54 protein-coding genes are annotated in these 48,394 nt (G+C 57.4%); 36 read left to right on the top strand and 18 right to left on the bottom strand.

All coding sequences use genetic code 11. The features are described from left to right. Nucleotides 1-736, bottom strand: a 736-nt coding sequence (locus tag E1297_RS46450; protein ID WP_196223580.1) for a cation transporter, incomplete at its 3' end; no start/stop codon positions are given. A gap of 147 nt (nt 737-883) precedes the next feature. Between E1297_RS46450 and E1297_RS46445 the strand changes: the two genes are divergently transcribed. The 6 genes from E1297_RS46445 to E1297_RS49360 all read left to right on the top strand — a co-directional run bounded on the left by E1297_RS46445 (nt 884) and on the right by E1297_RS49360 (nt 5,437). Beyond that, nucleotides 884-1,588 carry an endonuclease/exonuclease/phosphatase family protein gene (locus E1297_RS46445; protein ID WP_155150789.1) on the top strand — a complete coding sequence of 235 codons (705 nt, stop codon included), beginning with the start codon at nt 884-886 and terminating at the stop codon, nt 1,586-1,588. Between the two features lie 87 nt (nt 1,589-1,675). Beyond that, nucleotides 1,676-2,089, top strand: coding sequence for a Fur family transcriptional regulator (locus tag E1297_RS46440; protein WP_155150786.1), 414 nt, complete (start codon nt 1,676-1,678; stop codon nt 2,087-2,089). Between the two features lie 137 nt (nt 2,090-2,226). Further along, nucleotides 2,227-3,108: a DMT family transporter gene (locus E1297_RS46435; RefSeq protein ID WP_155150783.1), complete on the top strand. Its 882-nt coding sequence runs from the start codon at nt 2,227-2,229 to the stop codon at nt 3,106-3,108. 144 nt (nt 3,109-3,252) lie between these two features. Continuing rightward, nucleotides 3,253-4,530 (top strand): phosphopyruvate hydratase, encoded by a 1,278-nt coding sequence (eno, locus tag E1297_RS46430; RefSeq protein ID WP_155150780.1) that lies wholly within the window; start codon nt 3,253-3,255, stop codon nt 4,528-4,530. A gap of 51 nt (nt 4,531-4,581) precedes the next feature. Then, nucleotides 4,582-5,118 carry a GNAT family N-acetyltransferase gene (locus tag E1297_RS46425; protein ID WP_209016407.1) on the top strand — a complete coding sequence of 179 codons (537 nt, stop codon included), beginning with the start codon at nt 4,582-4,584 and terminating at the stop codon, nt 5,116-5,118. 151 nt (nt 5,119-5,269) lie between these two features. After that, complete coding sequence (locus tag E1297_RS49360; protein ID WP_196223579.1) at nt 5,270-5,437, top strand: hypothetical protein; 168 nt, start codon at nt 5,270-5,272, stop codon at nt 5,435-5,437. Here the strand turns inward: E1297_RS49360 and E1297_RS46420 are convergent. From E1297_RS46420 to mazG, 3 genes are all read right to left on the bottom strand, one after another. Further along, nucleotides 5,434-5,883, bottom strand: coding sequence for an N-acetyltransferase (locus tag E1297_RS46420; protein WP_155150776.1), 450 nt, complete (start codon nt 5,881-5,883; stop codon nt 5,434-5,436). The two genes, E1297_RS49360 and E1297_RS46420, sit on opposite strands and share 4 nt — an antisense overlap. Further along, on the bottom strand, nt 5,880-6,821 hold the full coding sequence (locus E1297_RS46415; protein WP_155150773.1) for a nucleoside hydrolase: 942 nt from the start codon (nt 6,819-6,821) through the stop codon (nt 5,880-5,882). The genes E1297_RS46420 and E1297_RS46415 overlap by 4 nt, the downstream gene beginning before the upstream one ends. A 63-nt stretch (nt 6,822-6,884) precedes the next feature. Then, nucleotides 6,885-7,751, bottom strand: a complete 867-nt coding sequence (mazG, locus tag E1297_RS46410; RefSeq protein ID WP_155150771.1) for a nucleoside triphosphate pyrophosphohydrolase — start codon at nt 7,749-7,751, stop codon at nt 6,885-6,887. 66 nt (nt 7,752-7,817) lie between these two features. Between mazG and E1297_RS46405 the strand changes: the two genes are divergently transcribed. From E1297_RS46405 to E1297_RS51490, 5 genes are all read left to right on the top strand, one after another. Then, nucleotides 7,818-8,981 carry a M20 aminoacylase family protein gene (locus E1297_RS46405; protein ID WP_155150768.1) on the top strand — a complete coding sequence of 388 codons (1,164 nt, stop codon included), beginning with the start codon at nt 7,818-7,820 and terminating at the stop codon, nt 8,979-8,981. A gap of 53 nt (nt 8,982-9,034) precedes the next feature. Then, a complete protein-coding gene (speB, locus tag E1297_RS46400; protein ID WP_155150765.1) occupies nt 9,035-10,003 on the top strand; it encodes an agmatinase in 969 nt (322 codons plus the stop codon). Between the two features lie 59 nt (nt 10,004-10,062). After that, the gene (gene speB / locus E1297_RS46395; protein ID WP_155150762.1) at nt 10,063-11,010 is read left to right on the top strand and encodes an agmatinase; all 948 of its coding nucleotides are present in this window, start codon (nt 10,063-10,065) and stop codon (nt 11,008-11,010) included. 63 nt (nt 11,011-11,073) lie between these two features. Further along, entirely contained in the window at nt 11,074-11,478 is a 405-nt protein-coding gene (locus E1297_RS46390; RefSeq protein WP_155150758.1) for a DUF1499 domain-containing protein, read from the top strand. A 35-nt stretch (nt 11,479-11,513) separates the two neighbouring features. Further along, complete coding sequence (locus E1297_RS51490) at nt 11,514-11,858, top strand: DUF6404 family protein (protein WP_368669865.1); 345 nt, start codon at nt 11,514-11,516, stop codon at nt 11,856-11,858. A 4-nt stretch (nt 11,859-11,862) separates the two neighbouring features. On the opposite strand, the gene E1297_RS46385 is transcribed toward E1297_RS51490, so the two are convergent. Continuing rightward, the gene (locus E1297_RS46385; RefSeq protein WP_155150754.1) at nt 11,863-12,153 is read right to left on the bottom strand and encodes a hypothetical protein; all 291 of its coding nucleotides are present in this window, start codon (nt 12,151-12,153) and stop codon (nt 11,863-11,865) included. A 45-nt stretch (nt 12,154-12,198) separates the two neighbouring features. Between E1297_RS46385 and prfA the strand changes: the two genes are divergently transcribed. From prfA to E1297_RS46370, 3 genes are all read left to right on the top strand, one after another. Next, nucleotides 12,199-13,272 carry a peptide chain release factor 1 gene (gene prfA / locus E1297_RS46380; RefSeq protein ID WP_244328136.1) on the top strand — a complete coding sequence of 358 codons (1,074 nt, stop codon included), beginning with the start codon at nt 12,199-12,201 and terminating at the stop codon, nt 13,270-13,272. Beyond that, entirely contained in the window at nt 13,269-14,117 is an 849-nt protein-coding gene (prmC, locus tag E1297_RS46375) for a peptide chain release factor N(5)-glutamine methyltransferase (RefSeq protein ID WP_155150751.1), read from the top strand. Before prfA ends, prmC begins: the two co-directional genes overlap by 4 nt. 239 nt (nt 14,118-14,356) lie before the next feature. After that, nucleotides 14,357-14,944, top strand: coding sequence for a DUF4167 domain-containing protein (locus tag E1297_RS46370; protein ID WP_155150746.1), 588 nt, complete (start codon nt 14,357-14,359; stop codon nt 14,942-14,944). Between the two features lie 67 nt (nt 14,945-15,011). Here E1297_RS46370 and rsmA read toward each other — a convergent pair whose 3' ends face one another. The 5 genes from rsmA to lptG form a co-directional block, all read right to left on the bottom strand. Continuing rightward, entirely contained in the window at nt 15,012-15,854 is an 843-nt protein-coding gene (gene rsmA, locus E1297_RS46365; RefSeq protein WP_155150743.1) for a 16S rRNA (adenine(1518)-N(6)/adenine(1519)-N(6))-dimethyltransferase RsmA, read from the bottom strand. Nucleotides 15,855-15,938: 84 nt separating this feature from the next. Beyond that, nucleotides 15,939-16,904 (bottom strand): 4-hydroxythreonine-4-phosphate dehydrogenase PdxA, encoded by a 966-nt coding sequence (pdxA, locus tag E1297_RS46360; protein WP_155150738.1) that lies wholly within the window; start codon nt 16,902-16,904, stop codon nt 15,939-15,941. Then, nucleotides 16,901-18,154, bottom strand: a complete 1,254-nt coding sequence (locus tag E1297_RS46355) for a peptidylprolyl isomerase (RefSeq protein ID WP_155150734.1) — start codon at nt 18,152-18,154, stop codon at nt 16,901-16,903. The genes pdxA and E1297_RS46355 overlap by 4 nt, the downstream gene beginning before the upstream one ends. Continuing rightward, on the bottom strand, nt 18,145-20,307 hold the full coding sequence (locus tag E1297_RS46350; protein WP_155150732.1) for an LPS-assembly protein LptD: 2,163 nt from the start codon (nt 20,305-20,307) through the stop codon (nt 18,145-18,147). Before E1297_RS46350 ends, E1297_RS46355 begins: the two co-directional genes overlap by 10 nt. Further along, nucleotides 20,307-21,407 (bottom strand): LPS export ABC transporter permease LptG, encoded by a 1,101-nt coding sequence (gene lptG / locus E1297_RS46345; protein WP_170330757.1) that lies wholly within the window; start codon nt 21,405-21,407, stop codon nt 20,307-20,309. The genes E1297_RS46350 and lptG overlap by 1 nt, the downstream gene beginning before the upstream one ends. Nucleotides 21,408-21,635: 228 nt before the next feature. Here lptG and E1297_RS46340 point away from each other — a divergent pair, with 228 nt between their 5' ends. The 4 genes from E1297_RS46340 (at nt 21,636) to E1297_RS46325 (ending at nt 26,183) form a co-directional block, all read left to right on the top strand. Next, complete coding sequence (locus E1297_RS46340) at nt 21,636-23,102, top strand: leucyl aminopeptidase (protein WP_155150726.1); 1,467 nt, start codon at nt 21,636-21,638, stop codon at nt 23,100-23,102. 5 nt (nt 23,103-23,107) lie between these two features. Continuing rightward, nucleotides 23,108-23,566, top strand: a complete 459-nt coding sequence (locus E1297_RS46335) for a DNA polymerase III subunit chi (protein ID WP_155150723.1) — start codon at nt 23,108-23,110, stop codon at nt 23,564-23,566. Between the two features lie 98 nt (nt 23,567-23,664). Continuing rightward, entirely contained in the window at nt 23,665-25,077 is a 1,413-nt protein-coding gene (mgtE, locus tag E1297_RS46330; RefSeq protein ID WP_155150720.1) for a magnesium transporter, read from the top strand. Nucleotides 25,078-25,136: 59 nt separating this feature from the next. Then, complete coding sequence (locus E1297_RS46325; protein WP_155150717.1) at nt 25,137-26,183, top strand: aldo/keto reductase; 1,047 nt, start codon at nt 25,137-25,139, stop codon at nt 26,181-26,183. A 43-nt stretch (nt 26,184-26,226) separates the two neighbouring features. On the opposite strand, the gene E1297_RS46320 is transcribed toward E1297_RS46325, so the two are convergent. Then, nucleotides 26,227-27,213, bottom strand: a complete 987-nt coding sequence (locus tag E1297_RS46320) for a GlxA family transcriptional regulator (RefSeq protein WP_155150714.1) — start codon at nt 27,211-27,213, stop codon at nt 26,227-26,229. A 133-nt stretch (nt 27,214-27,346) separates the two neighbouring features. On the opposite strand from E1297_RS46320, the gene E1297_RS46315 reads away from it, so the two are divergent. The 4 genes from E1297_RS46315 to E1297_RS46300 all read left to right on the top strand — a co-directional run bounded on the left by E1297_RS46315 (nt 27,347) and on the right by E1297_RS46300 (nt 30,887). Beyond that, a complete protein-coding gene (locus E1297_RS46315; RefSeq protein ID WP_155150709.1) occupies nt 27,347-28,261 on the top strand; it encodes a 3-keto-5-aminohexanoate cleavage protein in 915 nt (304 codons plus the stop codon). Between the two features lie 63 nt (nt 28,262-28,324). Then, nucleotides 28,325-28,654 carry a hypothetical protein gene (locus E1297_RS46310; protein ID WP_155150706.1) on the top strand — a complete coding sequence of 110 codons (330 nt, stop codon included), beginning with the start codon at nt 28,325-28,327 and terminating at the stop codon, nt 28,652-28,654. Between the two features lie 8 nt (nt 28,655-28,662). Then, nucleotides 28,663-30,129, top strand: a complete 1,467-nt coding sequence (locus E1297_RS46305; RefSeq protein ID WP_155150703.1) for a carnitine 3-dehydrogenase — start codon at nt 28,663-28,665, stop codon at nt 30,127-30,129. Beyond that, on the top strand, nt 30,126-30,887 hold the full coding sequence (locus E1297_RS46300) for an SDR family oxidoreductase (protein WP_155150702.1): 762 nt from the start codon (nt 30,126-30,128) through the stop codon (nt 30,885-30,887). Before E1297_RS46305 ends, E1297_RS46300 begins: the two co-directional genes overlap by 4 nt. 30 nt (nt 30,888-30,917) lie before the next feature. On the opposite strand, the gene E1297_RS46295 is transcribed toward E1297_RS46300, so the two are convergent. Beyond that, nucleotides 30,918-31,100 (bottom strand): hypothetical protein, encoded by a 183-nt coding sequence (locus E1297_RS46295; RefSeq protein ID WP_155150699.1) that lies wholly within the window; start codon nt 31,098-31,100, stop codon nt 30,918-30,920. 98 nt (nt 31,101-31,198) lie between these two features. Next, on the bottom strand, nt 31,199-32,071 hold the full coding sequence (locus tag E1297_RS46290; protein WP_155150696.1) for a helix-turn-helix domain-containing protein: 873 nt from the start codon (nt 32,069-32,071) through the stop codon (nt 31,199-31,201). Nucleotides 32,072-32,204: 133 nt separating this feature from the next. Between E1297_RS46290 and E1297_RS46285 the strand changes: the two genes are divergently transcribed. Genes E1297_RS46285 through E1297_RS46275 form a run of 3 tightly spaced genes read left to right on the top strand, consistent with a single transcriptional unit; the run spans nt 32,205 to nt 34,203 of the window. After that, on the top strand, nt 32,205-32,384 hold the full coding sequence (locus E1297_RS46285; protein WP_209016406.1) for a DUF2061 domain-containing protein: 180 nt from the start codon (nt 32,205-32,207) through the stop codon (nt 32,382-32,384). Continuing rightward, nucleotides 32,377-33,279: a fatty acid desaturase gene (locus E1297_RS46280; RefSeq protein WP_155150692.1), complete on the top strand. Its 903-nt coding sequence runs from the start codon at nt 32,377-32,379 to the stop codon at nt 33,277-33,279. The genes E1297_RS46285 and E1297_RS46280 overlap by 8 nt, the downstream gene beginning before the upstream one ends. Before the next feature lie 21 nt (nt 33,280-33,300). Beyond that, complete coding sequence (locus E1297_RS46275) at nt 33,301-34,203, top strand: EamA family transporter (protein WP_155150689.1); 903 nt, start codon at nt 33,301-33,303, stop codon at nt 34,201-34,203. On the opposite strand, the gene E1297_RS46270 is transcribed toward E1297_RS46275, so the two are convergent. The 3 genes from E1297_RS46270 to E1297_RS46260 all read right to left on the bottom strand — a co-directional run bounded on the left by E1297_RS46270 (nt 34,200) and on the right by E1297_RS46260 (nt 38,345). Continuing rightward, nucleotides 34,200-35,549 (bottom strand): DEAD/DEAH box helicase, encoded by a 1,350-nt coding sequence (locus E1297_RS46270; RefSeq protein ID WP_196223578.1) that lies wholly within the window; start codon nt 35,547-35,549, stop codon nt 34,200-34,202. The genes E1297_RS46275 and E1297_RS46270 overlap by 4 nt on opposite strands. 185 nt (nt 35,550-35,734) lie before the next feature. After that, nucleotides 35,735-36,673 (bottom strand): glycosyltransferase family 2 protein, encoded by a 939-nt coding sequence (locus tag E1297_RS46265; RefSeq protein ID WP_155150683.1) that lies wholly within the window; start codon nt 36,671-36,673, stop codon nt 35,735-35,737. Between the two features lie 64 nt (nt 36,674-36,737). Continuing rightward, the gene (locus E1297_RS46260) at nt 36,738-38,345 is read right to left on the bottom strand and encodes a peptide chain release factor 3 (protein ID WP_155150680.1); all 1,608 of its coding nucleotides are present in this window, start codon (nt 38,343-38,345) and stop codon (nt 36,738-36,740) included. A 109-nt stretch (nt 38,346-38,454) separates the two neighbouring features. On the opposite strand from E1297_RS46260, the gene E1297_RS46255 reads away from it, so the two are divergent. From E1297_RS46255 to E1297_RS46220, 8 genes are all read left to right on the top strand, one after another. Next, entirely contained in the window at nt 38,455-38,817 is a 363-nt protein-coding gene (locus tag E1297_RS46255; protein ID WP_155150677.1) for a nuclear transport factor 2 family protein, read from the top strand. A 75-nt stretch (nt 38,818-38,892) separates the two neighbouring features. Next, the gene (locus E1297_RS46250) at nt 38,893-39,672 is read left to right on the top strand and encodes an SDR family oxidoreductase (RefSeq protein ID WP_155150674.1); all 780 of its coding nucleotides are present in this window, start codon (nt 38,893-38,895) and stop codon (nt 39,670-39,672) included. Nucleotides 39,673-39,674: 2 nt separating this feature from the next. Beyond that, complete coding sequence (locus tag E1297_RS46245; RefSeq protein WP_155150671.1) at nt 39,675-40,793, top strand: hypothetical protein; 1,119 nt, start codon at nt 39,675-39,677, stop codon at nt 40,791-40,793. Between the two features lie 102 nt (nt 40,794-40,895). Further along, nucleotides 40,896-41,942 (top strand): methyltransferase domain-containing protein, encoded by a 1,047-nt coding sequence (locus tag E1297_RS46240; protein ID WP_155150669.1) that lies wholly within the window; start codon nt 40,896-40,898, stop codon nt 41,940-41,942. Between the two features lie 80 nt (nt 41,943-42,022). Further along, on the top strand, nt 42,023-43,108 hold the full coding sequence (locus E1297_RS46235; protein ID WP_209016405.1) for an ABC transporter ATP-binding protein: 1,086 nt from the start codon (nt 42,023-42,025) through the stop codon (nt 43,106-43,108). 123 nt (nt 43,109-43,231) lie between these two features. Beyond that, the gene (gene surE, locus E1297_RS46230; RefSeq protein ID WP_155150666.1) at nt 43,232-44,014 is read left to right on the top strand and encodes a 5'/3'-nucleotidase SurE; all 783 of its coding nucleotides are present in this window, start codon (nt 43,232-43,234) and stop codon (nt 44,012-44,014) included. Further along, nucleotides 44,011-44,661, top strand: coding sequence for a protein-L-isoaspartate(D-aspartate) O-methyltransferase (locus E1297_RS46225; protein WP_155150663.1), 651 nt, complete (start codon nt 44,011-44,013; stop codon nt 44,659-44,661). The genes surE and E1297_RS46225 overlap by 4 nt, the downstream gene beginning before the upstream one ends. Before the next feature lie 63 nt (nt 44,662-44,724). Continuing rightward, on the top strand, nt 44,725-45,888 hold the full coding sequence (locus E1297_RS46220) for a LysM peptidoglycan-binding domain-containing M23 family metallopeptidase (protein ID WP_155150661.1): 1,164 nt from the start codon (nt 44,725-44,727) through the stop codon (nt 45,886-45,888). Between the two features lie 61 nt (nt 45,889-45,949). Here the strand turns inward: E1297_RS46220 and E1297_RS46215 are convergent, their stop codons facing one another. Beyond that, nucleotides 45,950-46,621 carry a YafY family protein gene (locus E1297_RS46215; protein ID WP_155150658.1) on the bottom strand — a complete coding sequence of 224 codons (672 nt, stop codon included), beginning with the start codon at nt 46,619-46,621 and terminating at the stop codon, nt 45,950-45,952. Nucleotides 46,622-46,651: 30 nt separating this feature from the next. Further along, complete coding sequence (locus E1297_RS46210; protein ID WP_155150655.1) at nt 46,652-46,957, bottom strand: hypothetical protein; 306 nt, start codon at nt 46,955-46,957, stop codon at nt 46,652-46,654. 222 nt (nt 46,958-47,179) lie between these two features. On the opposite strand from E1297_RS46210, the gene E1297_RS46205 reads away from it, so the two are divergent. From E1297_RS46205 to tatC, 3 genes are all read left to right on the top strand, one after another. Beyond that, nucleotides 47,180-47,395 (top strand): twin-arginine translocase TatA/TatE family subunit, encoded by a 216-nt coding sequence (locus tag E1297_RS46205; protein ID WP_155150653.1) that lies wholly within the window; start codon nt 47,180-47,182, stop codon nt 47,393-47,395. 6 nt (nt 47,396-47,401) lie between these two features. After that, entirely contained in the window at nt 47,402-47,860 is a 459-nt protein-coding gene (gene tatB / locus E1297_RS46200) for a Sec-independent protein translocase protein TatB (RefSeq protein WP_155150650.1), read from the top strand. Then, on the top strand, nt 47,857-48,394 hold a 538-nt coding region (gene tatC, locus E1297_RS46195; RefSeq protein ID WP_155151832.1), incomplete at its 3' end, for a twin-arginine translocase subunit TatC. The genes tatB and tatC, both read left to right, overlap by 4 nt.

The raw sequence follows: 48,394 nt of genomic DNA, 5'->3' as shown, positions 1-48,394 counted from the left end.
TTAGCGTTGCGCGCAGCGCACGACGGGCCGTGGCCAGATGCTCGGGGCTGGCGACGACATTTGCCAGCTCTCCCAGACCACCGCGAAAGTCGCGCACATAGGAACCTATGGCCAACAGGCAGAGCAACAGTACGATGATCGAGTCGCCAATTGGTGCGATCGGGGCCAGTGGTCCGTCTCGGAACATATAAATGGCTCCCAACCCGATGCCGGCGGCGGCCGTGATCAGCCCATCGAACAGCGCCGCTTTGGATTCAAGCCTGAGGATCGAGCTGACCTTACCGGTCTTGCGCCATGTGAAATGATGGAATGCCCAGAGGAACAAACAGGTTAGTCCGATAACAACGAAATAGACGAACATCGGTGCGAAGTTCAGCGGCTCGGGCATCATGCCATTGAAATAGCTGTAGATGTTCTTGGCGGCATTCGTGATCGCGAACAGCACAAGCCCCAGCAGTGACAGAGACCTGAAGGTCGAAAAGATCGCCTCGTCCGCAGCATAGCCAAAGGGACGCAGTTTGTCGGGACCTGCATCGACACGCTGGCTGATCCGACGCCCCAGAAAGGCCGATCCGAACCCGATCAGCGAGAACAGGCCGTCCATCATGATCGCGTTCGAATTGGACAGCACACCAGCAACGATCCCTGCTGCGGCCATGAACAGATTGCCCCACATTGCGATCACCAGAGAACGACCTTCCAGACGTTTGGTGTTGCTTGTGTTCTGTGTTGCCATTTTATGCGATCCCGATGTGGTCTCAGACGCTTCATCAATAGCCATTTAGGCAAGTGGGGCCAACACTTGCGCGGATGTTTTGAAACTCGGGGTTGCACTGCGTCGAAGGCAGGGCAATCTTAGGGCTGAACGATATTTCAGGACATCATGACCCGAGCATCGACCTTACGGCTGGCCAGCTACAACATACAAAAATGCGTCGGGCTGGATTTCCGCCGTCAGCCTCAACGCATCATGCAGGTGCTGGATCGGTTGAAGGCCGACATCGTGGTGTTGCAGGAGGCTGACAAGAGACTGCCGCCACGGCCAGCCGCGCTGCCGCATTTCATGCTGGATGAGGCAGGTTGGCAGATTGTTGATCTTGGCGGGGCTGGAAGCCTGGGTTGGCACGGGAATGCCGTGATCTGGCGGGGGGAGGGGATCTCGGTCCAACAGACCGGTCATCACGAACTGCCAGGGCTTGAGCCGCGCGGGGCCGTGCGGGTTGAGTTTGATACGCCCATCGGACCGTTGCGTGTGATGGGGATGCACCTTGGTCTGTTGCCCGCATCGCGGCGTCAGCAGATCACCCATATTCGCAGATGTGACTCGGATCTGAATCAGATGCCAACAGTTTGGGCCGGGGATTTCAACGAATGGTCTCGGCAGCCCGTGCTCGATAATCTGGCCCCGGATATGCGGTTCCTGCCGCCAATGCCCAGCTTTCCCGCGGCGCAGCCGTTGGGGGCACTGGATCGTATTGCATTGGGTGATGGGCTGCGCGCCATGGCGCATGGTGTGCACGGCGAGCGGCCTGCGCATATCGCCTCGGACCATCTGCCGATCTGGGCAGACCTTCAGCGGGTTGCGTGAATTGCCCTGCCGTAAAGCGCATTTCCCCTGTGGCGCAAGCGCGCCAGACGTACTAAGACAGAAACCCGAACAAGTCTGAGGGGTATCATGTCGGACACGATCATCGCACGTTGCGAAGCTAAAGGGCTGCGCATGACCGGTCAGCGCCGGACCATTGCCCAGGTCCTTCAGCAAAGCGAGGATCATCCTGATGTCGAGGAGCTGTACGCCCGCGCCTCGGCTATAGATTCGGGTATCTCGATCGCAACAGTCTATCGGACTGTGAAGCTGTTCGAAGAAGCTGGCATTCTTGAGCGGCTGGAGTTCGGTGACGGGCGCGCGCGATATGAAGACGCCGAACGGGACCATCACGACCACCTGATCGACATGCAGTCCGGAGAGGTGATCGAATTCGTCGATCCCGAGATCGAGGCATTGCAGGAAAAGATCGCCGCAAAGCTTGGGTATAAGCTGAAAGGTCACCGGCTGGAGCTGTACGGCGTCCCGCTGGAACAGGACTGATCCATCACGAAACGCGATTGGTCGCCTCACGGCAATTCATCAAACCTGTCGTAATATGGCTTGCTACGTCGCAAAAGTTACGCTTTTGCTGACGTAAGGGCGCAGATTTTTGTCAGCCCATTCCTACGGACACGCGCATGAATAACGTAAACGGCATCTTGCTGATCATCGGATCGATGGCGGCCTTCTCACTTGAGGATATGTTCATCAAGCATCTGTCGATCAGTGTATCGACGGGGCAGATCATGATCGTGTTGGGTCTGTTCTGTGGGCTGGTCTTTGTACTGATGTCTCTGGCGACCCGTAAACGCATCTTTGATCCCGTGGCGTGGCAACCGTTGCCATTGGCCCGGGCCGGGGCCGAGGCGGTTGGTGCTTTGACCTTTGTTACCGCGCTGTCGCTGGTCGAGTTGTCCACGGTCGCGGCGGTTTTTCAGGCGATGCCGCTAGCCGTAACCATGGGCGCGGCGCTGTTTCTGGGTGAACATGTCGGATGGCGGCGCTGGAGTGCGATTGGCATCGGCTTTGTCGGTGTCCTGATGATCATTCGTCCCGGGCTTGAGGGTTTTGAGCCCGAGTCGCTGTTCGTCGTAGCCACCGTGATTGCCATCGCCGCACGAGACTTGCTGACACGGAAACTGGATGTTCGTGTACCTTCATCCGTCGTCGCCTTGCAGGCCTATATCGCTGTCGCGCTGGCAGGGGTGGCGTTGATGGTGTTTTCAGCACAGCCGGTCGTGCCGTTGCAGGCGGTACAAGTTGGTCCTTATCTGGGTGCCATCGGCTTTGGAGTTCTGGGCTACTACGGCATTGTAACGGCCATGCGCATCGGAGAGGCTTCGGCGCTGACACCGTTTCGCTATACCCGTTTGGTCTTTTCGATCGCCGCCGGGATGCTGATGTTCGGGGAACGCCCCGATGCGATGACGATCGCAGGTGCATCGCTGATCATCGGGTCGGGCATGTACACCTTTATCCGTGAACGCAGGCTGGCGCGCGAAATGGCGGTCGCAGCCTGACGGATCGTCGCACGTTGGCGCAAACAGGAAAATGTTAGCCCTAAAGGCCGGAAAATAGGCGTGTTAGCGATAACATAGCCGGTTTACTTTTTGCCCGGTGCTGTTATGAGGCATGCAACCAAGTCATCTTTAGGGACCGGTATCATGAGCACCATCATCGACATCCATGCACGCGAAATCCTGGACAGCCGGGGTAACCCCACTGTTGAGGTGGACGTTATTCTGGAAGACGGCACCATGGGCCGTGCAGCTGTACCTTCAGGCGCGTCGACCGGTGCCTACGAAGCCGTCGAAAAACGCGATGGCGACAAGTCCCGTTATATGGGCAAGGGCGTGCTGGAGGCCGTAGCAGCAGTGAACGGCGAGATTGCCGAGGAACTGGTTGGTTTTGACGCAACCGAACAGGTCGCCATCGATCAGGCGATGATCGAACTGGACGGGACCGAGAACAAGGGCCGTCTGGGCGCCAACGCCATTCTGGGTGTCTCGCTGGCGACAGCCAAGGCTGCTGCGGATTTCACCACACAGCCTCTGTATCGTTATGTCGGTGGCACTTCGGCCCGTGTTCTGCCTGTTCCGATGATGAATATCATCAACGGTGGTGAACACGCGGATAACCCAATCGACATTCAGGAATTCATGATCATGCCGACGTCGGCCGCGAATATCCGCGAAGCCGTGCGCATGGGGTCTGAGGTCTTCCACACGCTGAAACGTGAGCTGTCGGCAGCTGGTCTTGCCACCGGTGTTGGCGACGAGGGCGGCTTTGCCCCCAACATCGCATCCACCCGAGAAGCACTGGATTTCATCCTGCAGTCCATTGAAAAGGCAGGCTACAAGCCGGGTGAGGAAATCCACCTGGCGCTGGATTGCGCAGCAACCGAGTACTACAGGGACGGCAAATACGTCCTGTCGGGCGAGAACATCTCGCTGACGTCCGAGGAAAACGCCGAGTATCTGGCGGCTCTGGTCAAAGACTACCCGATCATCTCGATCGAAGACGGTATGTCCGAGGATGACTGGGACGGCTGGAAGGCCCTGACCGATGCCATCGGTGACAAGGTGCAGCTGGTGGGCGACGATCTGTTCGTGACCAACCCGGCACGTCTGGCCGAAGGGATAGAGCGTGGCTGCGCGAACTCGATGCTGGTCAAGGTAAACCAGATCGGATCGCTGACTGAAACGCTGCGCGCTGTCGATATGGCCCACCGTGCACGTTACACCAACGTCATGTCGCACCGCTCGGGCGAGACCGAGGACGCAACCATCGCTGATCTGGCGGTTGCAACCAACTGCGGTCAGATCAAAACCGGCTCGCTGGCGCGGTCGGACCGGTTGGCCAAGTATAATCAGCTGATCCGGATCGAGGAATCGCTGGGCGAAGTTGCCGAGTACGCAGGCGCGTCGATCCTTCGCAATTAACTACTGTGATGCTATGTTGATACCTGGGTACTTCCCGGGGATCGTATTTTGTTGAGTATTATCAAACCAGAAACGCCGGACCAGCTGGACGCGGTTCGGCGTTTGTGTTGGGAGTATCGAGATTTTCTGCTGACGTTGGACGAAAGATCGGTGCAAATCGTGCAGGCTGTCTATCCACAGGAAAAGTATGCCCGCGTGTTGGAGGCGATCGAAACCGATCACATGCCGCCCTCTGGTGGGATGAGGTTGGCGTTGTTGAATGAACAGCCGATAGGGTGCGGGATGTTTCACACGCTTGAACCCGGGGTGGCAGAAATCAAGCGAGTGTATGTCAACGAGCAGGCACGCGGCACCGGTGCGGGCTGTGCGATCATGCTAAGTCTTATTGAACAGTGTCGGAGCGATGGATTCGAATACATTCGGATGGACACGGGAAAACCTCTTGAGGCGGCGACTCAATTGTACCTGTCCTTAGGCTTTCAGTTGCGTGACGCGTATTCAGATCTGCCAGAGATTGTCGAAGGCCATCTTCTGTTCTTTGAAATGTCACTACGCCCGGATCAATCTGGGTCGGACACTAAGGGCTAAGATATCATTTTGAAATTTTGACCTACTGAGTACCAAAAGTAGGGTTATAGGCAAATATTCGCCGACATAAATATCCTTATGTGTGAACTTGTACCTAACGAGACAGGCGCATCGTGACCTATGCTGCTTGCATTGCAGAAAGGAGAACACGATGCCTGTATCCAAATTCCTTCTGGTTATTTCCGCGCTTTCTCTGGGACTGATGGCGGCCTGTGCCGACCCGGGAACTTATCCGATCACCGGTCAAAAGGCGTCGCCGGACGATCCTGTTCAGGAAATGTACAATCCAAATGTGATCTTCCGCGGGGAGTCGCGCTAGAGCTTCTTGCTCATGAGCGCATAGCGGTCGCGCAGCTTGAAGCCTGTCCGAAGATAGAGCTTTTGTGCTGACTCGTTCGTGCGGTCGACTTCCAGATGCAGGGCGGTCAGCCCTGCACCAGCCAGCGCCTTGGGAAGTTCAAGCAGAACCTCTGTGGCAATTCCACGGCCTCTGACTGCCGGGCGGATGTAGATCTCATCCACAAAGCCGTCCATTCCGCCGAATTCGACGGACCAGCCGAATGTCAGGATGATATAGCCCAGTGGCGCGCGGCCCGGCCCGATGAGATAGATGCAGCCATGAGGTATGCCTTCGAGCAGGGGGAGCAGCGCTTCGCGCAGTTGATCAGCATCCTGTTCGATGCCTTCCTCGGCGTGAAAGGCAGAGACGAGGGTCATCAGACGGTCAAGATCGTCCGGGCGGGCGAGGCGCAGTGCGGCAGTCATAGCCGCGCCAGCCGTTCGATGAGCAGGTCAAAGAACCCGTCCGCATCCACATCGCCGATAAACAGGGCGTTGGGTTTGCGATCCGTGACGCCCCACCAGTCGGCGACGGTCATGCCCATGGTCAGTTCGGACTGGGTTTCAATTTCGACGTTCACGTGCCGACCTTTGAACAGCTCGGGCTTGATCAGATAGGCTGTTACGCAAGGATCATGAAGTGGGGCACCTGCACTGCCATATTTTTCCTTGTCGAAACGTTCGAAGAAATCGGTCATCTCGGCAACTGCAATACCAACCTTGCTTCCCAGTGCGCGGAAGGCGTCGTTGCGGGGCTTTGTAACCAGCGCCTTGTGCGTCACGTCCAGAGGCATGACAACAATTGGAACGCCGGATTTAAACACAATGTCAGCGGCTTGCGGGTCAACGTGAATGTTAAATTCAGCCGTAGGAGTGATGTTGCCAACCTCGAAATAAGCGCCACCCATCAGAATGATTTCCTGCACGCGTTCAGCGATGTCAGGTGCTTTCTGAAAGGCGGCTGCGATGTTGGTCAGAGGGCCCAGCGGACAGAGGGTGACAGTACCTGGCTCATGCGTGCGTAGGGTGTCGATGATGAAATCGACAGCATGACCTTCGGTCAGTTCCATTTGCGGGTCAGGCAGATCAGGGCCGTCGAGGCCGGTTTTGCCGTGCACATGTTCAGCGGTCACCAGAGGGCGGTTTAGCGGTCGATCACACCCGGCATAAACCGGTACATCGGTATGGCCCGCCAATTCGCAGACTATCCGCGCGTTTTTGGCGGTCAGATCCAGCGGCACGTTACCTGCGACTGCGGTAATGCCCAGAACCTCGATCTCTTCGGGGCTGGCCAGCGCCAGCAGGATCGCAACAGCGTCATCCTGTCCGGGGTCTGTGTCGATGATGATATTGCGCGCAGTCATGGGTGGCCTCCGGGATATTGAAGGACGGACACTGGCAAGTGTCGCCGCTGTTGTCTAGCAAATTTACGCGCTTCCGCGGGCCGTGTTCGGCATTGCTGGCGGGAGTTTGCCGTTGGCGCGATGTTCTTCGGTTTTGACCTCGTCCCAAAGAGCATCCATTTCCTCAAGGGTGCTGTCCGTTGGGGTTTTACCCCGATCAGCCAACCGTGCCTCAACTTGCTCGAACCGGCGGGTGAACTTGGCGTTGGTGCGGCGCAGAGCGGCCTCGGGCTCGATACCCAAATGACGACCCAGATTTACCATCACAAAGAGCAGATCGCCGAATTCATCCTCAAGCGCGTCTGCGTCCATGCTTTCGCGCGCCTCTTCCAGTTCGGCGGCTTCTTCGGTGATTTTGGCCAACACGTGGCTGGCATCGGGCCAGTCAAATCCCACGCGAGCCGCACGCTTTTGCAATTTGTGCGCCCGCAGGAGGGCAGGCAGGTTGGCAGCCACACCATCTAGTGCACCTTGCTGTTCCTTGCCTGCGCGTTCGGTGGCTTTGATCGTTTCCCAGTCCTTCGTCTGCTGTTCAGCCGATTTGTCGCGGGATTCATCGCCAAAGACATGCGGATGGCGGGCCACCATCTTGTCGGACATGGTCCGCACCACATCCTGAAACGCGAAATGACCGGCTTCTTCGGCCATTTGGGCGTGAAACACGGACTGGAACAACAGGTCGCCCAATTCGCCCTTCAGTTCATCCCAGGCCTGTCGTTCGATCGCGTCTGCGACCTCATAGGCTTCTTCAATCGTATAGGGCGCGATGGTGCCGAAATCCTGCTCGATATCCCACGGACAACCGGTTTCCGGGTCACGCAGACGACGCATGATTTCCAACAAACGTTCGATACCTGCGTCCGAGTTATGGATCAGCGGATTTTCAGCCATTGCGAAGCCCCTTATTCCGGTGTCAGATGCATCCATCTCGCAGCTTGGATCAGGAGTCCACCCCAGATGCCCGTCGTCAACCGTATTGCCGATTTTGCCACCGACATGGCCACATGGCGCCAGCACCTGCATACAATCCCCGAGCTGGAATTCGAATGCTACGAAACAGCGGCCTTTGTCGCTGAGCGTTTGCGCGAGTTTGGCGTGGATGAGCTGCATGAGGGGATCGCCAAGACCGGTATCGTCGCGATCATCAACGGTCAGGGCGAAGGACCGACGATTGGCCTGCGGGCGGATATGGACGCATTGCCGATTCCCGAAGAAACCGGTGTTGACTATGCCTCGCAGAATCCAGGCAAGATGCATGCCTGTGGCCACGATGGGCACACAACGATGTTGCTGGGGGCTGCACGTTATCTGGCCGAAACCCGGAACTTTCGCGGCCGGGTTGCGCTTATCTTTCAGCCTGCCGAGGAAGAGGGCGGCGGCGCCGGGGTTATGGTTCAAGAAGGAATTATGGACCGGTTCGACATCGCGCAGGTTTACGCGCTGCATAACGCGCCCGGCTTTGCGGAAGGCTCGTTCTATACAACGCCGGGTCCGATCATGGCTGCTGTTGATACGTTCGAGGTTCACATTCAGGGCGTCGGTGGACATGGGGCCATGCCGCATGAAACGCGCGATCCGGTCATGGCGGCCTGTGGTATTGCGCAGGCGATTCAGACCATCGTCAGCCGCAATCACTACGCTCTGGACGATCTGGTTGTGTCGGTGACACAAATCCATACCGGCACGGTGAACAACGTGATCCCGGACACCGCCTATATCAACGGCACGGTACGGACCTTCGACCCGGCGGTGCAGAAGATGGTTATGGAACGCATGGAGCAGATCGTGCAGGGACAGGCCACGTCGTACGGGGTTGAGGCGCGGCTTGAATATGATGTGAGTTATCCCGCCACGATCAACGACCCGGAAAAGGCCGCTTTTGCCGCTGACGTGGCGCGTGAGGTTTCGGGGGCCGAGCGGGTCACCGAAAACACTGGTCGTGAGATGGGGGCCGAGGATTTTTCATACATGCTGCAGGAACGGCCCGGGGCCTATCTGTTTCTAGGGCAGGGGGACGGTGCGGGGCTGCACCATCCAAAATACAACTTCAACGACGAAATCGCGCCGGTGGGTGCATCCTTTTTCGCGAAGATCGTGGAAAAGGCGCTGCCTGTGGCTTGACGTTAGCGCGCGTCGCCAGCCCATCGGGAACCTTGGGAGGAAGATAACCCGAAATGGCATTGGAAGATGCAAAGACTCAGGTGGACGAGGCGTTCACCAACCCGGATCTCAAAGGCCTGTCCTTTGAGAACACATTTGGTGGCGCGACCTCGTTTCTGCGTCGGCTTTATACGAAGGAACTGAAAGGTGCAGACATCGCAGTGACCGGCGTGCCGTTCGATCAGGCGGTTACCAACCGTCCCGGTACCCGGTTGGGACCGCGTGCCATTCGCGAGGCCAGCGCGTTGCAGTCTCCCGACGCACCCTATGGCTGGCCGTTTGATGCGCTCAGTGAACTGGCAATCATCGACTACGGGGACATGGCATATGATTATGCCAATATCCCGGCCTTTCCGGATACGCTGACCGATCACATCCGCACGATTCTGGAAGCCAATGTCGCCTCAGTGACACTGGGTGGGGATCACTACATCAGCTTTCCGATCCTGAAAGCCTATGCCGAGAAATATGGGCCTATGTCTCTGCTGCAGTTTGATGCGCATACGGATACATGGGCCGATGACGACATGTCCCGCGTGGATCACGGGACCATGTTCTACAAGGCGGTGAAGTCCGGGATCGTGGACCCCAAGCGATCGGTACAGGTGGGGATACGCACCACCAACGAGGACACATTGGGAGTCAACATCATCGACGCACGTGAGGTTTATGAATCCGGACCGGCCGCCGTAGCCCAGAAGATCAAGGGAATTCTGGGCGACAGTCCAGTTTACCTGAGCTTTGATATCGATGGGTTGGACCCGGCCTTTGCACCGGGAACCGGGACACCTGTTTGGGGTGGTCTCAGCTCGATTCAGGCGCAGATCATCCTGCGGGATATCGCGGGGATCAACATCAAGGGCGGGGATGTGGTTGAGGTATCGCCTCCATTCGACACGTCTGGTGCCACCGCGATTGCCGGGGCACATGTGGCAACGCAGATCATTTGCCTGCTGGGGTGGAACAAGCTGGTAAAGCCTTAACCTTTGGTTAGGCATAATCCCGGTAAGTGCTTGGTGAAGAACCGGATCGGAGAAAGTACATGACCCAATTCAACCAGCCAATTGGCGGCAATGATCTGGCGCGGTTCTCGGGGCCGAATACGTTTATGCGGCTACCGCAGGCGTCCTCTCTGGATGGGCTGGACGTTGCTGTTCTTGGCGTCCCGATGGATATCGGCACGTCGTGGCGCTCGGGTACGCGGTTTGGCCCAAAACAGATCCGTAGCGAAAGCGCGATGATCCGGCCGTATAACATGGCCACCTTTGCTGCCCCATTCGATAACCTGCAGATTGCCGATATCGGGGATCTGGCGATCAACACGTTCTCGCTGTCCGATAGTCTGAAGATTATCAAGGCAAGCTATGACGGCATTCTGGCACAAGATGTCATTCCTGTTGCGATGGGGGGCGATCATTCGATCACCCTGCCAATTCTGCGCGCAATAGCAGCCAAACATGGTCCGGTTGCCCTGGTGCATGTGGATGCCCATGCCGACGTCAATGACGAGATGTTTGGTGAGCGCGAGACCCATGGCACCGTATTCCGCCGCGCATATGAGGAAAATCTGATCGTTCCAGACAAGACCTTTCAGATCGGTATTCGGGGATCTGGCTATGCCGCCAGCGATTTCACCGAAGCGCAGGGGTGGGGATTCCGTCAATATCCGGCGTGGGATATCTGGCAGCAGAATCTGACCCAGATCGGGTCTTTGATCCGCAAGATGATCGACGGACATCCAGTCTATATCACCTATGATATCGACAGTCTGGACCCAGCTTATGCGCCTGGAACCGGTACGCCTGAAATCGGCGGGCTGACTACACCGCAAGCACTGCAACTGATCCATGCACTGCAGGGGATGAATGTCGTTGGTTGTGATCTGGTCGAGGTCTCTCCACCCTATGATCCATCGGGTAATACTGCGCTTACGGCCGCGAACTTGTTGTTCGAAATGCTGTGCATTCTACCAGGCGTGACGTCGCGGTAAGGGCTGGTTGAGCATCTTGTTCATCGATCCGTTCCGGCTAGGTTCGGTTGAAACAGGTGCGGGATGAAGATGATTGTAGTTTGGGTGTTGGTATGTGTGGGGCTTTTGCTGGCCGGTTACATCCGTCTTGCCCCTTCCGATCCCTCCCGTTGGCATGTGGCACCTTTGGGCGAAACCAGCAGGGACATGTTGGGCGCGGTAGTGCGCGTCGTTGAAACCGGCCCGGACGGCCTTGCGCGGCTGGATTTGGTCGCGCGTCAGTCCCCTCGTACCAGTGTTTTGGCCGGGTCGGTCGACGAGGGAATGGTGACTTATATCACCCGCACTCGGTGGATGGGATTTCCGGATTATACAACCGTGCAGCAGGATGGTGACGCGCTGCGTATCCACGCAAGGCTGCGTTTCGGGCGCAAAGATTTCGGAGTGAATAAAGCGCGGGTTGAAGACTGGCTTGGTCAGCTTCAATAGATTGAAAATAAAAGTTTAATTCCCATATTGGGAGTATGATTGATTATGAGGTCAAGTTCCAGAGGGCAACCGCTGAATTGGAAAGAGCGGGCCTACAGAAGCACGCAAAACCCGCACCATTTGTCCGCTTTTTAAGAGGTGCCGGATTCCGGCCGAAACCGGATCTCTATCGTAGGAAGATTTCGCGTTTGATGTGGGATACACTGGTGATGGGAAGCCTTTGGGGGTTGGGCATGTATATATTCTCACCTTCGTTTCGCGCGGTCCCACCATTGGCAATGAGCTCTCTGCTCTATGGTGTAAGCATGGCGCTTTTCGCAGAGTACAATATCTGGCGAACGCGCAGAAAGCACAAACTAAGCAAATGGGAAGATCTGTAGGTGATTAGCCCGAGCTTTGAATAGTTGCAGGATTGCTGAGTTGGGGTTGGGTTTGCTCCAACCCTGACGACAAACACCCCTCCTGAACCTCACGCCACATAGGAACGTTCAGTGACATCTGGCATTGGGCCATGAACATACGGCCATCGACCTGCAGGCAGATCATCTCTCCCAACTCGACGCGGGTGCCGGCTTTGTCGGTGCAATAGCAATCCTGAACCTTGCCGCCGGGGCCAATTACATCAGCCATGACAGGGGTCGTGCACAGGGTAAACGCAAGAATAATCCGTTTCATGCATGTGAGCTTAGCACAAGGCAGGCCCTTGACCAAAGCCCGCGGATGATAGACACCGCCGGGATGATCCCCGAAGAACGCCTTGAACAGATAACCCAGCGATTCCAATACCTCGAAGCTGCCATGGCCGATGGCGCCTCGGGCGGAGATATTGCGGCACTTGCCAAGGAATACTCGGATTTAAAGCCTGTGGTTGAGCAGATCGAAACATGGCGCCAACTGGTGGCCGATCTGGCCGAAGCCGAGGCAATGCTGGCCGATCCGGACATGAAAGAGCTGGCTGAGGAGGAAATCCCCGAGCTGCAGGCTCGCATTCCCGAGGCAGAGCATGCGTTGCAACTGGCGTTGTTGCCCAGAGACAAAGCCGATGCGCGTCCGGCAATGTTGGAAATCCGGCCCGGAACCGGAGGCGATGAGGCCGCATTGTTCGCGGGTGATCTGCTGCGGATGTATCAACGCTATTCTGAGGCGCGGGGATGGAAGTTTGAGATCATCGAGGAACAATCCTCGGATCTGGGCGGGATCAAAGAGGTCGTGGCCCATATCAAGGGCGATAATGTCTTTGCCCGGATGAAATACGAATCCGGTGTGCACCGAGTTCAGAGGGTGCCCGAAACCGAGAGCGGCGGGCGTATCCATACTTCGGCGGCGACAGTGGCGGTTCTGCCCGAGGCCGAGGATGTGGATATTCATATCGAACCCAACGATATTCGTATCGACACCATGCGCAGTTCCGGCGCGGGTGGGCAGCACGTGAACACCACAGATTCGGCTGTTCGGATCACCCATATTCCCAGCGGGATCGTGGTCACGAGTTCCGAAAAGTCCCAGCACCGCAACCGCGAGATCGCGATGCAGGTGCTGAAGACTCGTCTCTACGATATGGAGCGGCAGCGGATCGACAGCGAACGCTCGGCGGATCGCGCCAGCCAGGTGGGATCGGGAGACCGGTCTGAGCGGATCAGAACTTATAACTTCCCGCAGGGTAGGATGACCGATCACCGCATCAACCTGACACTTTATAAGCTTGATCAGGTGATGCAGGGCGATCTGAATGAGGTGATCGATGCGCTGACCGCAGACGATCAGGCGCGTCTGCTGGCCGAGATGTCGCAATGAACGGGGCACAGACGGCCGCGCAGGCCATGGTCGCGGCGACAGCGCGCCTGCGGGCCGCCGGTGTCGAAGATCCCGCCCGGGATGCACGGGTTCTGCTGGCCCATGCTGCGCGTATCGAAGCCAGTCGCGTCACGTTGATCGCACCCGAAGAGTTGTCACCTGAAATAGCCGAGCGATATGATCAGCTGATCTCGCTTCGTGCCATCCGTGTGCCGGTTTCCCACCTGTTGGGAGAGCGCGAATTTTATGGCCGCCGTTTTCGGGTGAGCCGGGATGTTCTGGATCCACGCCCCGAGACCGAAGCCTTGATCGAGGCCGCGCTGAGTGAACCGTTCGATCACATTTTGGACCTTGGTGTCGGATCAGGCTGTGTGTTGGTGACCTTGCTGGCCGAGCGGACAAGCGCATCCGGAATTGGCGTTGATCTGAGCGAATCTGCCTGCCTTCAGGCCAGCGCTAACGCGGTGCTGCATCAGGTGCAGGGCCGGGTCGAGATCATACAATCCGATTGGTTCGAGGGGATCGAAGAGGGGCAGTTCGATCTGATCGTCTCGAACCCGCCATACATTTCCCTGGATGAGATGACGCAGCTGTCCCCAGAAGTGCGGGAACACGAACCGAGGATGGCTTTGACGGATGAGGGGGACGGGCTGGGCGCTTATCGGCGTATTGCCGCTGCAGCTCCTGATTTTCTGATGCCGGGCGGGCGTATTCTGGTCGAAATCGGTCCGACGCAGGCGGCAGCTGTCGCGGCATTGTTTGACGCGTCGGGTCTGATCGATATCCGCGTGGTTCCGGATCTGGATGGCCGGGACCGTGTTGTTGGCGCCAGAATGCCGGGTTGAGTGGGGTGAATGAGGCCAAAAAACGCCGGTTCAGGTAAAAAAGCTGCGAAAATGCATATTACCCTCTTGTCTGCATGATCAGGACATGCTTACTCAGGGTAGTCGGCGAGGTTGACGCTGTTTCAGCGCGCCCCTGACGCCAAGCCCAAAAAGTCGACAGCACGTCACGGTAAAAGGCCTTAGAGCAGTGCAACGTACGGGTTGATCGACAGTGAATGACAAGGCTGACGTAAAGTAAGATGAGATCTTCCAAATCCCGCTCGCGGGCCAAGAACAACCGCAATCGCCCTTCTGGTGGTAATGTCGTAAACCGGGTTTTTGACAGCTCGGGTCCAGAGGGCAAAGTGCGCGGCACCCCGCAGCAGATCATTGATAAATATAATCAGCTGGCGCGTGACGCCCAGCTGTCGAATGACCGTGTCGCGGCCGAAAACTTTCAGCAGCACGCGGAACACTACCTGCGTATGCTGAGCGAAGCACAGCGCGAAATCGAAGCGCGCCGTGAAGAGCAGGAACGCCAGAACCGTGAGCGCCAGGCCGAACGCGACCGTGAGCGCGCCGAGCGTCAGGAACGCGAAGCTGCACGTCAGGCAGATCCGGCCGAAGCGCCGCAACCTGACGTGATGGATTTCGGGTCCGAGCCTGCCGCACCTGAATCTGGTCTGGTCGAGACACCGGAAAGCCAGGGTGCTGAACCGGTCGAAGAGGCACCTGCCAAGAAAGAAAAGCCACCACGCCGTCCACGTGCACGCAAGCCCAAGGCTGCACCCGCCGAGCCTGAACAAGCTGCAGCGGATAACGGAGACGCGCCGGAAGCTGCCGAATAAGCTCAAGCCATAAGGCCGAGATACAGAAAACCCCGGTTCGAATGCCGGGGTTTTTTGTTTTGTCGCTTTAGGCTTTGCGAATTTCCCGTGCCAGCGCACAAAACGCTTCGAGCGGAACCTGTTCCGCGCGTTCTGTTGGTTTGATGCCAGCAGCCAGCAAGCGATCTTCGATATCCGGGGCGACACCTTTCAGAGAGGCGCGAAGCATCTTGCGGCGTTGGTTGAAAGCTGCTGCCACGACGCGTGACAGGGTGGTTGCATCTGCCGGATAGCGCGGCTCGGGCAGGGCAGTAAGGTGAACCACTGCGCTGGAGACTTTGGGCGGCGGAGTGAAGGCCCCGGGGGGCAAAGACATGGCAATGCGCGCTTCGGCCCGCCATTGGGCGAGGATGGCAAGTCGCCCATAAGCTTTACTGCCGGGCTGGGCCACAATGCGCTCGGCGACTTCGCGCTGGAACATCAGGGTCAGGCTTTGCCAGAATGGCGGCCATTCCGGTGGCGTCAGCCAGCGGACCAGAAGTTCGGTCCCGACATTGTAGGGCAGGTTGGCCGCAATCCGGATCGGAGGTTTCAGATGCGCCAGCGGATCGATTTCAAGCGCGTCCCCGTTGATGACTTCAAGCCGGCCGGGATAGGCCTCGGCAATGTCGTTCAACGCTGCGATACAGCGGGTGTCTTTTTCGACAGCAACGACTTTGCGCGCGCCTTCGGACAGCAGACCACGGGTCAGGCCACCCGGTCCGGGTCCGATCTCGAGCACATCACATTCGGTCAGATCACCGGCCTGCCTTGCAATCTTGGCGGTCAGGTTCAGGTCCAGCAGAAAGTTCTGCCCCAGCGATTTGCGGGCCGATAGCTGGTGGGTCGCGATGACTTCGCGCAGCGGGGGGAGGGTGTCGATAGCGCTCATGATCCGTTCACCGTGGCGCGGATAGGGTGTCATGCGCCAGAAATTTTTCACTTCGGTCCGGGATATGGCCTGCGTTGTACAGGTTCAAGACCCTTGCGCCATCTGCTGCGCGAGTTTGAGGGCCTCAATCAGGCTGGTCGGGTTGGCGATGCCTTGTCCGGCGATGTCCAGCGCGGTGCCATGATCGGGTGAAGTCCGGATGAAGGGCAAACCCAGCGTTACATTCACGCCTCGGTCGAAATCCAGTGTCTTGATCGGGATCAGGGCCTGATCGTGGTACATGGCGATGGCTGCATCGTACCGCCTGCGCGCGGCGGAGTGGAACATGGTATCTGCCGGATGCGGGCCCGTAACCGTGTAGCCGTTGGGATTGAGATCAGAGATCAGCGGGGCAATCCAGTCCAGTTCCTCACGACCCATTTTGCCACCTTCTCCGGCATGGGGGTTCAGTCCCGCAATCGCGATGCGCGGATTTTGGATGCCAAACTGGTTCTGAAGCCCTTGTGCGGTGATCGCGATCGTTTTGCGTAGCAACTCGGGGGTCAGGACGCTGGGAACTTGCGAGAGTGCGATGTGGATCGTGGCCGGGACCACGCGCAACTGATCGCTGGCCAGCATCATCACAACACGATCTTTACCGGCAAGAGCGGCCAAAAATTCGGTATGCCCAGGATAATCGAATCCCGCTCCGTCAATCAGCGCCTTTTTGTGGATCGGAGCCGTGCAGAGCGCTGATGCCGCACCCGATTGTACCAGAGAAACACCGCGTTCAATTGCATCGATTACAGAGGGAGCATTGTTTGGCTCGGGACGGCCCGGCACGTTCGGCGCTGGGAAATCCAGTTGAAGCACCGGTAGGGCCTTCGCACAGACCCCGGCCGCTTCTGACGGTTCATTTATTCGTGCAACCGGAGTCTCGTTTGGCAGATGCGCTGCGTCGCCGATGTAGACGAACGGGCAGGTGCCGCGCAGTTGTTGCCAAGCCTTGGCTGCGATTTCGGGGCCGATACCGGCCGGATCACCACAGCTAAGCGCGATCGGGCAGGTCATTGCTCGATAATGGTTGCGTCTGCCCGCATTTGTTCGATGAAGCTGTCGGCAAAAGCCTGCAGGCGCTGCTGGGTCAAAGCGTTAGCAACATCCTGACGAGACGTATCTTCGCCCAGATCGCGGGTGCGGGTGCACAGCATCAGGAACATCAGCGTCTGCCCGTTGTTGCGGGTGAGCGTTGTTGAAATCTCATTGGGGTCCAGCTTGGCAAGTTCCAGCGCCACGTCGCGCGGGATTTCGGAAGGGCTGGCGGACACGCGCTCAAGGACCTCAGGCGGTTGATCCTTGGCGATACCATAGAGGTCGTTACAGGTGTCGATGTTTTCCTTCAGCTCAGCTGCAGTTCTCTGGGCCTCTGGGCTACGACCGCCCGGAATATAGTAGATCGCATAGTCGATCTTGGAATAGCGTGGTGCGCCTGTCGAAACCTCGCGAATGCCGCGCATCTGGAACAGGGCTATGGCGTTGGGCAGACTCAGCGGTTCGGTTATATCTCCGTTCTGCAGGCCCAGGATGACGGGCTGCAGCGCTGGCGGAAGATTATTGAGCGACAGCCAATCCAGTCGACCTCCGTTTTCGCGGGTCGCTGCCGCCGAATATTGCGTGGCAGCGGAGGAAAACGCGTCATAACCGTCTACCTGAGAAATTTCCTGCGCCAGCGCGTCAGCCTGTGCGAGCGTCTGCGGTGTTACGGGAATGATAATCTCTGACAACAGAACTTCGAGGCCGCCACCGCCGCCCTGACCCATTGCCCGATTGATTTCATCCTCTGTGGGGCGCGCCTGAGAGATAAACCTCGTGCTGACGTAGTCACGCCACGAAAGCTGATCTTCAACAAAATCCCGTACTGTTTCAGGATCTACACCGGCATCACTGAGCAGCCGCAGGAAATCTTCAGTCGAAAGCTGACCACGAGCGGCAAACTGGTCGATACCAAGCTGTACATCTTCTGGTGTCGCCTGAATTCCGGCATCCCGCATCGCCTGTTTGCGCAGGCGAGCATCGATCAGGGCCTCACGCACTTCATCTTCAGAACTTCCCGGCAGGCCGAGCGCTTCGAGAAACTGCTGGCGTTGCTGCAATTCATACCACGTCACGATATCCTGATTGATCCGGATCGCGGGTGAGAACAGGCTTTGCCCGATGGCCTGCGGCGAAGAAAAGGCGATAAGCGCCGCAGCGAGTGCGGGCAAAGCCGGTCTTTGCCAACCGGTACGAAGAAACTTGGAGAAACCTGATATCAGCTGCATTTTCTTTTGTACTTCTTGCCCCCGCCTTCGACGGCGTATCCAGTTAGTGCAACGGTAAAGCCGAATTCTGTCGAAGGCTCAATACTTGATGTGGACGTATAGCGCCGACTGACGGTCATGTTAACCTGCACGCACTCATTTTCGTAGGTAACTCCAAGCCCGTAGCGGATTGGCTCAGATTCGGCCAGATCATATCGCGCCAGTGCCTGTGTCAGCCAGTTCTGATCGATTCTGTAACGTCCCGTCAGCCAAATCTCGGATATTTTGTCGCTGTTTTCTGCAGGGTCGGGTTCCTGCCAGACATAGCTGCCCGTCAGCGCGTTGTCGTCTTTGGCCCAAACGCCCCGGAACTCGGCTTTGGCAAAGCTGAAGTCATCATCCAGCAGGCCACGTGCCGCGAGAGTAAGGCCTTTTGCGGTTTTCAACTGCCCGGCCAGCAGCAGATCGGATGTGGTGCCCTGCAGGCCCGAGGTCAGGGTGAAATCCGGATCGGCATCGGCGCGGAACACTTGACCGACGGTTGCAAGCGCTTGCCAGCCGTTCGGCGTATTGCGCGCCCAGTTCACGCCGACAACAGCTGTTGCTCCATTTTCGCGGCGATCTTCGGCTGGGAAGCGAGACAGGGATAGCAGATTGCCCTGGTCGAACTCCTGAAACGTACTTTCGTCATTGGGTACGTCGGTATTCGAGACATGCGTCCAGCCTACCTGAACAATCGGTTCGAGAAACTGCGTTGCGCCGGATTGTTCGCGACGTACCATCGGATAGCGCAACGTAAAGGCAGCCCGCGGAGTGGATCTGGTCACCTGATTGGGGTACTGGCTGTCGTTGCGGATATCAAACGTATCGACTGAAGCACCAAGCTGCGCATCGGCCCGCAGGCCCGTGCTGAAAGTCCAACTGCGTAGCCATTCTGCATCCATTGTCGCGCGTGCCACATCCCGTCCAACGATATCTACATCGCTGGTCCGGGTGTGGGAATGCCCGATAAACGCAAGCCTCACTTCGCCGCCCAGAGCGTTGGGAAAGTACCGCCTTTCATAGTTCAGATCGAAAACGCGCGAGGGGATTTCATCCTGATTTTCGCTGTCGCGCAGGGTTTTGTAGTGGATGAAACTGGTTTTGAACGCGGTATCGCGTTTGATCCGTTCCAGTGCGATTTCGCTGCGCAGACGGTCAAAGTCCGGCAGACCATAATCAGCCAGATACGCGTCATCCGACGTTGTTTGAATGTTGAACGTCAGCCGGTAATCATTTTTCAGAGCGAACCAACCATTCGCGAAAAGATAGCCGCGATCCTGGTTTTGTTGCACGTCATCGCGGGTGTATGCGCCTTCGAACTGAATGCGGCCGTTCTTAAAAGCCTGACGGTAGCGATAGCCTAATGTCGTTGTCTTGGATGAGACATACGGCGTCAGCGTCAGATCCTTGTGGTCGCCCAACTTAAAGAAATAGGGGACCTGTACACCCGTACCCAATTGCGAGGTCGTCCGGATCGACGGAACAAGAAAACCTGTTGCACGCTCCAGTGTCGGGTCGGGCAGGCGTAGTACAGGAAAGTAGAAGACCGGGAAATCAAGGATGCGGAACTGTGCACCTTCGAAATACAGCTGCCGCTCCAACTGGTCGTGTGTCACCTTTCGTGCCCGAATCTGCCATAGCGGCGGTTTACCATTGGCGCAGACATGACATGAGGTGGCCGACACTTTGCTGAACTGTGTGTACCTGCCGCCAGCGCGGGTTGCCTGAACCGAGGCGATCTGAACCTGCTGATCGAACACCATTCGGGCACCGATCAAAAGCCCGTTCTGGATGCCATCATCCAACTGAGCGGAGTCCGCCAACACAGTGGATTGGCCCGCCTGATCGATCCGGATCGGACCTTCGAGGGTCAGTTCACCAGTTTCCCGATCGAAGATTACGCTTTTGGCCGATAGTTTGATGTCGCCCTGATAGGCTTCTACATTCCCTTCGGCGACGAGTTTTCGATCGGGTGTGATGAAAATCTTATCCGCCACCAGCAGGGCCGGCTGGTCTTGGGCAGCCCCATCCTGTCCGGCAGCTGCGGAACCTGATGCGTTTTGCGCAAGTGCGATGGACGGTGCCGCCAGAACCAGAGTGCTGGACAGCAGCAAAGACATTAGTCGCCGCATTAACCGTCCTCCGCGTGCAGCAAGAGGCCTAAGGACAACAGGATTGCGGCAAAGGGCGGTGCCCAGGCGGCGACATAGATCGGCAACTGGCCGTTCTCCCCCAGAATTTGAGCGAAATTACGTACGAAGTAGATGGCAAAGCCCAACAGAACCGCGGTCAGAACGGCAATGCCTGTACCGCCGAAACGGACATGGCGCATGGTGAAAGCAGCACCAATCAGAACCATCGATACAAGAAAGAAGGGTCGTGCAAGCTGTACCTGCAGCCAGACTTCGTATTGCTTTGTAGAAAATCCTGCCTCGCGAAGATCGTGGATGAGTTGTGGCAGGTCGTAGACCGAAACGGAGTCTTGTTGGCCTAATGTATCCAGAATGCGATCGCGTGTGAGAGTCGTGGGAAGAGCAAGTTGTTCATACGTGATTGCATTTGTTTCGGGATTCGAGCCGTTCTGGAGCGTCCAAACCTTGGCCTGATAGAGAACCCAGTTTCCATCTTCCAGACGTGCCGTTTCAGCAAAGATCTGTTCGGTCGGAATACCGTCAGGAGAGAATGTCGTGATGGTAACTTCTCTGAGGCCAAAGTCCTCGTCGGGATCGGTCCCGACAGCATGGATCACGGATTGGCCCGATGTGGAACCCTGGCGCAACCAAAGGCCCTCGCTGCTGATCGAAAGGGTAGAACTGCCATTGTTGCGATATCCGTCTGCCAAACGCTGGTATTCTTCGGATGTCGCAGCAGAGATAGGGTTCAGCAACGCCACTGCCAGTGCACCGATCACCAAAGCCAGCAGAACGGGTGCAGCAAGTGCGCGGATGCCAGACCGCCCGATGGCGCGGGTCACGACCAGTTCGGAACTGCGCGCCAGACCAATGAACAACGCAATCGTAGCCAGAATCATTAACAGCGGCAGCATCTCGCTGATTGCCGCCGGGGTGTTGAGCAGGGTCAGGCGCAGCAATTGACCAAAGCTCAGGTCGACGTCAGTGAATTTGCGGACTTGCTCGATCAGGTCGATCAGAATCATGAGTGTCAGAAAAATGCCGCCGATAACGAGAAAACTCTGCAGGAATCTTCGGGCAAAATAGCGGTCGAGGATCACGAGTTCACCTCCGGCTGACCGCTGAGCTCGGGGTCCACGCCAGAATCGCCCCGGCATGGAATCATGCGCGAAGGCCTATGCCTGCCGTTTGGTGCCAATACTTCTCCCCCGAGCCTGCCGGTTATTTTCGGGCGACCTTAATGCAAATGGCAGACGGGGAAAACTGCTATCTGGTCAATATTGGTGGTCCACGCTAGGTCTTGGGGAAGAGTTTTTCAGGAGCAAGAGATGAGCAGTCTGATACCAATCCGTTTTCAGGACTTTGATTTGGATCTCATGGCGCAGGCCGAAGGGCGTGTGGTCATCATTATTCCTGCCGAAGGAAAGATGAGCCCCGCTGCGCGCCGGGCCAATCGCCTGACACGAGGCGCAGTGGCCCGACTGGTCGAGAGCGAGAAGTTTAACAAAGCCAAGACAGGCGATGTGATCTCATTGGCTTGGCCCGGTGGCATGGCAGCTGAGGCGCTGGACGTTCTGGTTTTGCCGCGTCGCCCCGATCATGACGAGGCGCGCAAGGCGGGTGCTGCTTTGGCAAAGCTGGCCAAGGGCAAGGACGTGCTTGTGATGGCCGCAAATCAGGTGAGGACCGAGGAACTGGCCTTGGGCATGGTGCTGCGCAGCTATGATTTTGATGCGCACAAGACTAAGGACGCCGACCCCACGGGCGAAATCGTGATCAGCCATTCCAAAGCGGATGAGGTCGAAGCGGCGTTTGCACCGCTTAACGGTATCGCCGATGGCGTGCGCATGACCCGCGATCTGACCAACGAACCCGCCAATGTTCTGACCACGACAGAATTCGCCGACCGGCTGAAAGAAATGGAAGCGTTGGGGTTGGAAGTTGAGGTTCTGGAAGAGGACAAGCTGGCCGAGCTTGGCATGCGCACATTGCTGAGCGTCGGGCAGGGGTCTGACAGCCCGTCCAAGGTCGTGGTCATGCACTGGAATGGTGGCGACAAGGACGACGCTCCGCTGGCGCTGGTGGGCAAGGGCGTGGTGTTTGATACCGGTGGTATCTCGCTCAAACCTGCTGCGGGCATGGAAGAGATGACCATGGACATGGGCGGCGCGGGTGTCGTTGCAGGCACCATGCGGGCATTGGCGTTGCGTAAGGCCAAGGCCAATGTGGTTGGTCTGGTCGGTCTGGTGGAAAATATGCCTTCTGGTCGCGCTACGCGCCCCGGCGATGTCGTCAAATCGATGAAAGGCGACACGGTAGAGATCATCAATACCGATGCTGAAGGCCGCTTGGTTCTGTGTGATGTCATGTGGTACGCGCAGGAGAGGTTCAATCCTGTCGGCATGATTGATTTGGCCACATTGACGGGTGCGATCATCATCGGGCTCGGGCATGAGAATGCGGGCGTTTTTTCGAACAATGACACGTTCTGCGATGCTTTCCTGAAGGCGGCCAAAGTCGAGGATGAAGGCGCATGGCGGATGCCACTGGGCAAAGCCTATGATGACCTGCTGAAATCCCGCATTGCGGATATGAAGAACGTGGGAGGTCGCCCGGCCGGATCGGTCACTGCGGCGCAGTTCCTGCAGCGTTTCGTCAAAGAAGAAACCCCCTGGATTCACCTGGATATCGCGGGTGTTGCGTCGGTGTCGTCCGAGACATCCTATGCGCCCAAAGGGGCAACCGGTTGGGGCGTGCGCGCGCTAAGCCGATTTGTTCAGGACAATTTCGAGTAATTCGAATGGGGGCCGTCTATTTCTATCACCTGACCCGCCAACCGCTTGAGCAGACCTTGCCGGTACTGCTGGACAAGGCACGGCAGGCCGGGTGGCGGATAGCTGTGCGGGGCACTGATCCCGCTCGGCTGGACTGGCTGGATGAAAAACTGTGGCTGGGGCCTGATGACGGGTTCCTGCCACATGGTCGTGCCGGTGGACCGCACGATGCGATGCAGCCCATATTGCTAACGACCGAGACGACGGCGGAAAATGAACCATCCTGTTTGATGGCGATCGATGGCGCTGCGGTTGAGCCGGACGAAGTCGAAGCATCCGAGCGTGTCTGTATTCTGTTTGATGGCAACGATCAAAGCGCAGTTCAAGCCGCACGGGTACAATGGAAGGCGCTGACCTCAGCAGGTTGTTCGGCGCAATATTGGTCCGAGGATTCAGGCCGGTGGGAGAAAAAGGCAGAAGCCTGATCACCCTTTCGCTGCGCTGATCTGTTCAGATAATCTTTCATTCACGCTACCGTCACTTAGCAATGCCACAGCTGCGTGGATTGAGGTGAGGTGAGCGGATGGATCAAGTTCCTCCAAAAGAGCTGCATTGGGACAGCGCAAACAGCCCGGAAGCGCGCCATAACAATGCGAGGGTCGCCTCGTCGTTGGAACGGCTGGTGGCCGCAGGCAAGCGGATGGCGGTTCTTACTGTCCTGAGCGGTTGGAACGCAGCGGACGTTGTGAAATGCCTGCTGAAGATGAAGACCAAGCGTGCGCGCCGGGTGTTCGAATGGTTGCCTGATGATGTGAGTCTGCCGGTTCTTGTCGAACTGGATCCGGAATTGCGTTCAGTTCTGTTTGAGGCTTCGACTCGAAAGAAATTCCGCAAGATCGTCTCCAGAGTTTCGCCTGATTTGGCTATCGAGTTGCTGGAAACGCTGCCGCCCGACACTCATGATGATCTGATTGCTGATCGGAAGGATGCAGATGTCATTCGACAGTCCTTGTCTGCAGATGATGACAGTGCGGCTGCGCATATGCGCCACGGGGTTTTGACGGTTCCTGTTGGATGGACGATTGGCGAGGTGGTATCTCATCTTCGAAAAACCTCGGACCAGTTTGCGCGATTGGATATGATTTTTGTTCTCGAACAGGACAAACGACTGGTTGGTTATCTGCGCAGTCGGGACCTACTGTTGAACCCGGATGACACCTGCGTTGCTGATATCGTCCAGAAAGACACTGTGACGGTCGACAGTTCTGCAGATCAGGAAGAGGTGCTGCGCCTAGCCGAGGCGCGCTCGGCCTCTGTTATAGCTGTCGTCGATGCCAATGGCCGTTTTCTGGGCGGGATAGCCCCGCCGGAACTGGCCGAGATTGCGCGGGAAGAAGTTGAGGAAGACATGCTCAAGATGGGCGGCGTATCCCCCGATACGACGCAATTCGACACGCCTGGCCAGATTGCCCGCCGCCGCCTGCCGTGGCTGCTGGGCGGGTTGGTCGGCAGCACCATCGCAGCAATTGCCATCGTGTCGTATGAGGACGCACTTGCCGAATCCGCGATCCTTGCCAGCTTTATTCCCGTTGTTCTGGCAACAGCCGGCAACGCTGGAATTCAGGCCTCGACCGTTTCTGTGCAGGTACTGACTTCGGGGGCGGAGTGGCGTGGCGATCTGCCGTCGAGATTCTATCGCGAACTGCGTGGGGCCCTGCTGAACGGGCTGATCGTTGGCACGGTCGTGGGCATTCTGGTTTTGATTGGCAGCCTGTTCATCGCGATTGAAAAGCCAGGCCTGTTAGTTCTGACGTCGATCGTCGCACTGGCGATCGTGACTGTTATCGCAGCGTCGGTCGGGTCGATGGTGCCGTTCCTGCTTAGGGCGTTGAAACAAGACCCGGCCGCGGCAACCGGCATCTTCATAACCACGTCGAACGATGTGTTCGGCGTTCTGGCCTTTTTCATTGTGGCCAGTCTGATTTATCTGGGTTGATCGGGCTTGCCCCGGTCAAACCCTGCGCTAGGGTGCAGGGCGAGCAGGAGGATTTCCAGATGAAGATGAAACCTTTGGGGCGCACCGGTGTAATGGTGTCGGATCTGTGCCTTGGAACAATGACCTTTGGCACACAGACCTCCGAGACCGGTGGACACCGACAGATGGATATGGCCCTGGCAGCCGGGATCAACTTTGTCGACGCGGCTGAGATGTATCCAGTGAACCCGATCTCGAAGGAAACCGTTGGCCGGACTGAGGAAATTCTGGGCAACTGGAATGCATCTAATGCCGCGCGCCGGGGCGACTATGTTCTGGCGACCAAGCATTCAGGAGCAGGATTTTCCCACGCCCGTGACGGAGCGCCAATATCCGGCCAGACCATTCCCCAGGCAATCGAGGGATCCCTGCGCCGTTTGCAGACTGACTATATCGACCTCTATCAGTTCCACTGGCCAAACCGGGGCAGTTACATGTTTCGCCAGAACTGGGATTACGATCCTTCAGGTGGGGATCGTGATGAGGTTGTTGCGAATATGCAGGAGTGTCTTGAGGCGCTGCAGGCACAGGTCGAAAAGGGCAATATTCGCGCCTTCGGCCTCTCGAATGAAAGCGCCTGGGGAACGGCCCAATGGGTGCGACTGGCAGATGAAACCGGTGCGCCACGCGTCGCGTCCGTGCAGAACGAATACTCGATGCTGTGCCGTCACTTTGATACCGATATGGCCGAGCTGAGTGCGCATGAAGATGTGGGACTGCTCGCCTTTTCGCCGCTGGCTGCCGGGTTCCTGACGGGCAAGTATCAGGGTGGCAGTGTTCCCGAAGGATCGCGCATGTCACTGGTGCCTGAAATGGGTGGCCGCAAATCTGATCGGGTGTTTGACGCCGTCGCTGCCTATCTGGAGATCGCTGACAAACATGGGCTGGATCCTGTGCATATGGCACTGTCCTGGTGTCGTAGCAGACCGTTCATGACTTCGGCCATCTTTGGGGCCACGGATGAGGCACAATTGCAGCGCATTCTTGATGGAAAAGATCTGGAATTGTCGCAAGACGTGTTGAAAGAAATCAACCTGGCCCACCGCGCCCATCCCATGCCGTACTAAGGCAAGGGGGCAATGCCCCCATTACCTGCTGCTGTAAACCCCGTCAGTGATGTGTGGGCTGGATGCGATCCTGCCGCAGGTCACGGGCGGAAAGACCATGCGCGGTTCGGAACGCCCGGGCAAAGCTTGACTGCGATGCAAAGCCAGTGGCCAGCGCGACATCCATCAGCGGCATGTCTGTGTCGGTGACCAGTCGGCGCGCCTCGGCCAGGCGAAGCTGCAGGTAATGGTCTTGCGGCGTGGTGTTCAGGCGCAGGCGGAACTGTTGCTGCAGCGTGCGTGGGCTGGTTCCCAAACGGTCGGCAATATAGGCGAGTGGCAGAGGTTCATCTAGCGACGCCTCCATCAGGCTGTTTGCCTTTGATGTCAGGGCCGAATGGCGGTGCGGAGCCCCGGTGCGGCTTTGCGGTTTGGTTGGCTCTGGTGCTCCCTCATAGAGGAACAGCCCAGATACACGTGCGGCAAATCCTGCGCCGTGGCGGGCAGCGATGATATGCAGCATCATCTCGACCGCCGGGATCGCACCACCAGAAGTCAGACGGTTTCCGGAAACAGTGAAACGGTCAGGGCGCACGTCGACCTCGGGGAAACGGGTCGAGAAATTGTCCAGATCTTCCCAATGAGTGGTTGCTGCGTGCCCGTCCAGCAAGCCGGCTTCGGCCAGCAGCCATGGGCCGCCGTCGATCCCTGCCATGGTCGCACCAGAGGCCGCGATGCGGCGCAAGCCAGCCAGCAGGCTGGGGGTTGCGTGGCGCGCAAGCTGGAACCCTGCGACCACAATCATCAGATCGCAACTGTCCAGACGCGCCAGCGGAATGCCGGGAACGTTCAGTGCACTGGTCAGCATGGCTGGCTCTGCCGTGGCGGTGACATAGTCCCAGTCAAAGGCGGGACGATCCGCCAGCCGGTTCGCTGCGCGCATCGGATCAACAGCCGAGGCAAAGCTGAGCGTGTTGCATTCATCCAGAACCAGCACGGCCGTTTTCAGGGCGCGATGTTCGGGCTGCAGTATGTTTTTTGCGGATTTCATCAAGTTCGATTCGCATTCTGGCAAGTTGTTTCCACAAGGCTGCGTCAGAGTCGGGTAAGAACGCAAATCGGAATCCGGGGAGAAGCCTGAGGATAACTTGGGTCAAAACCGGGTATAAGTTGGGGAAAACACCATGCCACTGGAAATGAACCGCGAAGTCTTCATCACTTGTGCCGTCACGGGCTCAGGGGGAACGCAAGATCGCAGCCCGCATGTACCACGTTCACCGAAGCAGATTGCCGAAAGTGCGATCGCTGCGGCCAAGGCCGGCGCGGCCATTGTTCACTGCCATGTGCGGGACCCGGAAACCGGCGCGCCCAGCCGTCGCCTGGACCTGTATCGCGAAGTCACCGACCGCATTCGCGAGGCCGAAGTAGACGTTGTCCTGAACCTGACCGCAGGTATGGGCGGTGACATGATCTTTGGCCCGACAGAATCTCCTTTGCCGTTGAACGAGGAAGGTACCGACATGATCGGCGCAGCCGCGCGGGTCGAGCATGTGGCCGAGTGTCTGCCCGAGATCTGTACCTTGGACTGCGGTACCATGAACTTTGCCGAGGCTGACTACGTCATGACCAACACGCCGGGCATGCTGCAGGCGATGGGTCGGATGATGACACATCTGGGGGTGAAGCCCGAGATCGAAGCCTTTGACACCGGCCATCTGTGGTACGCCAAGCAGCTGGTTAAGGACGGTATTCTGGACAGCCCGGCGCTGGTTCAGTTGTGCATGGGCGTGCCGTGGGGCGCACCGGATGATCTGAATACCTTTATGGCCATGGTCAACAATGTCCCGGATGACTGGACATTCAGCGCCTTCGCGCTGGGACGAAACCAGATGGCCTATGCATCGGCATCGGTGCTGGCAGGCGGTAATGTGCGTGTCGGGCTCGAGGATAACCTGTGGTTGGACAAAGGCGTTCTGGCGGAAAACTGGCAGCTGGTTGAACGCGCCAACACCATCGTTTCGAACATGGGTGCGCGGGTGATCGGTGCGCAGGAAGTGCGCGAGAAGCTGGGGCTAGTGAAGCGGGCGCCGAAGGGCTGAAACTTCGCCTTGCAGAGTTTTCGCTAAGCCAAGACACCGGGGCATCAACTGAAGGAATAGCTTATGAAAGTGATGTCGCGGTGTTTGGTGCTTGTCGGAGCAGGATTTCTGGCGGCTTGTCTTCCAACGGATGACAAGGCGGAGGCTGAGCCATCTCAGAATGAACGGCAGGCTTGCGAGGCCAAAGGCGGAATTAACGAAGTTGCGGGCAAAGCCCAGCAGTATGTGTGCATCCTGCCGTTGGCAGATGCGGGCAAGACCTGTGAAACAGGTTCGGACTGCGAGGGATTTTGCCTGTCAGAGACCAAACAATGCAGCGCGGTCACGCCGCAGTTCGGATGCATTCCGCATCTGGATGAGACGGGGCGCGAGCTGGTGATCTGTATCGACTAGGAAAAGATATGACAAAAACAGCAGCTATCATCGGTGGTGGTGTGATCGGCGGCGGATGGGCCGCCCGGTTTCTGCTTAACGGCTGGGATGTCCGGGTGTTCGACCCGGACCCTGAGGCCGAGCGTAAGATCGGCGAGGTTCTGGACAATGCACGGCGGTCTTTGCCGGGGCTGAGTGACGTGCCATTGCCGGCTGAGGGCACGTTGAACTTCCATGATAAGATGGCAGACGCTGTACAGGGGGCCACTTGGATTCAGGAAAGCGTACCTGAGCGGCTAGACCTGAAGCTGAAGGTTTATAAAGGCTTGCAAGAGGCATGTGATGCGGAAGCGATCATCGGCTCTTCGACCAGCGGGTTTAAGCCGTCCGAACTGCAGGAAGGCGCGTCGCGTCCTGAACAGATTGTGGTGACGCACCCGTTCAATCCGGTCTACCTGCTGCCTCTGATCGAACTGGTGCCCACCGAGAAGAACCCGCCTGAAATGGTGGAGCGTGCGCAAGAGTTATTGAAATCGGTCGGGTTCTTCCCGCTGCATGTCAAAAAAGAAATCGACGCGCACATTGCTGACCGGTTCCTCGAGGCTGTTTGGCGTGAAGCGCTGTGGCTGGTCAAAGACGGTATCGCGACCACCGAAGAAATCGACGAAGCGATCCGCATGGGCTTTGGTATCCGCTGGGCACAGATGGGTCTGTTCGAGACCTATCGCGTCGCTGGCGGAGAGGCCGGGATGCGGCATTTCATGGCGCAGTTTGGTCCGGCACTGAAATGGCCGTGGACTAAGCTGATGGATGTCCCGGAGTTCACGGATGAACTGGTGGACATGATTGCGGATCAGTCGGACGCACAATCCGGAATGCACTCGATCCGTGAATTGGAGCGTATCCGCGACAACAACCTTGTGGGCATGATGCGGGCGCTGAAAGCGCAGGATTACGGTGCGGGCGCGGTTCTGAACCAGCATGATGCACGTCTGAAACCCGGTGCCTTGCCGGATCTGGATCAGGCCGATCTGAGCCAGCCCATTCTGACGCTATCGCGTGCCGTGCCGCTGGATTGGACCGACTATAACGGCCACATGACCGAGTCGCGGTATCTGGATGCCTTCGCCTGCTCAACCGATCGCTTTATGGAGCTGATCGGATGCGATGCCGACTATATCGCAGCGGGCGGCAGCTACTTTACCGCTGAAACCCACATCCGGCATTTGGATGAGACCCATGCAGGTGCCAAGATCAATGTGCGGACTCAGATGCTGTTGGGGCAGGGCAAGAAACTGCACCTGTTCCACCGCATGTATGAAGGAGACAAGTTGCTGGCGACCGGCGAGAGTTTCCTGCTGCATGTGGACCTCGAATCCCGTCGCCCATGTGCGCCATCGGCTGAGGTTGAAGCAGCCATGGCCCGTATCGCAGAAGCTCAGGCCGGTCTGCCGTACCCGGAAGGGGCGGGTGCATCGATCCGGAAACCTGCATGAGCAGCCGGGTTCTGATCACGGCCGGCGCCTCGGGCGTCGGGCGAGCGATGGCCGAAGCGTTCGACGCATCGGGTGCGCAGGTCTGGGTTGCAGATGTGAATCCGGCGTCGCTGGAGGCCTGCCCGCCGCATTGGAAGAAATCCCAGTTGGACGTATCCGATGAAACCGCCGTGGCGGCCATGTTTGCCCGCATTGACGAGGAATGGGGTGGTCTGGATGCCCTATGCGCAAACGCCGGGATCGCAGGGCCGACGGCCCTGATCGAAGACGTTGCGCTTAGCGATTGGCGCACTTGCCTTTCGGTCAATCTGGAAGGGGCTTTCCTGTGTTCCAAATACGCGGCCCCAATGCTCAAGCGTCAGCGCAGTGGTGTGGTGCTGATCACTTCATCCACCGCTGGGCAATATGGCTATCCCAACCGCGCACCTTATGCAGCGGCGAAATGGGGCATGGTGGGTCTGGGTAAGACACTGGCGATGGAACTTGGGCCACATGGGGTCCGTTGCAACGTGATCTGTCCCGGAGCGGTTGAAGGACCAAGAATGGAAGGAGTTCTTGAACGCGAAGCGGCAGCCAAGGGCATGACCCGGGATCAGGTCTATGAGGGCTATGCCTCAGGTACGTCGATGGGCAGCTTCGTTGAAGGGCGGGATATTGCCAATATGGCCGTGTTCCTTGCCTCTGACGCGGCAAGGCTTGTTTCGGGTCAGGTGATCGCGGTTGATGGTCATACGGTCAATCCTGACCCGAAGGTCTGATCACCTGGCTAAAAGCTGGGTTTTGTTATGTCAGCCCTGATTGGGGCCACGGAACTGGCGGATAGTCTGGCGAACTGCCTGCCAGTCCTGAGCTTGCTGGGTTTCCCCTGCGGCTTCACATTCACGCATTTTACGGGCCGCTTCAGCTTCGGCCCGATCTCCATGCGCCGAGTAGAGGGCGCGTGCGTATTGAGCGGTTTTCAGTGCGTCCATCCCATTGATCCTCCGTGATTGGTCGGATTGCCCGAAAGTTCGCGCAGGATGACTATACTATAGGATGAGCTGATTGGCACTTTCCGGCTTCGCAACAGTCACTCCGTTGCGCTGGTAATCGCCGAACGGAGCTGTCTGAGGTGTTCGGAAAAGTCTCGGGCTGTCATGTCAGCTTCGCGCACTAACGTATCGAAATGTCGTGTAAAAACCTCGATCCGATCACGATCGCGGAAGGCCATGTAGTGGCTGCCCGCATAGAAGACGCACAGAAGCGGACCGAAGATCGTTACCGGCGCTGAATAGAGCCGCTTTGCATCAAACAGGTAGATTCGCAGGCGTGGATAGAGCTGTTCGCACAGGTCCAGCAAGTGATCGATCTGAGCCAGCCGATTGTCCAGTGACAGACCCTCGTAATATCCAGTGCCATGGGCAAAGCTGTGGATTTCGAACAGCGGCATGGCGATTTCATAGTCGGACTGGGCGCTGCGCATCCATGTCAGACGATCTGCCGATGCGCCGATGGCCTGATCTGCGGTTCGACCCAGATGCGGGGCATATTCCCATTCGAGCACTGCCCGAGTTTTGAGCATATCGGGCAGGGTGGCCGGAACATAGCGGATTTTGTACCCCGCTGCCTGTTGGTGCCACTCGAAGATACGTTCATCTACCAAGGCGCGCGGGGCTTCGGCCATTGTCAGCGAACTGGCCAGCAATTCCGCAGCACTCTCTGGCCGGTCCGACAGGCTAAGCAACCAGTCTGCGGAAACGCCAAGAGCTGAAGCACAGCTTCCTACCACATGCGCATTGGGCAGACGTGCGCCAGCGCCGGTCAGAAGTTGTGACACCGTTGAACGGTCGACCCCAATACTGCGCGCCAGCGCGCTCTGGCTGATCTGACGCTCTTCCATGGCGCGCGCCAATCGTAGGCGAAACTGCGCAGCGCGATCCCGTTTGTCTATGTTATCCTGCATGTGATGATTAATATCACATCTGATGAATATTGTTAATCATATTCAGAATTCTCAGCAGGCCTCCATGTCGGTAACGCTTTTGTGAGAACAACAAAATATGGGGACCGGAATGGAGACGCGACGAAGATCTGTCGTGAAAGCAGTCGTTTGGAATCTGATGGGGTTGGTCATGATGACCCTTGTGGGTCTGATCGCCACAGGTTCGGCTGCCGTGGGTGGCGGGCTGGCATTGGTCAACACCGCCATCGGTCTGACACTGTATGTCATCTACGAACGGGTTTGGGCAGGTATCTCGTGGGGGCGCAATGGCTGATCCCACACCTCCCAAGTCGCCCGAATGGGGCACGTTCGGACTGATTGCAGCCTGCTATGCTGCGTGGCTGGCGGTCGTATTCTGGCTGGCAGGCTGGTCCCTGTGGCTGGCAATTCCCGTGATGGGCATGGTTGCAGCCCTACATTCTTCGCTGACACATGAAGCGCTGCACGGACATCCGTTCCGTGCAAAATGGTTGAATGAAACACTGCTGGCTTTGCCGCTGACTCTGTTCATTCCATACAACCGCTTTCGTGATCTACATCTGGCTCACCATCAGGATGCGAACCTGACGGACCCGTATGACGACCCTGAGTCCAATTATCTGGACCCGAAGATTTGGGCTTCACTGCCCGTCTGGAAGCGACACCTTTACAAGGCCAACAATACCCTGTTGGGACGCATCATTCTGGGGCCTGCCATCGGGCAGGTGGCATTCATGCGGGATGAGTGGACCGGTGCGACAAGAGGGGATCGCGCGATCCTGCTGGCCTGGGCCTTACACATTCCGGGTGTGGCAGTGGTTCTGTGGGTGGTTGCCCAGTCTCCGATGCCGGTCTGGGCATTTGTTCTGTCGGCGTATATCGGGCTTGCGCTTGTCAAAATCCGGACGTTCCTTGAGCATCGTGCACATGAGAAATCTCGTGCCAGAACCGTGATCATTGAGGATCGCGGGTTGCTGGCTTTTCTGTTTCTTAACAACAATCTGCACGTCGTTCATCACATGAATCCATCGGCACCATGGTATCGTCTGCCTGCACTTTATCGCGCCGGTAAAGACCGGTATCTGACCTGCAACGAATCCTATGTGTACCGATCCTATGGTGAGATTTTTCGCAACTACTTCTGGCGTGCGAAGGATCCGGTTGCGCATCCGCTCTGGCCAAACGAGTGATTTAAGGACAGAAGGGAATCCATGAGTTTATGGATTCCCGTCACCATCGCTGCCGCCACATTTCAGACAGTGCGGTTCATGCTTCAGAAATCGCTGAGCAGTGTGAAATTGTCGGCTGCCGGTGCGACTTTTGCCCGGTTTGCCTATTCTGCGCCGCTGGCCATTCTTGGGCTGATCGTCGCTTTGCAAATCACGGACTTGTCCGTTCCACCACTGTCAGCAAAGTTTTGGTTGTTCGTTGCCATCGGTGGAACAGCACAAATTCTGGCGACGGTGTGCGTGGTCGCGCTGTTCAAGCAGCGCAACTTTGCTGTTGGTATAACGTTTAAGAAAACCGAAGTGATACAGACTGCAATCGTTGGTTTCATGATCCTTGGCGACAGCATCTCATTTGGCGCCTTTGCAGCTATCCTTTTGGGGCTGTTGGCGGTCCTGTTGCTGTCCAAAACGCCTGGTGGGGATGGCGCATGGTGGCACCATTTGACCAACCGCGCGTCTCAGCTCGGGCTGGGATCAGGGGTGCTGTTTGCGTTTTCAGCGGTCAGTTATCGCGGGGCTTCGCTGCAACTGGGCGATATTGATGCCTGGTTCCGGGCGCTGGTCACACTGGCTGCCGTGGTCACGTTCCAGTTCATCAGCATGTGGTTGTGGCTGCTTTGGCGAGACCGTGCCGAGTTGCGTGCGGTTTGGGAAACACGCCGCACCGGGGTTTTCGTTGGCCTTACCAGTCTGGGCGGATCGTTTTGCTGGTTTCTGGCCTTTACATTGCAGAACGCGGCTTATGTAAAGGCGCTGGGGCAGGTGGAGCTGATCTTTAGCCTGATGGCCTCGACGCTGGTGTTCCACGAAAACATAACCCGGCGAGAGATCGCCGGGATTGCATTGTTGGGATTGTCGATACTTGTGCTTGTGCTGGCAATCTAGCCGGCACGCCGCTCATCAAAACTGAGCGCGATGAAGCTGGGCAGGTGGTCGCCCATTCCAACGACCGCAGGACCGCTGTCCTCTTTACGACCACGACCGCGTCCCTTGGGTTCTTTGTCCCTCTTGCCTTCGTTCCTTTTGTGGTCCGATGGCTTGGACTTTTTCTCGGGCTTCGGCGCTTCGGCTTTGGGCTCTTCCTTGATCGGGTTCTCGATGCGCGGGATCTGCTTTTGGATCAGCTTTTCAATCGCATCCAAAGCCTTTTCATCACGGTTCGAGCAAATGGTAATCGCCTTGCCCTCGCGCCCGGCGCGTCCGGTTCGACCAATGCGGTGCACGTAGTCTTCGGCATGGCCAGGAACATCGAAATTGAAAACATGGCTGACCGACGGGATGTCCAGCCCACGCGCAGCCACGTCCGAAGCGACCAGAAGGCGAAGGGATCCATCCCGGAACCCATCCAGCGTTTTCATACGCTGTGACTGATCCAGATCGCCATGGATGGCGGCAGCGTTATAGCCGTATTTCTTCAGCGATTTCGCGCAGATATCCACGTCCGTCTTACGGTTGCAGAAGATGATCGCGTTTGTGCATTTGTCGCCCTCGGCGTCGATCAGCGCGCGCAGAACCTTGCGCTTGGCGCTGGCCTCACGGTCACGGCGACCACCTTTGAACATGACCACACCCTGCTCAATGGTCTCGGAAGCGGTGGCCTGACGAGCAACCTCGATCCGGGCAGGGGCGGACAGGAACGTGTCAGTGATGCGTTCAATCTCAGACGCCATGGTGGCTGAGAAGAACAAGGTCTGACGGGTGAAGGGCGTCAACGAGAAGATGCGTTCGATATCAGGGATGAAGCCCATATCCAGCATCCGGTCGGCTTCGTCCACCACCATGATCTGAACGCCCGTCAGCAGCAGCTTGCCGCGTTCGAAATGGTCCAGCAGACGGCCAGGAGTGGCAATCAGAACATCCACGCCACGATCAATCAGCGCCTCTTGCTCTTTGAAGCTGACGCCGCCGATCAACAGCGCTTTGGTCAGTTTCAGGTGTTTGGTGTAGGTGTCGAAGTTCTCGGCAACCTGTGCCGCCAATTCACGCGTTGGGCACAACACTAGCGAACGCGGCATACGTGCTCGTGCACGGCCACGGGCCAGCAAGGTGATCATCGGCAGGGTAAAGCTGGCGGTCTTGCCGGTTCCCGTCTGGGCGATCCCCAGAACATCACGACCCTCAAGCGCGGGAGGGATTGCGCCCTCCTGAATCGGGGTGGGGGTTTCGTATCCGGCTTCCTCAATGGCTTTGAGGACCTTCGGGTTCAGGTTCAGTTCGTTAAATTTTGTCATGTATGTCCGGTTCATGCGGACACTAGACCTGGCCCGCGCGTCTGAGTTCTGCCGGGCCCGGATGGCCATGCACAGCGTGCGCATTTCGGCTTGCGCGGGGACATAACAAAAACGTGGGGCATGGTCAAATGAAGAGCCCTTTATCTTGTGTCCGCCAGGCCACGGTTACAATTTTGTGCAACAATTCAGACGCTTTGGGGGAAGTGTTTCCGTAGCTTTGAAACCAGCTCCAAGGGGCGGTGCTTGATCAAGCCGTGCTCTTGCAATCGGGCGCGTACGTCCGGGTCCGCGCCGCTCAGTTCATCATAAAAGGCGCGCAAACCAGCCTCTCCGCCTTCTTCCTCGATCCAGTTGAACAGCTCGTTCTTGTTCAACCCGCCAAGCTCACGAGGGATATTGGGTGACATTCCGGTCTGATACGAACCGCGCTCCATGCGGAACCGGTAATGTGCCAGCCAATGGTCCCAGTCGGGCGCATGCCTGTGACAAAGATCGATTTGTGGCAATTCGAACTTTTTGTGCACAGGCTTCTTATCCTGAAACAGGTTATGAATACGAAAGCTGATTTTCCTCATGCCCGTGCGCACAAAAAGCTTGCCCTGAACGTGGCTTAAAAAACCGCCGAGCACAAAGGCACCGTAATTCGGATAAAGGTCTTGTATGAGAGCTTCTCGATCTGGTCCGATCGGGATGAACGCCTTGTATAGGTCCTTGGCTTCTGCGATCGACTCAACCGGACGGACGCGTGCAGAGGGGTAATTGTCTGGCACGGATCCGAGCAGGCTGGAAATCGGCTCTGATGGCCAGAGAAACTCATCCAGATCGATATGGGCCAGCCAGTCCTGTTCGCAGCGTCTGTAGGTAAAGGAGGAGTTTGCGGTCTGACGCAGCTGGTGCTTTTCGGGCCTTTCGCGATTTCGCATGCCCCAATACGCATCGTCGCAATTGCAGACATCTACTTTTGGGTGAGCGTCCAATGCCTCAAAGGCCTGAGGGTTCGGTTCGTCCAGATAGATGTACAGACGGTCCACACCTAGATCGAGGTGATACGCCGCAAAGCGCAGGATGTCCAAGACGTCACCCCGAACGGTCGAGACGATGCCCCAGGTCACATCATCTGACATCGTGCAGTTGATACTCTGAAAAACACTGACAGATCATCCTGCGAAGGTTAGATGACGCGATCGATCACGTCATCATTTCCTTTGTTGCAGAAAGGTTTATCGCGGGATAGTCGCGTACGACGCGGTCGATATCCCACTGAAGCCGCGTCAGGTACACAACGTCTCCGTCATGGTCATGCGCAATGTGCTGTTTGTTGGCATTGGCGAATTTTTCGACCTCGGCTTTGTCACCGCTAACCCAGCGGGCCGAGGTGAACTGCGATGCTTCAAAGCGGACCGGCAGGCCGTACTCCATCTCAATCCGGCTGGCCAGAACTTCGAATTGCAGTGCGCCAACGACGCCGACGATAAAGCCCGAACCGATTGAGGGCTTGAATACCTTGGCCGCGCCTTCTTCGGCGAACTGCATCAGGGCCTTTTCCAGATGCTTGGCCTTCATCGGATCGCCCGCGCGCACGCCTTGCAGCAGTTCCGGAGCAAAGGAGGGGATGCCCGACACCCGCAGCGCTTCGCCCTCGGTCAGGGTGTCACCGATGCGCAGTTGGCCGTGGTTAGGGATACCGATGATATCGCCGGCCCAGGCCTCTTCGGCCAGTTCGCGATCAGAGGCCAGGAACAGCACCGGATTGGAAATCGCCATCGGCTTCTTCGACCGCACGTGGGTCAGCTTCATGCCACGTTTGAAGTGACCGCTTGCCATGCGGACAAAGGCCACACGGTCGCGGTGCTTGGGATCCATGTTGGCTTGCACCTTAAAGACAAAACCCGCGACCTTTTTCTCATCCGGTGAAATCTGACGAGGTTCAGCGGATTGGATCTGCGGTTGCGGACCGTACGCTCCGATGCCTTCCATCAACTCTTTTACACCGAACGAGTTGATCGCCGATCCGAACCAGATCGGGGTCATGTGCCCTTCAAGTACTGCTTGCGGGTCGAGTTTGGGCAGCAATTCGCGCGCCATCTCAACCTCTTCCAGCAGCTTTTCCAACAGGTGCTCGGGCACGTGTTCGGCAAGCTTGGGGTCGTCCAGACCATTGATTTCGATGCTTTCCGCCACCTTGTTGCGGTCGGCGCGGTCCATCAGCTCCAGCCGGTCGCGCAGCATATCGTAGCAGCCGATGAAATCGCGGCCCACGCCAATGGGCCAGGCGGCGGGCGTGACGTCGATGGCCAGCATCTCCTGAATTTCGTCGATGATCTCGAACGTATCGCGGCTTTCGCGGTCCATCTTGTTACAGAAGGTCAGGATCGGCAGGTCACGCAGCCGGCAGACCTCGAACAGTTTCTGCGTTTGGCTTTCCACACCTTTTGCGCCATCGATCACCATCACGGCCGCGTCCACAGCGGTCAGGGTGCGATATGTATCTTCCGAGAAGTCGGAGTGGCCGGGTGTGTCCACCAGATTGAACCGGAAGTTGTCATAGTCGAACGACATGGCCGATGCGGAGACCGAGATGCCCCGATCTTTTTCCATCTGCATGAAGTCCGAACGCGTCCGCCGTGCTTCACCTTTCGCGCGCACCTGACCGGCCATTTGAATAGCACCCCCATAAAGAAGGAACTTTTCAGTTAGCGTCGTCTTGCCGGCATCCGGATGCGAGATGATGGCGAAGGTCCGACGTCGGGCGATCTCGGGCGGCAATACGGGTTGGTTCGAGGCGGTATCTAGCATAGGCGCGCGTATAGGCGGGGAATCCTGCCGAGGCAAGGCAAAGGGGGTGGTTCGAATCGTACGGTTGCGATAAAAAGAACATATAGTGAACAAATGATGGAGTGGACCAATGAATTTGAAAGAAATTGCAGAAGAACTGGTCACTGGTTGTCGCGAAAACAGAGCAAAGGCCAATCTGGATAAACTCTATGCCTCAGATGCCGTTTCGGTCGAAGCTGCGGATATGCAGGGCATGGGGCGCGAGGCGCGTGGACTGGATGCGATCCGTGGAAAACACGAATGGTGGGAAAGCTCGACCGAAGTAACAGGCGGGTCGGTCAGCGATCCATTCCTGCATGGCGATGATCGGTTTGCTGTGATCTTCGAGGTGCAGGGTACCATGAAGGAAAGCGGTGACAGCTTCGATATGCGTGAAGTGGCGATATATCATGTCGCTGATGGCAAGATCGTCCGCGAAGAGTTCTTTTACTGAGGCGACGCTGCCGTTCTGGTCTTCTCTGTCTGGCCGGTGCTAGACAAGCGGGCAACGACTGACAGGGAGGATCGTATGGATCTGGGAATACAGGGAAAACGTGCGCTGGTAAGCGCAAGCAGCAAGGGCTTGGGTCTGGGCTGCGCCGAGGCTTTGGCAGCGGCGGGTGTTGATCTGGTGATGAACGCGCGCGGGTCGGTTGCTTTGGAAGCAGCAGCTGAACGCATTCGCGCGGATCATGACGTTCAGGTGCACACCATGGCCTGTGATGTGACGACACCTGAAGGGCAGACGCAGGTGATCGAGGCGGCCGAGGGGGTCGATATTCTGGTGACCAACGCCGGCGGCCCACCGCCGGGCCTGTGGTCGGACTGGGAGCGTGAGGATTTCATCAAGGCGCTGGATGCAAACATGCTGACACCGATAGCCTTCATGAAAGCGCTACTGCCGGGCATGATGGACAAGGGCTGGGGAAGGGTGGTTAACATCACCTCTCAATCCGTTCGCGCGCCGATCCCGGCCTTGGGGCTGTCGAATGCCGCAAGGACCGGCCTGACTGGCTATGTCGCTGGAACCTCGCGCCAAGTGGCCCCGCACGGTGTAACGATCAACAACCTGTTGCCGGGTATCCATGCCACGGATCGTGCAGACTCGCTGGATAGCGGGGTCGCATCACAAAAAGGGATTTCCATGGACGAGGCGCGAGCCGAACGCGCGGCGACAATTCCTGCGCGCCGTTATGGCACGCGGCAGGAATTTGGTGCTGCCTGTGCGTTCCTGTGCTCTCAACATGCCGGATTCATCGTGGGGCAGAACATTCTGCTAGACGGTGGCGGCACCAATCTGACGATGTAATCATGTCGCAGGGATTCTCGCTGAAAGACCAGTTGTTCAATGCAGAAAAGACCCGCTATCTGGCGGGGCTTTTTGCCGATGCTCAGCCAACATTTGACGCGCCCGCATTTGAGGTGGCGGTGATGGCCAAACTGCCGGAACTTGAGCTGAAAGAGCGCATGACCTGGATCGCAGAATGCCTGAAACAGGCCATTCCTGGCGATCTTCCGACTGTTGCACCGGTGATCCTGCGTGCGCTGCCCGAGCCACTGGACCCGAATAAGACCGATGATGATTTCGGCGATTTCATCTTTGCGCCGCTTGGCGATTGGGTAGTTGCCGTCGGATTGGAACATCCGGAACTGGCGCTGGATGTTCTGGCGGAACTGACGCAGCGGTTTTCGATGGAATGGGCCATTCGCCCATTCCTGAACCGCTGGCCTGACGAGGTTGTGACGCGCATGCAGGATTGGTGTGGGCATTCCAGCTATCATGTGCGCAGGTTGGTCAGCGAAGGAACCCGGCCGAGATTGCCCTGGGGGCAGGCGGTTGGGCTGGATCTGGCTGATCCTTTGCCTTTGCTGGATCAACTGTATCGCGACAACACCCGCTATGTTACCCGGTCGGTGGCCAATCATCTGAACGACATCACAAAGAAAGAGCCGGAACTGGTGTTGCAGCGCCTGCAGGATTGGCAGGAAAGCGGTGCACAGGATGCCGAAGAACTGCAGTGGATGACGTCTCATGCGTTGCGCGGGCTGGTGAAGTCTGGCCATGCAGGCGCAATGAAGATGCTGGGATATGATCCCGATGCAGATCTGGATGTCTCGATCGAGATTGAGGGCGAAGCCATTATCGATGGCGCGCTGGAGTTTTCTGTTGCGATCTCTGGGCAGGAAAAACAACCTGTTCTGGTTGATTATATCATTCATTTCCAGAGGCCTGGCGGGAAGATCTCACCTAAGGTTCATAAGCTGAAACAGGCTGAACTGAAGGATGGATCTCTGACCTTGTCCAAGCGCCACAAACTCAAGGGTAATGCCACAACGTTTAAACTGGTTCCTGGTGCGCATCGGCTGGAGATTCAGGTGAACGGGCAGGTTCGCGGCGGTGTTGATTTCGAGTTGCTGGAGAAATCTTAAACACACCGATTCACGCTTTCGTCAGATGGGACGGTCCCGGATTGCACGGCAACCCGGGCTGCTCTAGCTGCTTTTCAGTTCGTGATGAAAAGGAAAGCTCTGATGAAGCATGAGGCTGTGCAGAATTATTATGGCGAGGTCCTGCAGGGCAGCGCGGATTTGCAGACGAACGCTTGCTGTACTCCCGACGACATGCCCGATCACGTCAAGCAGATTTTGTCGCGAATTCATGATGATGTACTGACCCGGTATTATGGATGCGGCCTGATCGCGCCTCTGGATCTGGAAGGTATGCACATTCTTGACCTGGGATGCGGTGCTGGTCGGGACGTCTATGCTCTGTCGGCTATGGTGGGCGAAACGGGCCGCGTTGTTGGCGTGGACATGACGCCCGCGCAGCTGGAAATTGCACGGTCCCATCAGGACTATCACGCGAATGCATTTGGTTATGCGGCCAGCAATGTCGAGTTTCATCACGGCTACATCGAAAAGCTGGACGAACTGGATCTTGAGCCCGGCTCATTCGACATCATCGTTTCCAACTGCGTCATCAATCTGGCCACTGACAAGGCGGCCGTTCTGCGCGGTGCGCATCGGTTGCTGAAAGACGGTGGAGAGATGTATTTCTCGGATGTTTATTCTGATCGACGTGTGCCCAAGGCCATGGCCGAGGATGAGGTTCTGTATGGGGAGTGCCTGTCAGGCGCGCTCTATTGGAACGATTTCCTGTCGCTGTCACGTGCCGCCGGATTTGGTGACCCGCGCCGGGTTACGCATCGTCCGCTGACTATTGAAAATCCGGTCCTTGAAGAACGTGTTGCGCCGCTGAGCTTCATTTCAGCGACTTACCGACTGTTCAAATTGCCCGAACTCGAGCCCGCCTGTGAGGACTATGGTCAGGCTGTGATCTACAAGGGAACAATCCCACATGCACCGCATATGTTTGCGCTGGATGATCACCACTTTATCGAAGCCGGCAAGGTGTTCCCCGTCTGCGGCAACACATGGATGATGCTTCAGGATACGCGTTTCGCGCGCCATTTTGAGTTCATCGGCGATTTCTCGACCCACTACGGCATTTTCGAAGGGTGTGGAGGGGATAGCCCGTTTGACGTCGAAGGTGAGGCTGCGTCGACCGGTTGCTGCTGATCTCTTGCGCCTGAGAGGCGGGGTTGATATCCCCGCCCAAGCCCGATGAATTTGATCGGGAAAGGCAACGGGGTCTATCGGTGACAGTTAACGCAGCTCCTCCTCGTCTGGAAATTCGCAATATTGTCCGCCAGTTCGAAGGACGGACTGTTGTTGATGACGTCTCGCTAAGCGTTCAGGCCGGGCAGGTGACCTGTCTGCTGGGGCCATCTGGCTGCGGCAAATCCACGACATTGCGGATGATTGCCGGAGTCGAGATGCAGGACTCGGGTGAGATTTATGTGGATGGCAAGCTGATCTGCGACACCATCTTTCGCGTACCGCCCGAACGGCGTGAGATCGGCCTGATGTTTCAGGACTTTGCGCTGTTTCCGCATCTGAGTGTTGCCGATAACGTGTCATTCGGGCTGAGAAGCAGCAAAGAAGAAAAGCGCGCCCGTGTTGAAGAGCTGCTGACCAAGGTCGATCTGATGCGGTTCATTGATGGTTTTCCGCATCAGTTGTCCGGAGGTGAGCAGCAGCGCGTCGCGCTCGCGCGTGCGCTTGCGCCACGTCCACGCATCATGTTGATGGATGAACCTTTCTCGGGTCTCGACAACCGGTTGAGGGATGGTATCCGGGATGAGACCCTGGCCATTCTGAAAGAAGAAGACGCAGCAGTTCTTCTGGTCACGCATGAACCGGAAGAGGCTATGCGGATGGCGGATGAAATTGCTCTGATGCGTGGTGGTAAGATCGTTCAGCAGGGTGCGCCGTATAACGTCTATACCCGGCCCGCGGACAAGGCAGCTGTTGCTTTCTTTAGTGATGTCAACATCTTGCCTGCCACTGTTAACGGTGCTCTGGCGGACACCCCGTTCGGGCAGTTTCTGGCTCCGGGTGTTCCGGACGGTACGGATGTCGAGATCGTGTTTCGACCTCAGCACGTCAAACTGGATTTTGATCGCAACGGCAAAGGTCCGGCGCCGACCCCTAGTGCCGGAACCGCCGCCCGGGGCGTAGTGGAACGGGCGCGGTTTCTGGGCAATGAAAGTCTTGTAGAATTCAGGATGGATCACGATGGATCGGTCCTGAAGGTGACCGTCCCGAATGTCTTTGTACCGCAGCCCGGTCGCGCCATGTGGCTTACGATCCGCCGGGATCGTTGCTTTGTTTTCCCAACCTGATCTCTGATTGGTGCAGTTTCCGCCCGAGTGGTGCGCGAATGCCGCAGATTGCATACGCGCTTTGCTTGCCGCAGCGCGGGGGCGCGTCTATCAAGGGCGAAACGTGGGGGTAGTGCAGGCATCATGCGAATTCTTCTGACAAATGACGACGGGATCAATGCACCAGGCTTGATCACGCTCGAAGCGATTGCGGCCGATCTGGCTGGTCCGGATGGTGAGGTCTGGGTTGTAGCGCCTGCGTTTGAGCAGTCGGGCGTCGGACACTGCATCAGCTATACCCATCCGATGATGGTCGCAAAGTTGGACGAACGACGCTTTGCTGCCGAAGGCTCACCAGCCGACTGCGTGCTTGCCGGGCTGCATGACGTGATGAAGGATGCGCAGCCCGATCTTGTGCTGTCTGGCGTAAATCGAGGAAACAACTCGGCAGAAAACACGCTGTATTCCGGAACCATCGGCGGTGCGATGGAAGCAGCTTTGCAGGGTGTTCCGGCAATCGCATTGTCGCAGTATTTCGGTCCACGCAATCTGGGGCTGGAAGATCCGTTCGAGGCTGCGGCGCGCTATGGTGCCGATCTGGTGCGGCGCATTCTGGATGCCACGCCGGATGAAGATGTAGATTATCGCCTGTTTTATAACGTGAATTTCCCACCCGTGCCTGCAGATGAAGTGCTGGGCACTCGTGTTGCACCGCAGGGATACCGTCGGGATACCCATTTCGGGGTTGAGCCACACAGCTCACCTTCGGGGCGTCGGTTCCTTTGGATCAAGGGTGGCTACCAGCACAACCCGACTGCTCCGGGGACGGATGCGGCTGTCAATCTGGAAGGCTATATATCTGTTACACCGATGCGGGCCGATTTGACCGCGCATGACGCGCTTGAGGCTTTGAAGACGATCGAATGACCGGACCAAGCCCTGAAACCATAATGCAGTTCCTGTTTGCCTTGCGCTCGCGCGGGGTGACGGACGCGCGCGTGTTGGCAGCGATGGAACAGGTTGACCGGGGTCTGTTTGTCAAAGGTCTGTTTGCAGATCGTGCCTATGAAGATACGCCGCTACCAATCGCATGCGGCCAGACGATCAGTCAGCCCTCGGTCGTGGGTCTGATGACGCAGGCGCTTCAGGTCAGTCCGCGCGATACCGTCCTCGAAGTCGGGACGGGTTCGGGCTACCAGGCGGCGATCCTGTCCAAGCTGGCGCGGCGTGTTTATACCGTTGAGCGGCACAAGCGTCTGGTTCGGGAAACCGGGCAGCTTTTCCGTGATATGGGACTGACCAATGTCACGGCCATGTTGTCCGATGGATCCCACGGTTTGCCCGAGCAGGCACCGTTTGATCGCATCATCATTACGGCGGCTGCCGAAGACCCGCCAGGGCCGCTCTTGGCGCAGCTGAAAATCGGCGGTATCATGGTCTTACCCGTGGGACAGTCGGATGCGGTGCAAACCCTGATCAGGGTTCGACGTACTGAGGATGGTCTGGACTATGACGAATTGTTGCCTGTCCGTTTTGTGCCCCTGCTGGAGGGGCTTGGGAAGGACGAGGCGTAAAGGACGTTTCCGAATTGTGCACCGGAACCCCGGTAAACAGGGGCAGGTGTTGAGGACAGAGATATGAGAGCAGTTTCCAAATCTACTATGCGCCGCTGCGCAACGGGTTTTGCCGCATTGGTCGTTCTTGCGGGATGCGAGGGGCCGATCGACTATGACCTGCGAGGCAAGGTAGGCGGGTTTTCCACCGCAGACGCAGCACTGGCAGCGACGGCGAACCGTCCCACACCGGATGCGCGTGGTGTCATTACCTATCCGACCTATCAGGTTGCCGTTGCCCAGAAAGGGGACACCGTCACCCAAGTCGCATCGCGTGTGGGCTTACCCGCTGCAGAACTGGCCCGCTACAACGGTTTGAATGCCAATGACCCTCTGCGCGAGGGTGAGGTTCTGGCGCTGCCGCGGTCAGTCGGGGCAAGCAGCAATGTAGACATCGCCGCAATTGCAGGATCAGCGATTGATGAGGCTCCGGCTACGGGCTCAGTTCAGACTTCGACGCTTGAACCGGCAAAACCAGCCCCAGCACCGGTTGCTGCGGGCCCCGAGCCGATCCGTCACAAGGTCAAGCGTGGCGAAACTGCTTACACCATCTCGCGCCTGTATCAGGTTCCGGTGGAATCGTTGGCTGAATGGAATGGTTTGGGTCCGGACTTCACTGTTCGTGAAGGTCAATTCCTGCTCATCCCCGTCAAGGATCAGCCAGCGCCGCGCAATACTGCAGCCGCATCGACAACCGGTGCGACGGCTGTGACGCAGCCGGGGCAGGGTTCACCAACGCCCACACCGCCCAGTGCGACACAGCCGCTGCCGGATGAGAAGGTCGCGCCGGTCACCCCCGCGCCTGATGTGACTGCCGAGGCTCCGACAAATTCAGGAAGTTCGGCACTGGCGTTACCGGTCTCGGGCAAGATTGTGCGCCCGTATCGCAAAGGCAAGAACGAAGGTATCGACATCGCGGCCTCTCCGGGTACGGCTGTGAACGCGGCCGAGACGGGTACCGTGGCCGCAATTACATCAGATGCGGACCAGGTTCCGATCATTGTGGTCAAACACAACAATGATCTGCTGACGGTCTATGCGAATGTTCAGGATATTACCGTCAAAAAAGGCGACCGGGTTCGTCGTGGCCAAAAGATCGCGGCCCTGCGCGGCGGGGACAATGCCTATGTGCATTTCGAGGTGCGCAAGGGCTTCGAATCCGTTGATCCGGAACCCTATCTGAAGTGATCGAGATGGCCCGTTTTGGGCCATGCCTCTGGCAGAAGTAGTTTTGAAAAGATGAGGTTGGTCAGGCGTTTGGGTCGTAGTCGCTTAGGCGTTTTCCCTCCTCGTCCGAAAAAATTTCCGGCAGGGGTGTGACTGTTTCGATCAGGTCGATGCGGAACACCCGAAAACCAGCGCGCAGTTCGCACCATGCGGTCAGGGTCCAGACGCGGCCCCAATATTCCATATGCAGTGGGCGGATGGTCCGTTTCGTAAGGACGCCATCGATCCGACGATACGAGAGATGAAGTTTTTGCCGGGACTTTATGGCTGCGCGGATTGGAGCCATATGCGCCAGACCACGTGCCGCATCGGCAAAGGGGTAGACGGCAAACTTCCAGGTATCAGCCTCGGCAACCACCTGAGTAGGCAATACGGCATCGATCTTGTCAGCCAATGACTCGGCGGCGGCTTTGAGATCGGGGTCAGCGGCCTCGGCAACGATCGCCATTCCCAAGTTCAACGCCTCCAGTTCAGCCGGGGTCAGGTTAAGCGGGGGCAGGGTGATCTGTTCGCGTACCATGTACCCGACACCGCGCTCACCCTCGACCGGTACGCCCGAGGCAACCAGTGTATCCATGTCACGGTAAATCGTGCGGACCGACACCTCGAGCCGGTCCGCGATGTCCTGTGCGCGATGCAGTCTACCGTCGCGCAGGATCTGGATGATATCGAACAATCGATCAGTGCGGCGCATCGGCTTTACCCTGTTGCGCCGCGCCAACCGTCATGCAGTCATATTCCATAGCACATGCTCATGACGCATCTGGATACTGTCGGGCTGGATCGCCGCGATCAGGGCCGGTGCGAAATCCTGTTGCGGGAATTGGGCGGCTGCGTCCTGCGCCGCTTTCATATCCTTCCAGATGACATAATCGGTCCAGCGGCCGTCTTCGCCCTGGCTAAGCTGACGATGGGTGAAACCCGGTGCTGACCTGACAAAACTCTCGGAGGCCTGGCTGAGTTTCACGAAATCCTCTGGCGTTGTGCCATTGGCGAGCGTGAAGGTTACGATTTCTGCGACATGCGTCATTTGGATCTCCATTGACTAGGTTTCGATGTCGTAGTCCTAGTCACCTGCAACTGACATAAACCTGTCAGTTGAGAAAAGCGACCCCCTCAAATTCGTAGATTTACCGTGATTTTGATCGTCAAACCCTTCTGCTTGTCTTTTGTGGACAGCTCACAAGGCGTAAACACGATGCGAAATCGAATATCCGGCGCGCATCGCGTCGACGCATAAGGAGATAGAGACATGCTCAACAATATCGGCCTTCCAGGCATCCTGCTTATTGCTGTTGTTGTTCTCGTGCTGTTTGGTCGTGGCAAGATCAGTTCGCTGATGGGCGAAGTTGGCAAAGGGATCACTTCGTTCAAGAAAGGCATCAAGGAAGGTTCGGAAGAAATCGAACAGGATGCGTCCGAGCTGGCCAAGGACGTCACGCCCGAGACCGACAAAGACAAGGTCTGATCGGCCATGTTTGATCTGGGCTGGACCGAGCTTCTGGTCATCGGCATCGTCGCCTTGATCGTGGTGGGGCCAAAGGACCTGCCGGTGCTTTTTCGCAATGCCGGTCGTTGGATTGGCAAGGCCCGCGGAATGGCGCGCGAATTCAGCAATGCGATGAATCAAGCCGCTGACGAAGCCGGTGTGAGTGAGATTCAGAAGGGCATCAAAGCCGCCACCAACCCGATGAATACAGCCATGGACGGTGTAAAAAACGCTGCCCAGGACATGGCGAAGAGCATTGATCCGACCAAGTTCGACCCTGAAAGCGAGACAGGAAAACTGGCTGCTGATCGGGCTGAACAGGCCAAGAAGATTCAGGCTTCGACCGCTCGCGCTGCTGCCGAGCGGAAAGCCAAAGAAGCTGCCGAAGCGTTGGCTAAGGCTGAAGAGGCCGAAGCTGCGCTGAACACTGAAAGCAAGACATGACCAAGACCGACGAGATCGAGGATTCCTCGGCCCCATTGATCGAACATCTGGCAGAATTACGCACGCGGCTGATTCACTGCGTCGTGGCGTTTCTGATCGGCATGATCATCTGCTTTTCGGTGGCCACGCCGATCTTCAACTTTCTGACGCAACCCTTGTGTGAGGTTCTGACAGAACGCGGTCAGGACTGTGGCTTGATCTTCATCTCGCCGCAGGAAGGCTTCTTTGTTGCGATCAAAGTTTCGTTGCTGGGCGGTTTCATTCTGGCGTTTCCGTATATCGGGATGCAGATGTGGCGCTTTGTGGCACCGGGGCTTTACCGGTCAGAAAAGAACGCGTTTCTGCCATTTATGGTGGCATCGCCGTTCATGTTCCTTCTGGGTGCAAGCTTTGCCTTCTATGTTGTCACTCCGCTTGCCTATGACTTTTTCCTGGGCTTCCAGCAGTTCGGAACCGAGGGTGAAGCTGTCGTGGATGGCACCGCTGCGGCGCCACTGAGCGTGGTTTTCCAAGGCTCGGCGCAGGAATATCTGA

It is taken from the genome of Roseibium sp. RKSG952 (assembly GCF_009711355.1).
This window is presented reverse-complemented; position numbering and strand designations above follow the sequence as displayed.

Excerpts from the sequence above, each read along its gene's own strand:
- E1297_RS46435 (WP_155150783.1), top strand. The coding sequence starts at position 2,227 with ATGAATAACGTAAACGGCATCTTGCTGATCATCGGATCGATGGCGGCC.
- E1297_RS46210 (WP_155150655.1), bottom strand. The coding sequence starts at position 46,957 with ATGACGCATGTCGCAGAAATCGTAACCTTCACGCTCGCCAATGGCACA.
- E1297_RS46240 (WP_155150669.1), top strand. The coding sequence starts at position 40,896 with ATGAAGCATGAGGCTGTGCAGAATTATTATGGCGAGGTCCTGCAGGGC.
- E1297_RS46370 (WP_155150746.1), top strand. The coding sequence starts at position 14,357 with ATGAGATCTTCCAAATCCCGCTCGCGGGCCAAGAACAACCGCAATCGC.
- E1297_RS46390 (WP_155150758.1), top strand. The coding sequence starts at position 11,074 with ATGAAGATGATTGTAGTTTGGGTGTTGGTATGTGTGGGGCTTTTGCTG.
- mazG (WP_155150771.1), bottom strand. The coding sequence starts at position 7,751 with ATGGCTGAAAATCCGCTGATCCATAACTCGGACGCAGGTATCGAACGT.
- E1297_RS46250 (WP_155150674.1), top strand. The coding sequence starts at position 38,893 with ATGGATCTGGGAATACAGGGAAAACGTGCGCTGGTAAGCGCAAGCAGC.
- E1297_RS46245 (WP_155150671.1), top strand. The coding sequence starts at position 39,675 with ATGTCGCAGGGATTCTCGCTGAAAGACCAGTTGTTCAATGCAGAAAAG.
- E1297_RS46320 (WP_155150714.1), bottom strand. The coding sequence starts at position 27,213 with ATGAAATCCGCAAAAAACATACTGCAGCCCGAACATCGCGCCCTGAAA.
- E1297_RS46280 (WP_155150692.1), top strand. The coding sequence starts at position 32,377 with ATGGCTGATCCCACACCTCCCAAGTCGCCCGAATGGGGCACGTTCGGA.
- prmC (WP_155150751.1), top strand. The coding sequence starts at position 13,269 with ATGAACGGGGCACAGACGGCCGCGCAGGCCATGGTCGCGGCGACAGCG.
- E1297_RS46310 (WP_155150706.1), top strand. The coding sequence starts at position 28,325 with ATGAAAGTGATGTCGCGGTGTTTGGTGCTTGTCGGAGCAGGATTTCTG.
- pdxA (WP_155150738.1), bottom strand. The coding sequence starts at position 16,904 with ATGACCTGCCCGATCGCGCTTAGCTGTGGTGATCCGGCCGGTATCGGC.
- E1297_RS46225 (WP_155150663.1), top strand. The coding sequence starts at position 44,011 with ATGACCGGACCAAGCCCTGAAACCATAATGCAGTTCCTGTTTGCCTTG.
- E1297_RS46325 (WP_155150717.1), top strand. The coding sequence starts at position 25,137 with ATGAAGATGAAACCTTTGGGGCGCACCGGTGTAATGGTGTCGGATCTG.
- E1297_RS46260 (WP_155150680.1), bottom strand. The coding sequence starts at position 38,345 with ATGCTAGATACCGCCTCGAACCAACCCGTATTGCCGCCCGAGATCGCC.
- E1297_RS46255 (WP_155150677.1), top strand. The coding sequence starts at position 38,455 with ATGAATTTGAAAGAAATTGCAGAAGAACTGGTCACTGGTTGTCGCGAA.
- E1297_RS46335 (WP_155150723.1), top strand. The coding sequence starts at position 23,108 with ATGGGGGCCGTCTATTTCTATCACCTGACCCGCCAACCGCTTGAGCAG.
- E1297_RS46305 (WP_155150703.1), top strand. The coding sequence starts at position 28,663 with ATGACAAAAACAGCAGCTATCATCGGTGGTGGTGTGATCGGCGGCGGA.
- tatB (WP_155150650.1), top strand. The coding sequence starts at position 47,402 with ATGTTTGATCTGGGCTGGACCGAGCTTCTGGTCATCGGCATCGTCGCC.
- rsmA (WP_155150743.1), bottom strand. The coding sequence starts at position 15,854 with ATGAGCGCTATCGACACCCTCCCCCCGCTGCGCGAAGTCATCGCGACC.
- E1297_RS46405 (WP_155150768.1), top strand. The coding sequence starts at position 7,818 with ATGCCCGTCGTCAACCGTATTGCCGATTTTGCCACCGACATGGCCACA.
- E1297_RS49360 (WP_196223579.1), top strand. The coding sequence starts at position 5,270 with ATGCCTGTATCCAAATTCCTTCTGGTTATTTCCGCGCTTTCTCTGGGA.
- E1297_RS46270 (WP_196223578.1), bottom strand. The coding sequence starts at position 35,549 with ATGACAAAATTTAACGAACTGAACCTGAACCCGAAGGTCCTCAAAGCC.
- E1297_RS46440 (WP_155150786.1), top strand. The coding sequence starts at position 1,676 with ATGTCGGACACGATCATCGCACGTTGCGAAGCTAAAGGGCTGCGCATG.
- E1297_RS46205 (WP_155150653.1), top strand. The coding sequence starts at position 47,180 with ATGCTCAACAATATCGGCCTTCCAGGCATCCTGCTTATTGCTGTTGTT.
- E1297_RS46420 (WP_155150776.1), bottom strand. The coding sequence starts at position 5,883 with ATGACTGCCGCACTGCGCCTCGCCCGCCCGGACGATCTTGACCGTCTG.
- E1297_RS46220 (WP_155150661.1), top strand. The coding sequence starts at position 44,725 with ATGAGAGCAGTTTCCAAATCTACTATGCGCCGCTGCGCAACGGGTTTT.
- E1297_RS46215 (WP_155150658.1), bottom strand. The coding sequence starts at position 46,621 with ATGCGCCGCACTGATCGATTGTTCGATATCATCCAGATCCTGCGCGAC.
- prfA (WP_244328136.1), top strand. The coding sequence starts at position 12,199 with ATGATAGACACCGCCGGGATGATCCCCGAAGAACGCCTTGAACAGATA.
- E1297_RS51490 (WP_368669865.1), top strand. The coding sequence starts at position 11,514 with ATGATTGATTATGAGGTCAAGTTCCAGAGGGCAACCGCTGAATTGGAA.
- E1297_RS46315 (WP_155150709.1), top strand. The coding sequence starts at position 27,347 with ATGCCACTGGAAATGAACCGCGAAGTCTTCATCACTTGTGCCGTCACG.
- E1297_RS46385 (WP_155150754.1), bottom strand. The coding sequence starts at position 12,153 with ATGAAACGGATTATTCTTGCGTTTACCCTGTGCACGACCCCTGTCATG.
- E1297_RS46355 (WP_155150734.1), bottom strand. The coding sequence starts at position 18,154 with ATGCAGCTGATATCAGGTTTCTCCAAGTTTCTTCGTACCGGTTGGCAA.
- E1297_RS46265 (WP_155150683.1), bottom strand. The coding sequence starts at position 36,673 with ATGTCAGATGATGTGACCTGGGGCATCGTCTCGACCGTTCGGGGTGAC.
- E1297_RS46300 (WP_155150702.1), top strand. The coding sequence starts at position 30,126 with ATGAGCAGCCGGGTTCTGATCACGGCCGGCGCCTCGGGCGTCGGGCGA.
- E1297_RS46290 (WP_155150696.1), bottom strand. The coding sequence starts at position 32,071 with ATGCAGGATAACATAGACAAACGGGATCGCGCTGCGCAGTTTCGCCTA.
- E1297_RS46445 (WP_155150789.1), top strand. The coding sequence starts at position 884 with ATGACCCGAGCATCGACCTTACGGCTGGCCAGCTACAACATACAAAAA.
- E1297_RS46275 (WP_155150689.1), top strand. The coding sequence starts at position 33,301 with ATGAGTTTATGGATTCCCGTCACCATCGCTGCCGCCACATTTCAGACA.
- eno (WP_155150780.1), top strand. The coding sequence starts at position 3,253 with ATGAGCACCATCATCGACATCCATGCACGCGAAATCCTGGACAGCCGG.
- surE (WP_155150666.1), top strand. The coding sequence starts at position 43,232 with ATGCGAATTCTTCTGACAAATGACGACGGGATCAATGCACCAGGCTTG.
- E1297_RS46350 (WP_155150732.1), bottom strand. The coding sequence starts at position 20,307 with ATGCGGCGACTAATGTCTTTGCTGCTGTCCAGCACTCTGGTTCTGGCG.
- E1297_RS46295 (WP_155150699.1), bottom strand. The coding sequence starts at position 31,100 with ATGGACGCACTGAAAACCGCTCAATACGCACGCGCCCTCTACTCGGCG.
- E1297_RS46415 (WP_155150773.1), bottom strand. The coding sequence starts at position 6,821 with ATGACTGCGCGCAATATCATCATCGACACAGACCCCGGACAGGATGAC.
- speB (WP_155150765.1), top strand. The coding sequence starts at position 9,035 with ATGGCATTGGAAGATGCAAAGACTCAGGTGGACGAGGCGTTCACCAAC.
- speB (WP_155150762.1), top strand. The coding sequence starts at position 10,063 with ATGACCCAATTCAACCAGCCAATTGGCGGCAATGATCTGGCGCGGTTC.
- mgtE (WP_155150720.1), top strand. The coding sequence starts at position 23,665 with ATGGATCAAGTTCCTCCAAAAGAGCTGCATTGGGACAGCGCAAACAGC.
- E1297_RS46340 (WP_155150726.1), top strand. The coding sequence starts at position 21,636 with ATGAGCAGTCTGATACCAATCCGTTTTCAGGACTTTGATTTGGATCTC.